The 54,232-nt window shown below is 60.2% G+C and carries 56 protein-coding genes (1 of these 56 cut by a window edge); 29 read left to right on the top strand and 27 right to left on the bottom strand.

Features of this window, described 5'->3' with window-relative positions; genetic code table 11:
- Both fahA and hmgA read right to left on the bottom strand, forming a co-directional pair.
- Positions 1 to 795, bottom strand: partial view of a fumarylacetoacetase gene (gene fahA, locus PSEUDOMOFG3G_RS02800; protein WP_076383583.1) — the 5' portion only. Its footprint begins 510 nt before the window's first position; the window shows 795 of its 1,305 coding nt (coding positions 1-795); the start codon lies at positions 793 to 795; its stop codon lies beyond the left edge, outside the window.
- Positions 796 to 798: 3 nt separating this feature from the next.
- Positions 799 to 2,103, bottom strand: a complete 1,305-nt coding sequence (gene hmgA / locus PSEUDOMOFG3G_RS02795; RefSeq protein WP_076383582.1) for a homogentisate 1,2-dioxygenase — start codon at positions 2,101 to 2,103, stop codon at positions 799 to 801.
- Between the two features lie 163 nt (positions 2,104 to 2,266).
- On the opposite strand from hmgA, the gene PSEUDOMOFG3G_RS02790 reads away from it, so the two are divergent.
- The gene (locus PSEUDOMOFG3G_RS02790; protein WP_047228622.1) at positions 2,267 to 3,079 is read left to right on the top strand and encodes an IclR family transcriptional regulator; all 813 of its coding nucleotides are present in this window, start codon (positions 2,267 to 2,269) and stop codon (positions 3,077 to 3,079) included.
- A 66-nt stretch (positions 3,080 to 3,145) separates the two neighbouring features.
- On the opposite strand, the gene PSEUDOMOFG3G_RS02785 is transcribed toward PSEUDOMOFG3G_RS02790, so the two are convergent.
- The 3 genes from PSEUDOMOFG3G_RS02785 to PSEUDOMOFG3G_RS02775 form a co-directional block, all read right to left on the bottom strand.
- Positions 3,146 to 5,698, bottom strand: a complete 2,553-nt coding sequence (locus tag PSEUDOMOFG3G_RS02785; RefSeq protein WP_139049162.1) for a LuxR C-terminal-related transcriptional regulator — start codon at positions 5,696 to 5,698, stop codon at positions 3,146 to 3,148.
- Between the two features lie 167 nt (positions 5,699 to 5,865).
- Positions 5,866 to 7,233 (bottom strand): DUF1329 domain-containing protein, encoded by a 1,368-nt coding sequence (locus PSEUDOMOFG3G_RS02780; protein ID WP_139049161.1) that lies wholly within the window; start codon positions 7,231 to 7,233, stop codon positions 5,866 to 5,868.
- 22 nt (positions 7,234 to 7,255) lie between these two features.
- Complete coding sequence (locus PSEUDOMOFG3G_RS02775; RefSeq protein WP_076383579.1) at positions 7,256 to 9,049, bottom strand: DUF1302 domain-containing protein; 1,794 nt, start codon at positions 9,047 to 9,049, stop codon at positions 7,256 to 7,258.
- Positions 9,050 to 9,822: 773 nt separating this feature from the next.
- Between PSEUDOMOFG3G_RS02775 and PSEUDOMOFG3G_RS02770 the strand changes: the two genes are divergently transcribed.
- Positions 9,823 to 10,590, top strand: a complete 768-nt coding sequence (locus tag PSEUDOMOFG3G_RS02770; RefSeq protein ID WP_047228626.1) for an N-acetylmuramoyl-L-alanine amidase — start codon at positions 9,823 to 9,825, stop codon at positions 10,588 to 10,590.
- 43 nt (positions 10,591 to 10,633) lie between these two features.
- Here the strand turns inward: PSEUDOMOFG3G_RS02770 and PSEUDOMOFG3G_RS02765 are convergent, their stop codons facing one another.
- The 4 genes from PSEUDOMOFG3G_RS02765 to PSEUDOMOFG3G_RS02750 all read right to left on the bottom strand — a co-directional run bounded on the left by PSEUDOMOFG3G_RS02765 (position 10,634) and on the right by PSEUDOMOFG3G_RS02750 (position 14,108).
- Complete coding sequence (locus PSEUDOMOFG3G_RS02765) at positions 10,634 to 11,545, bottom strand: SDR family oxidoreductase (protein ID WP_076383577.1); 912 nt, start codon at positions 11,543 to 11,545, stop codon at positions 10,634 to 10,636.
- Positions 11,546 to 11,809: 264 nt separating this feature from the next.
- On the bottom strand, positions 11,810 to 12,712 hold the full coding sequence (locus tag PSEUDOMOFG3G_RS02760) for an alpha/beta fold hydrolase (protein ID WP_139049181.1): 903 nt from the start codon (positions 12,710 to 12,712) through the stop codon (positions 11,810 to 11,812).
- Positions 12,712 to 13,494, bottom strand: a complete 783-nt coding sequence (locus tag PSEUDOMOFG3G_RS02755) for a class II aldolase/adducin family protein (RefSeq protein WP_047228628.1) — start codon at positions 13,492 to 13,494, stop codon at positions 12,712 to 12,714. The genes PSEUDOMOFG3G_RS02760 and PSEUDOMOFG3G_RS02755 overlap by 1 nt, the downstream gene beginning before the upstream one ends.
- 158 nt (positions 13,495 to 13,652) lie before the next feature.
- Positions 13,653 to 14,108: a flavodoxin gene (locus PSEUDOMOFG3G_RS02750; RefSeq protein WP_076383576.1), complete on the bottom strand. Its 456-nt coding sequence runs from the start codon at positions 14,106 to 14,108 to the stop codon at positions 13,653 to 13,655.
- 157 nt (positions 14,109 to 14,265) lie between these two features.
- Here PSEUDOMOFG3G_RS02750 and PSEUDOMOFG3G_RS02745 point away from each other — a divergent pair, with 157 nt between their 5' ends.
- Entirely contained in the window at positions 14,266 to 14,742 is a 477-nt protein-coding gene (locus PSEUDOMOFG3G_RS02745) for a PAS domain-containing protein (RefSeq protein WP_047228630.1), read from the top strand.
- Positions 14,743 to 14,796: 54 nt separating this feature from the next.
- A complete protein-coding gene (locus PSEUDOMOFG3G_RS02740; protein WP_047228631.1) occupies positions 14,797 to 15,402 on the top strand; it encodes a hypothetical protein in 606 nt (201 codons plus the stop codon).
- A gap of 23 nt (positions 15,403 to 15,425) precedes the next feature.
- Here PSEUDOMOFG3G_RS02740 and PSEUDOMOFG3G_RS02735 read toward each other — a convergent pair whose 3' ends face one another.
- Positions 15,426 to 16,385 carry a MerR family transcriptional regulator gene (locus tag PSEUDOMOFG3G_RS02735; protein ID WP_139049160.1) on the bottom strand — a complete coding sequence of 320 codons (960 nt, stop codon included), beginning with the start codon at positions 16,383 to 16,385 and terminating at the stop codon, positions 15,426 to 15,428.
- Between the two features lie 219 nt (positions 16,386 to 16,604).
- On the opposite strand from PSEUDOMOFG3G_RS02735, the gene PSEUDOMOFG3G_RS02730 reads away from it, so the two are divergent.
- From PSEUDOMOFG3G_RS02730 to PSEUDOMOFG3G_RS02700, 7 genes are all read left to right on the top strand, one after another.
- Positions 16,605 to 17,174, top strand: a complete 570-nt coding sequence (locus PSEUDOMOFG3G_RS02730) for an antibiotic biosynthesis monooxygenase (RefSeq protein ID WP_047228633.1) — start codon at positions 16,605 to 16,607, stop codon at positions 17,172 to 17,174.
- Between the two features lie 134 nt (positions 17,175 to 17,308).
- Positions 17,309 to 18,019, top strand: a complete 711-nt coding sequence (folM, locus tag PSEUDOMOFG3G_RS02725) for a dihydromonapterin reductase (protein ID WP_139049159.1) — start codon at positions 17,309 to 17,311, stop codon at positions 18,017 to 18,019.
- Between the two features lie 20 nt (positions 18,020 to 18,039).
- A complete protein-coding gene (gene folE / locus PSEUDOMOFG3G_RS02720; protein ID WP_047228635.1) occupies positions 18,040 to 18,597 on the top strand; it encodes a GTP cyclohydrolase I FolE in 558 nt (185 codons plus the stop codon).
- Positions 18,598 to 18,978: a dihydroneopterin triphosphate 2'-epimerase gene (gene folX / locus PSEUDOMOFG3G_RS02715; protein WP_047228636.1), complete on the top strand. Its 381-nt coding sequence runs from the start codon at positions 18,598 to 18,600 to the stop codon at positions 18,976 to 18,978.
- Between the two features lie 97 nt (positions 18,979 to 19,075).
- Positions 19,076 to 19,372, top strand: a complete 297-nt coding sequence (locus PSEUDOMOFG3G_RS02710) for a DUF1244 domain-containing protein (protein ID WP_076383573.1) — start codon at positions 19,076 to 19,078, stop codon at positions 19,370 to 19,372.
- Complete coding sequence (locus PSEUDOMOFG3G_RS02705; protein ID WP_047228638.1) at positions 19,365 to 19,703, top strand: HopJ type III effector protein; 339 nt, start codon at positions 19,365 to 19,367, stop codon at positions 19,701 to 19,703. Before PSEUDOMOFG3G_RS02710 ends, PSEUDOMOFG3G_RS02705 begins: the two co-directional genes overlap by 8 nt.
- 203 nt (positions 19,704 to 19,906) lie before the next feature.
- Positions 19,907 to 21,157 (top strand): aspartate aminotransferase family protein, encoded by a 1,251-nt coding sequence (locus tag PSEUDOMOFG3G_RS02700; protein ID WP_139049157.1) that lies wholly within the window; start codon positions 19,907 to 19,909, stop codon positions 21,155 to 21,157.
- Positions 21,158 to 21,344: 187 nt separating this feature from the next.
- Here the strand turns inward: PSEUDOMOFG3G_RS02700 and trxB are convergent, their stop codons facing one another.
- Positions 21,345 to 22,307 (bottom strand): thioredoxin-disulfide reductase, encoded by a 963-nt coding sequence (gene trxB, locus PSEUDOMOFG3G_RS02695; protein ID WP_047228640.1) that lies wholly within the window; start codon positions 22,305 to 22,307, stop codon positions 21,345 to 21,347.
- 300 nt (positions 22,308 to 22,607) lie between these two features.
- Between trxB and cysZ the strand changes: the two genes are divergently transcribed.
- Positions 22,608 to 23,363, top strand: coding sequence for a sulfate transporter CysZ (cysZ, locus tag PSEUDOMOFG3G_RS02690; protein ID WP_047228641.1), 756 nt, complete (start codon positions 22,608 to 22,610; stop codon positions 23,361 to 23,363).
- A 39-nt stretch (positions 23,364 to 23,402) separates the two neighbouring features.
- Positions 23,403 to 24,602: a glycosyltransferase family 1 protein gene (locus tag PSEUDOMOFG3G_RS02685; protein WP_139049156.1), complete on the top strand. Its 1,200-nt coding sequence runs from the start codon at positions 23,403 to 23,405 to the stop codon at positions 24,600 to 24,602.
- A gap of 129 nt (positions 24,603 to 24,731) precedes the next feature.
- On the opposite strand, the gene PSEUDOMOFG3G_RS02680 is transcribed toward PSEUDOMOFG3G_RS02685, so the two are convergent.
- From PSEUDOMOFG3G_RS02680 to PSEUDOMOFG3G_RS02670, 3 genes are all read right to left on the bottom strand, one after another.
- A complete protein-coding gene (locus tag PSEUDOMOFG3G_RS02680) occupies positions 24,732 to 25,835 on the bottom strand; it encodes an NADH:flavin oxidoreductase (RefSeq protein ID WP_139049155.1) in 1,104 nt (367 codons plus the stop codon).
- A gap of 159 nt (positions 25,836 to 25,994) precedes the next feature.
- Positions 25,995 to 26,477 (bottom strand): glutathione peroxidase, encoded by a 483-nt coding sequence (locus PSEUDOMOFG3G_RS02675; RefSeq protein WP_047228644.1) that lies wholly within the window; start codon positions 26,475 to 26,477, stop codon positions 25,995 to 25,997.
- Between the two features lie 113 nt (positions 26,478 to 26,590).
- On the bottom strand, positions 26,591 to 27,076 hold the full coding sequence (locus PSEUDOMOFG3G_RS02670) for a peptidylprolyl isomerase (RefSeq protein ID WP_047228645.1): 486 nt from the start codon (positions 27,074 to 27,076) through the stop codon (positions 26,591 to 26,593).
- Here PSEUDOMOFG3G_RS02670 and PSEUDOMOFG3G_RS02665 point away from each other — a divergent pair.
- Genes PSEUDOMOFG3G_RS02665 through PSEUDOMOFG3G_RS02655 form a run of 3 tightly spaced genes read left to right on the top strand, consistent with a single transcriptional unit; the run spans position 27,045 to position 30,450 of the window.
- Positions 27,045 to 27,383 (top strand): DUF3565 domain-containing protein, encoded by a 339-nt coding sequence (locus PSEUDOMOFG3G_RS02665; protein ID WP_076383569.1) that lies wholly within the window; start codon positions 27,045 to 27,047, stop codon positions 27,381 to 27,383. The genes PSEUDOMOFG3G_RS02670 and PSEUDOMOFG3G_RS02665 overlap by 32 nt on opposite strands.
- Before the next feature lie 58 nt (positions 27,384 to 27,441).
- Positions 27,442 to 29,541 carry a phosphate acetyltransferase gene (pta, locus tag PSEUDOMOFG3G_RS02660; RefSeq protein WP_047228647.1) on the top strand — a complete coding sequence of 700 codons (2,100 nt, stop codon included), beginning with the start codon at positions 27,442 to 27,444 and terminating at the stop codon, positions 29,539 to 29,541.
- Positions 29,542 to 30,450, top strand: a complete 909-nt coding sequence (locus tag PSEUDOMOFG3G_RS02655; RefSeq protein ID WP_139049154.1) for an acyltransferase — start codon at positions 29,542 to 29,544, stop codon at positions 30,448 to 30,450. It abuts the gene before it with no gap.
- A 179-nt stretch (positions 30,451 to 30,629) separates the two neighbouring features.
- On the opposite strand, the gene cysN is transcribed toward PSEUDOMOFG3G_RS02655, so the two are convergent.
- The 3 genes from cysN to PSEUDOMOFG3G_RS02640 form a co-directional block, all read right to left on the bottom strand.
- A complete protein-coding gene (gene cysN, locus PSEUDOMOFG3G_RS02650; protein ID WP_139049152.1) occupies positions 30,630 to 32,528 on the bottom strand; it encodes a sulfate adenylyltransferase subunit CysN in 1,899 nt (632 codons plus the stop codon).
- A gap of 9 nt (positions 32,529 to 32,537) precedes the next feature.
- Positions 32,538 to 33,455, bottom strand: coding sequence for a sulfate adenylyltransferase subunit CysD (cysD, locus tag PSEUDOMOFG3G_RS02645; RefSeq protein ID WP_003178041.1), 918 nt, complete (start codon positions 33,453 to 33,455; stop codon positions 32,538 to 32,540).
- Positions 33,456 to 33,708: 253 nt separating this feature from the next.
- Positions 33,709 to 34,467 (bottom strand): Nif3-like dinuclear metal center hexameric protein, encoded by a 759-nt coding sequence (locus PSEUDOMOFG3G_RS02640; RefSeq protein ID WP_047228650.1) that lies wholly within the window; start codon positions 34,465 to 34,467, stop codon positions 33,709 to 33,711.
- 104 nt (positions 34,468 to 34,571) lie between these two features.
- Here PSEUDOMOFG3G_RS02640 and algW point away from each other — a divergent pair, with 104 nt between their 5' ends.
- From algW to PSEUDOMOFG3G_RS02625, 3 genes are all read left to right on the top strand, one after another.
- Entirely contained in the window at positions 34,572 to 35,732 is a 1,161-nt protein-coding gene (gene algW / locus PSEUDOMOFG3G_RS02635) for a Do family serine endopeptidase AlgW (RefSeq protein ID WP_047228651.1), read from the top strand.
- Between the two features lie 170 nt (positions 35,733 to 35,902).
- Positions 35,903 to 38,008, top strand: a complete 2,106-nt coding sequence (locus PSEUDOMOFG3G_RS02630; RefSeq protein ID WP_139049151.1) for a TonB-dependent siderophore receptor — start codon at positions 35,903 to 35,905, stop codon at positions 38,006 to 38,008.
- 13 nt (positions 38,009 to 38,021) lie between these two features.
- On the top strand, positions 38,022 to 38,741 hold the full coding sequence (locus tag PSEUDOMOFG3G_RS02625) for a DUF4198 domain-containing protein (protein ID WP_076383566.1): 720 nt from the start codon (positions 38,022 to 38,024) through the stop codon (positions 38,739 to 38,741).
- A 195-nt stretch (positions 38,742 to 38,936) separates the two neighbouring features.
- Here the strand turns inward: PSEUDOMOFG3G_RS02625 and hisC are convergent, their stop codons facing one another.
- The 10 genes from hisC to PSEUDOMOFG3G_RS02575 form a co-directional block, all read right to left on the bottom strand.
- Positions 38,937 to 39,989 (bottom strand): histidinol-phosphate transaminase, encoded by a 1,053-nt coding sequence (gene hisC, locus PSEUDOMOFG3G_RS02620; protein ID WP_076383565.1) that lies wholly within the window; start codon positions 39,987 to 39,989, stop codon positions 38,937 to 38,939.
- Positions 39,986 to 41,329, bottom strand: a complete 1,344-nt coding sequence (hisD, locus tag PSEUDOMOFG3G_RS02615; RefSeq protein WP_139049150.1) for a histidinol dehydrogenase — start codon at positions 41,327 to 41,329, stop codon at positions 39,986 to 39,988. The genes hisC and hisD overlap by 4 nt, the downstream gene beginning before the upstream one ends.
- 123 nt (positions 41,330 to 41,452) lie before the next feature.
- Complete coding sequence (hisG, locus tag PSEUDOMOFG3G_RS02610; RefSeq protein ID WP_047228656.1) at positions 41,453 to 42,088, bottom strand: ATP phosphoribosyltransferase; 636 nt, start codon at positions 42,086 to 42,088, stop codon at positions 41,453 to 41,455.
- A 129-nt stretch (positions 42,089 to 42,217) separates the two neighbouring features.
- On the bottom strand, positions 42,218 to 43,483 hold the full coding sequence (gene murA / locus PSEUDOMOFG3G_RS02605; protein ID WP_092394064.1) for a UDP-N-acetylglucosamine 1-carboxyvinyltransferase: 1,266 nt from the start codon (positions 43,481 to 43,483) through the stop codon (positions 42,218 to 42,220).
- A 22-nt stretch (positions 43,484 to 43,505) separates the two neighbouring features.
- Positions 43,506 to 43,745 carry a BolA family protein gene (locus PSEUDOMOFG3G_RS02600; RefSeq protein ID WP_047228657.1) on the bottom strand — a complete coding sequence of 80 codons (240 nt, stop codon included), beginning with the start codon at positions 43,743 to 43,745 and terminating at the stop codon, positions 43,506 to 43,508.
- A 114-nt stretch (positions 43,746 to 43,859) separates the two neighbouring features.
- Positions 43,860 to 44,177, bottom strand: coding sequence for a lipid asymmetry maintenance protein MlaB (locus PSEUDOMOFG3G_RS02595; RefSeq protein ID WP_047228658.1), 318 nt, complete (start codon positions 44,175 to 44,177; stop codon positions 43,860 to 43,862).
- A complete protein-coding gene (locus PSEUDOMOFG3G_RS02590; protein WP_047228659.1) occupies positions 44,174 to 44,827 on the bottom strand; it encodes a phospholipid-binding protein MlaC in 654 nt (217 codons plus the stop codon). Before PSEUDOMOFG3G_RS02590 ends, PSEUDOMOFG3G_RS02595 begins: the two co-directional genes overlap by 4 nt.
- Before the next feature lie 11 nt (positions 44,828 to 44,838).
- Entirely contained in the window at positions 44,839 to 45,306 is a 468-nt protein-coding gene (gene mlaD / locus PSEUDOMOFG3G_RS02585; protein WP_047228660.1) for an outer membrane lipid asymmetry maintenance protein MlaD, read from the bottom strand.
- On the bottom strand, positions 45,306 to 46,103 hold the full coding sequence (mlaE, locus tag PSEUDOMOFG3G_RS02580; RefSeq protein WP_047228661.1) for a lipid asymmetry maintenance ABC transporter permease subunit MlaE: 798 nt from the start codon (positions 46,101 to 46,103) through the stop codon (positions 45,306 to 45,308). Before mlaE ends, mlaD begins: the two co-directional genes overlap by 1 nt.
- Complete coding sequence (locus PSEUDOMOFG3G_RS02575; protein ID WP_047228662.1) at positions 46,103 to 46,912, bottom strand: ATP-binding cassette domain-containing protein; 810 nt, start codon at positions 46,910 to 46,912, stop codon at positions 46,103 to 46,105. Before PSEUDOMOFG3G_RS02575 ends, mlaE begins: the two co-directional genes overlap by 1 nt.
- Before the next feature lie 275 nt (positions 46,913 to 47,187).
- On the opposite strand from PSEUDOMOFG3G_RS02575, the gene PSEUDOMOFG3G_RS02570 reads away from it, so the two are divergent.
- The 10 genes from PSEUDOMOFG3G_RS02570 to PSEUDOMOFG3G_RS02525 all read left to right on the top strand — a co-directional run bounded on the left by PSEUDOMOFG3G_RS02570 (position 47,188) and on the right by PSEUDOMOFG3G_RS02525 (position 54,194).
- On the top strand, positions 47,188 to 48,162 hold the full coding sequence (locus PSEUDOMOFG3G_RS02570; RefSeq protein ID WP_047228663.1) for a KpsF/GutQ family sugar-phosphate isomerase: 975 nt from the start codon (positions 47,188 to 47,190) through the stop codon (positions 48,160 to 48,162).
- Complete coding sequence (locus tag PSEUDOMOFG3G_RS02565) at positions 48,163 to 48,687, top strand: HAD family hydrolase (protein WP_047228664.1); 525 nt, start codon at positions 48,163 to 48,165, stop codon at positions 48,685 to 48,687.
- Positions 48,688 to 48,694: 7 nt separating this feature from the next.
- Positions 48,695 to 49,267: an LPS export ABC transporter periplasmic protein LptC gene (gene lptC, locus PSEUDOMOFG3G_RS02560; protein ID WP_139049149.1), complete on the top strand. Its 573-nt coding sequence runs from the start codon at positions 48,695 to 48,697 to the stop codon at positions 49,265 to 49,267.
- On the top strand, positions 49,254 to 49,802 hold the full coding sequence (lptA, locus tag PSEUDOMOFG3G_RS02555) for a lipopolysaccharide transport periplasmic protein LptA (protein ID WP_047228666.1): 549 nt from the start codon (positions 49,254 to 49,256) through the stop codon (positions 49,800 to 49,802). Before lptC ends, lptA begins: the two co-directional genes overlap by 14 nt.
- The gene (lptB, locus tag PSEUDOMOFG3G_RS02550) at positions 49,802 to 50,527 is read left to right on the top strand and encodes an LPS export ABC transporter ATP-binding protein (RefSeq protein WP_047228667.1); all 726 of its coding nucleotides are present in this window, start codon (positions 49,802 to 49,804) and stop codon (positions 50,525 to 50,527) included. Before lptA ends, lptB begins: the two co-directional genes overlap by 1 nt.
- 163 nt (positions 50,528 to 50,690) lie before the next feature.
- A complete protein-coding gene (locus PSEUDOMOFG3G_RS02545; protein WP_047228668.1) occupies positions 50,691 to 52,184 on the top strand; it encodes an RNA polymerase factor sigma-54 in 1,494 nt (497 codons plus the stop codon).
- Positions 52,185 to 52,260: 76 nt separating this feature from the next.
- Positions 52,261 to 52,569: a ribosome hibernation-promoting factor, HPF/YfiA family gene (hpf, locus tag PSEUDOMOFG3G_RS02540; protein WP_047228669.1), complete on the top strand. Its 309-nt coding sequence runs from the start codon at positions 52,261 to 52,263 to the stop codon at positions 52,567 to 52,569.
- Between the two features lie 12 nt (positions 52,570 to 52,581).
- Positions 52,582 to 53,046, top strand: coding sequence for a PTS IIA-like nitrogen regulatory protein PtsN (ptsN, locus tag PSEUDOMOFG3G_RS02535; RefSeq protein ID WP_047228670.1), 465 nt, complete (start codon positions 52,582 to 52,584; stop codon positions 53,044 to 53,046).
- A gap of 2 nt (positions 53,047 to 53,048) precedes the next feature.
- A complete protein-coding gene (gene rapZ, locus PSEUDOMOFG3G_RS02530) occupies positions 53,049 to 53,906 on the top strand; it encodes an RNase adapter RapZ (protein ID WP_047228671.1) in 858 nt (285 codons plus the stop codon).
- Between the two features lie 15 nt (positions 53,907 to 53,921).
- Entirely contained in the window at positions 53,922 to 54,194 is a 273-nt protein-coding gene (locus PSEUDOMOFG3G_RS02525; protein ID WP_047228672.1) for an HPr family phosphocarrier protein, read from the top strand.
- Positions 54,195 to 54,232 lie beyond the last annotated feature (38 nt).

The following is a 54,232-nucleotide window of genomic DNA, read 5'->3' as shown; positions in this document are numbered from 1 at the left end:
ACTGGTCAGGAAACTCTTTGACAGAAACGGCCCCAGCGGCTGGTATTCCCAGGCCTGGATATCCCGGGCCGACCAGTCGTTGAGCAGGCAGAAACCGCCAATGTGCTCGGCAGCATCACCGATGGCGATGGGTTCGCCCAAGGCGTTGCCCTTGCCGATCCAGATGCCCAGTTCCAGCTCATAGTCCAGTCGCGCGCACGGGCCGAAGGTCGGCTCGGTCTGGCCGGCGGGCAGCGTCTGACCCTTGGGGCGACGCACGTCGGTACCGGACGGGCGAATGGTCGAGGCGCGACCGTGATAACCGATGGGGACGTACTTGTAGTTGGGCAACAGCGGATTGTCGGGGCGGAACAACTTGCCGACGTTTTGCGCGTGTTCGATACCGACGTAGAAGTCGGTGTAGTCATTGATCCTGGCCGGCAAATGCATCTGGCAGTCGGCTGCGCGGACCAGCAGTTTCGCGCCCTGGGCTTCGATCTTGCCCCGCAGCGAGCTGTCTTCGCGCAGCAGCTCCAGCAAGCGTTCACGCAGGGCCACCCGAGCGCTGCGGCCGAGGTCGAAGAATGCATTCAACTGGCCGTCCTTCATGGCTTCGACGGCTTCGCGCGCCGCGCCGTCAAACAAGCCCGCCTGCAACGCGGCCTGCAAATCGAAAATCTGCTCACCAATCGCCACGCCGCTACGGGGAGCGCCGTCATCGATACTGAAGATGCCCAGCGGCAGGTTCTGCAGCGGGAAGTCGGCATGGCCATTGGCGGAGGCGACCCAGCTACGGGCAGGGGAAAGTTGAGTCATGGGTTATCTCCGGGTCGGGTCGAACGTGACCGGCAGCGAGGCCCAGCAGGCGTCGTAGTCAGTTTGCAATTGTGGGCAGTCCAGGGCGAAACGGCTCGGGCGCAGGACCTGGCTGGTTTCGAACATGAAGGCCATGGTGTTGTCGATTTTCGCAGGCGTCAGCTCGGCGTTGATCGCCTTGGTGCAGGTCTCGCCGTCCGGGCCATGGGCACTCATGCAACTGTGCAAGGAGGCGCCGCCGGGCAGGAAACCTTCGGCCTTGGCATCGTAGGCGCCCTGGATCAGGCCCATGAATTCATTCATCAGGTTGCGATGGAACCACGGCGGACGGAAGGTGTTTTCCGCGACCATCCAGCGCGGCGGGAAGATCACGAAATCGAGATTGGCCAGGCCGTGGACGCTGGTGGGTGAGGTCAATACGGTGAAGATCGACGGGTCCGGGTGGTCGAAGCTGACCGTACCGATGGTGTTGAAACGGCGCAGGTCATATTTGTAAGGCACGTTGTTGCCATGCCAGGCCACCACATCGAAGGGCGAATGATCCAGCTCGCAACCCCACAACTCACCGAGGAATTTCTGCACCAGCGCAGTCGGTCGGGCGAGGTTTTCGTAATGAGCGACCGGCGCCAGGAAATCCCGCGGGTTGGCCAGGCCGTTGCTGCCGATCGGCCCAAGGTCCGGCAGGCGCAACGGCGCGCCATGGTTTTCGGCGATATAGCCGCGGGCTTGTGGATCAAGCAACTCGACGCGAAATTTCAGGCCCCGGGGGATCACGGCAATTTCCAGCGGCGCCAATTCCAGCACGCCCAGCTCGGTGGCGATCCGCAGCCGTCCCAGCTGCGGCACGATCAGCCATTCCCCGTCAGCGTTGAAGAACACCCGTTCCATGGAACGGTTGGCGCGGTAATGGTAGACGCTGATACCGGCCGGTTTGTCCGAGCCGGCATTGGCCGCCATGCGCACCAGTCCATCGATGAAATCGGTTGGCTCGGCAGGAATATCCAACGGGTTCCAGCGCAGGCGATTGGGCGTGACCTCACCCAGAGGACCGCCCGCTATCTGATGTTCAAGTTTGACGAAGGCCGGATGATTGGCCGACGGCCGGATGCGATACATCCAGGTCCGCCGCGCTTCGCTGCGAACCATAGTGAAGGCAGTGCCGGAGAATAATTCGGCATAGAGACCGTAAGGGGCTTTTTGCGGGGAGTTCTGGCCAACGGGCAAGGCGCCGGGCAGCGCCTCGCTGGCAAATTCATTGCCAAAGCCTGACTGATAGGCCAGGTCCGACACTGTGGAATCGAGGGTCATGGAGCCTCCTGAACACAGGACTGGGTACGACCTCGTCGTTCCACGAAGAAACGTCAGGCGCACAGGTTATTTTTATCGTAATTCAATTACGCATAACGTAATTTGCTCGACAGCGACCGTCAAGCTATAAAGACGCCCATTCGCCTCTGGACTCAGCGCCTCCATGGAAACCCCGCTCAGCAACGGTAAACAGAAAGTCCGCTCGGCCGAAGTCGGCACCGACATCCTCAAGGCCCTGGCCGAACTGTCGCCCTCCACGTCGCTGTCGCGTCTGGCCGAACACGTGCAAATGCCGGCGAGCAAGGTTCATCGATACCTGCAGGCCTTGATCGCCAGCGGTTTCGCTGAACAGAACACGTCCACCAACCACTACGGCCTCGGGCGCGAAGCCTTGCGCGTGGGCCTGGCGGCGTTGAACGGCATGGACGTGTTGCAAGTGGCCGCCCTGCCCTTGGCCGAACTGCGCGATGACTTGAACGAAACCTGTTTCCTGGCGGTGTGGGGCAATCACGGCGCCACCGTCGTTCGGATCGAACCCGCCATACGGGCAGTGACCGTGGTGACGCAACTGGGGTCGGTATTGCCGCTGCTCAGCTCGTCCACGGGGCTGGTGTTCAGCGCCTACCTGCCGACGCGCGAAACGATCGGCTTGCGCGAACAGGAAGTGAGCGCTTCCACCGCCCACGCCCTGGCCGACGACCAGGCCTATGCCACCCTGTGCCAGCAAATACGCAGTCGCGGCCTGCACCATGTGCATGGCTTGCTGATGCCCGGCGTGGATGCCCTGTCAGCCCCGGTATTCAATGCTGTCGGCCAAGTGACGGCGGTGATGACCATTGTCGGCCCGACTTCCCTGTTCCATGCCGATGAAAACGGCCCGGCGGCGCAACGACTGTTGGCGGCGACCCGGGCCGTGAGCTGGCGGATGGGGTATGAGGCAGGCGCAGGATCGGATCAGCCAACGGGCCAATCCTGATCACACCATTGATGTGAGCGGTGATGCGTAGCGGCGGCAAGTAATCGTCTTGCCCTTGGGAATTCTTTATCTCATCACGCCCATGACTTTGGCCTTGGCGACCGCTTGCGTGCGCCGCTGAACGCCTAACTTGCTGTGTATCCGCCGCGAATGGGTTTTTACCGTGTGCAAGGATATGAACAAACGTTCGGCAATCTGCTGATTTGAATAGCCCTGCGCAATGAGCTCCAGCACTTCCAACTCCCGATGACTCAACAACGTGTCTTCGACTGCCACCGCCGGCTGCTCGATGTGCTCAGCCGATTGCGCCCAGCCCAACAGATCGGGCTGACGTGCGCGTAACTCGCACAAGGCTTGCTGGGCGCGCCAACAGGCAACTCGCTTGAGGCCCTCTTGCACGAGCGATCGTGCCTGGGAACGATCAGCGGACAGCCAGACGACTTCAGCCAGCGCCAGATACAGTTCGGTCTCCAGGCCATGCATTTCACAGTGCTGTGCCCGGTCGATCATTGCCTTGAGTTGCGCTTGCGGGTCTTGCGCCCGATGCAGATAAACCTCGGTCAGTACCAACAGGTACTCAAGTCGCGGAATCAACTCCAGGGTCGCAGGTGGGGCATGCTTGGCCTGCGGCCCGTGAAAGTGACGCAAGACCCGGGTCAGGGCCTCGTGAGCCAGTTCCGGGCGTCCCTGTTGCAGCCAGAACTGGCAACTGGTTTGCAACAGCACGCCACGGTACACCGTGTCGGGGATGTGCCGCTGTTGCATGATCCGCTCGGCATCGCGCAGTTGCAGGAAAGCCTCGCCATAGTCGCCACCATTGGCCGCCAGGGTGGCCTTGCCGAGAAAACCATAAAGCACTTGTTTGTCCTGGCAATGCAGGCCCGTTTCCAGGCCCGCCTGGAACTGCTCGGCAGCCTGCTCGGCCAACCCCATGCGCAAAGCCAGACGGCCACGGCGCAAGGCAATACGTCCCAGCAAGGCAGAAAAGTCCTGGCCAGGCTTATCGAGCAACCCCTGAACTGCGCTCAACAGATGGTCGGCCCGGTGAGGAGCACCGCGTTGCTCCAGGACCTGGGCGTGATCCAGTTCCAGCAAGCCCTCGAAGACCAGTGAGCCTTGGGCGCGCGCCAGGCACAGGGCTTGGCGATTGATCCATTGCGCAGTGGCCAGTTCCCCCTTGAGCAGTGCCTGCTGTGTCAGCCCCAACTGGCACAACAGGTGCAAGGCCCAGGCCTCTGGGTCGAGGCTCGCCTGGGCCTGGAGCAAGTGCTCGCGGGACTGCTCGCCATCCCCCGAAAGGTGCAGCAGCCAGCCCAGCAGAACCTGCCACCGGGCCAGCAGTTGCCGCTGCAGGCAGGCCGAAGGTTGCGGCATGAACCTGGCCAGTTGGTCGATGCACACCGATGCCTGATCGAAGCGTCCGGCGAATAGCAACGCAGCCGTGACCAACCCCACCGATTGCGGTGTACCGAGTGTCAGCGCTTCACCTTGTTGATCATGCAGCTTCAGCAACAGCGTCACGTTGCTGCGCTGCAGTACGTGTTCAAAATTCAGATGCTGCAGGAAACTGACGGCAGCCTCGAACTCTTGCGCTTGCATGGCCTGCTCGAATGCCATTTGCCAATCCTGCTCGGCGGCAAACCACTGGCAAGCCCGGCGATGCCAGGAGCGTCCCTGCGGCCAGGGCTCGTCCCGCACCAGTCGGGCCAGCGCCGGGAAAATCTGCAACCAGTCCGAAGACTGCTCCCACGGTTCGATAAAACAGCCCAGGTCCAACAACAAGGGCAGGCATTCGGCGCCCACCGTGTCACCAAACAGATGCTCGCAGAGCCGGGCATTGAAGCGCGGCAGATGCGCCAGCACTCGCCAGGCCTGCGCCAGGTCCGGGGTCAGCGTACTGAACAGCTCATATTCAAGGTAGTCATGCAGGGTCCCGGGCCGCCCCGGCGACGCGTGGCTGCGCGCCCATTCACAACGTTCAAGCAGGGCGATGCGCACCCCGGCGCACCAACCGCCACTGCGCTGTATCACCTCGCGCGCGGTGCGAGCGCCCTGGGGACCGGGCAAATGTTTGAGCAACTGCTGGACATCGTCATGGGTGAAGACCAGCGCCTGGGCATCGAATTCATGCAGTTCGTCATCAAGTAGCAGGCGCGGCCAGTTACAGTGAGGACGACGGCGACCATTCAACCAAAGGTGAAGCGCCGGACTGCTGATGCTCAACAGACGATCGAGAAACTGATCCAGCTCGGGGTTGGGTACCCGACAGTAATCATCCAGGAACAGCCAGGTCGGTGCTTGCAAGCCCGCCAGGTGAGCCAGCAGCCCCCCTTCATCCAGCAACGGCAGCCCGAGGGTCTGCGCCAGACGCTCGCACATTTGCGCCGCGTCCAGCATTGCGCCCCCAAGCGGCAACCAATGCAACCGGCAAGCGGCGGGGGCTTGCAGGAAACACTCAGCGAACAACGCACTCTTGCCACTGCCCGCTGGTGCGCAAAGCAGTTTTACCCGCGCCTCGGAGGCCAGCAAGGGCTCGCTCAAGGACCTGCGCGGCACATGGGTCGAAGACAGGCGGGGCAGCAATCCAGGACGGTCCGGACACGGGGTCATGGCGGTCATGTGCGAAGTCCAGTTTATTATTGTTTCATCACCCTAGTCCTGTGGCGCTCACCTTTGGAGAAGTATTCAGCGCGCTGATTGGCGCCCATAAAAAAAGACCGGCAAATCGATTGCCGGTCCTCACGATTAGCTAACGTCAGCCACAGTCAGCTTCAAACCGCCGGGTCTTAACGAACCCCCGTCGAGCGCAGCGCCGCGGGCGTGAAGTCCGCAGCCCTGGCTTCGAAACCGTACTCGTAGCTGCGCTTCTCTTCGTTCTTCATCCCCAGCGCAATGTAGCGGCCGGCGATGATGTCGTAGAGCGCCTCAAGGGTGTAGCCCGGGTTCTGATTGGCGTAGTAGAACTGGGCATGACCTTCGGCCACCCGCCACAGTTGACCGCGACCGTCGTAGTGATCCACCAGTGCCGCCTGCCAGCTGTCTTCATCGAAATACATGTGGCGCTTGGCGTAGATGTGACGTTCGTTTGGCTTGACCGTACCGACCACTTCCCAGACCCGATGCAGTTCATAGCGGGTCAGATCCTGATTGATGTGGCCGGCCTTGATCACGTCGTCATACTTGAGGCTGGGGGAATCCAGTTTGTAGCTGTTGTAGGGGATGTACATTTCCTTCTTCCCCACCAACTTCCAGTCGTAGCGGTCCGGCGCGCCGGAGAACAGGTCGAAGTTATCGGAGGTACGCAACCCGTCAGCGGCGGTGCCCGGGCCGTCGTAGGCCACTTGCGGGGCGCGACGCACACGGCGCTGGCCGGCGTTGTAGATCCAGGCCAGGCGCGGCTCCTTCACCTGGTCAAGCGTTTCATGCACCAGCAGCACGTTACCGGCCAGACGCGCCGGCGCGGTGACCGACTGTTTGAAGTAGGTCAGCACGTTGCTGGCCTTTTCCGGATCGGCGTCTTTGATCAGAAACGGCACGGCGATCTCTTCTTCGAAGCGGATCGGGGTGAAGCTGCCGTTGGTTTGTGGGGTGGCCTGGGTGATGATGCGCCGCACGTTGCCGCCGTGATAGCGGGTGACGTGGTTCCACAGCACTTCCACGCCGTTCTTGGGGATCGGGAATGCGTAGTAACGGTTACCGGTGAAATTGGCCAGGCCGTTACCGTCATTGATGGTGGTGACGTTGAGGGCGCTGCGCTTGGCCGACTCGTAGATCTCGGGCGGTAGCGAGACGCTGCGATGGGTCGGATAGACCGGAATCTTGTAGGTTTGCGGATAGCGCTTGAACATCGCTATCTGGCCTTCGGAAAGCTTGTCCTTGTACTTGTCCACGGTCTCGGCGGTGATGGTGAACAGCGGTTTTTCCCCGGCAAAGGGATCGGCCAGAAAGCCTTTGCTGTCCACCGCCCCGGCGTTTTTGGCGATGCCACCGGTCCAGGCCGGAATCGAGCCATCGGCATTGCCTGCCTTTTCCGCGCCCAGCGGCGTAAGGCTGCTGCCCAATTTGTTTGCTTCATCCGGCGAAACTGCCGCCATCACGTTCGCGGCCAGCAGGCTCAGGGCCAGGGCGCCGCATTGCAGAATCATCTTGCGCATTGGTTTTTCCTTGTCAGCCAGATCAGAAGTTCACGCCAAAGCTCAACGCGAGGAAGTCGCGGTCTTCGAGGACGTTGTAGTCGCCGCCGAAAAAGTCGGTGTAACTCAGGCTGGCGGTATAGGTGTTGCGGTAGTCGGCATCGACACCCAAGCTGATGGCCTTGGCGCCTTCGTTGAACAAGCCGTTGGGGCCGTAGCCGGCCACGTCATGGGACCAGGAGACGTTGGGCTTGAAGTTGATACCGGCAACGACGTTGGAGTAGTCAAGAATTGCCCGGGCGCGATAGCCCCACGAGGTCGAGGTGACGAAACCGTCGGTGTCACCGCCAAACCCGTACTGGCCGTAGACCGAGTCACGGCCATAACGCAGCTTGTCCTTGGATTCCAGGCCACCGACGTGCACCACCGCCGCCTCGCCCACCACGGTCAGGCGATCAGCGCCCAGCACCTGGTCGAAGAAGTGCGTCAGGGTGCTCTGGATCTGGGTCAATTCCTTACGACGATAACCGGTGTTATCGGCCCCGGGCGAGGTCGCGATGGGCGAAGCTGCACCGCCTGCGATCGGGTTGAGCAAGGCCAAGGTCAGATCGTTGGTGTTGAGCTGCACAGGTGCGTTGGGGCGGTAGCTGATTTCCCCGGTCCACGCGGTGCCGGTAGGCAGCGTGGTGGCGAAGCTGGCACCGTACAGACGGATGTCCTCGGGGTATTCAAGGTAATACTGACCGCGCCCCAGCATCACGCTTTGCGCCAGCCCCGAACCGCTGCCAGGGGCAAGCCCTTCTGCAATCGCGACCATTCCCGGCAATGCCGACAATGTAGACAGGCCGGCGGTGGTGGTGCCCACGGTTGGCGTGCGGCTGTGGTAGTTCATGAAGTACAGGCCGTACTCGGTGTCGTCACCGAGCCAGCGCAACGCCGTGCCCCACTGGCCGGAATCACGGGCGTCACGGTCACCGCTGCGAGCAATGACAACGCCTTCGTCATTCACCTGGATGCCTTGGCCAAAGGCCTGAGTCAATGGTACGAATGGCGCAATCGCCGGGCTGCCCACGGTGTAGCCGCTGGTGCAGCCATCGGCTACCACGTCGTTGCCAAAGAAAGTGCCGCAGTTATCGACGACCGTCTGATCCCATTCCAGTTGGTAGAAACCTTCGATGGTGAGCTTGTCGGTCAAGCCCTGGGAGGCGAACAGCATGTTCACCGGGATCAGGCCTTCCTTGATCTCGGCACCCGGCCGGCGGAACGCGGAGACGTCCACCGGGTTGATGCTGTTGATGGAGTTGCCGATGAAGGTACTTTCACCCCAACTGACCACCTGCTTGCCCGCACGCACCGTACCCGGCAAGTCGGCGATGGAGTAATTGTGATAGACAAACGCATCGAGAAGCTGCGCCCCTGACGACTTGGAGCCTTCCTTGCGGTTGCTGTCGCTGATGTCCTTGAACGGGCGGCTTTCGTCCTTGAGTTCGAAGTCATACCAATACTTGCCGCGCACGAACACGCCAGTATCACCGTACTTGAGTTCGAGATCGTGCAGGCCTTTGAATATCTTGGAAAAGGTCTCGCCCTTCTTGAAGTTCAGCCGCCCATCGTCACCGGTGGACGACTGCCCCGTACCGCCGTTGACGCTGCCGACCAAGTCCCGGTCGGCGTCGCGCATGCCCCAGCTCGCGCCCACGGACAACGAGGAGTCGAACTGCCCCTCGATCTCGCCAATGTTGAATGAAACGGCCTGCGCCTGGGCAGAGCAACCCAAGGCCACCGCGACGGCCAGCGCCTGCGGTTTGAAGATGGCGCGCATTGTTATTGTTGTCATGCGTCTTCCCCGGTGAGTGACAGAGCCTTCACCCTACTGCCGCACGACATGGGCGATAAGCGCACCAAGGAGGTATTCGCGCTGTACCCCGAAAGGATTACAGGTCATGGAATACGGGGCTTTGCGCCGCGCATGGACGCACTGGATGATGGGTCATCAGCGCCGCGCATATTCATCGGGCCTGTTAACTGTTGCGCGCCCTGCAACGGTGCATGTCTGGATCCGGGCTGTTTCCGACGATGGCCAATCCCTATGCTGGCCGGGCTTTCAGGGCAACGGGCCTGCAGGCACAAGCCGCCATCGCGTCCCTCGCGACCGGCGCACCGTCATTCGGATGGATTGGCGCATCGGTCCATCACCTCCCGTGTTCACTGACGTTGGTTTTCTGCTCCTTTGCAACGTCATTTTCAGGCCGCTGCTTTTTGCAGCGGCCTTTTTTATGCGTAGTTACTTGCGAGTTAAAACTTCTTTCAAACGGGAGCAAGCGCCCTCGCCACGCAATCATTCACCCGCGTATGCGTCGTCTCGTTTAACGGCTGTTTTACTCTGTAGATTATCTCCAACTAAACTTTCTCAATTCCTACATCACCGTCAGCTTTCGCCATAGGAAATGGCAGCCACACCCTGTTTCCACTAACGATTAATTCCCGGACATCCAAACGCCTGTTCCTACAACAAAGCAAGAAACCCACTACGGCCATATCAAAAACTCACTGTTAGGCTGAATGTCAGTCACAGCATTCTGTTTTGACTTTAAACCTCAGTGAGTTTTTATGACACTTATCAACTACAACAGCTATCGCTCGGTAAAAGGCTTCAACAATAGAATTCGTTTTCTAGTCTTTCATTACACCGCCGCGAACTTTTCATCCTCCATCAACGCACTGACCGGTTCCTCTGTCAGCGCCCACTACCTCATCCCGGACTTCAGCGACCCGAGTTACTTGAAAGCAGGTTTCCAGGAACCGCAGATTTTCAATCTGGTCGACGAGAACCAACGAGCCTGGCACGCAGGGGTGAGCAGTTGGGGTGGTCGCACGAATCTGAACGACACCTCGATCGGTGTTGAAATCGTCAACCTGGCCACCGATAACCACGGGCAATTCACTTTCCCGCCTTATCAACCTCAGCAAGTCGAGGCGATCGAATACCTGGCGTTGAACATCCTCAAGCGCTATCCGGACATCAGCCCGGTCAATGTGGTGGGACACTCGGATATTGCTGCTGGCAGGAAAAGCGATCCCGGCCCGATGTTCCCCTGGCATACGCTGTATCTGAAGGGCATCGGCGCATGGTTCGATGAACCCACGCAGAAAGCTTACACCCGTGCCTACCAATGCAACGGCCTGCCGACTCGCGAGCAACTGCTCGGCTTGTTCCGCAAATATGGGTATGACACGTCGGCAGCCGCCACAAGTGCGGGTTTTCAGCGTTTGGTGCGAGCCTTTCAGCTGCACTTTCGTCCAGCGAAATACGACGGTGTGATGGACATCGAGACTGCCGCGAATCTGGCGGCGCTGGTGAAGAAATACGTCCCCTGACCACCGTTGCCGCGCGTGACGGCAACGGGTCGAGGCCGCAAGGTCAAACGGTGTAGCGCTGCAAGTTCGCCATCATTTCCTTCAACGCTTCAAGGTTGTCATTGGGGTGTACCGCACCCTCGAAATCACAGATTTGCTGCCAGTGGGCCGCGACGTCTTCAGGCGAGAAACCTTTGTTTGGATCGAAGCCGGCACCCAGGCTGCGCTCCCAACGCACCTTGCCCATCCAGCCGCCGCCCACTTCGAACAACCCGGAGGTTTCCTGGCAGGTCTCGCTGGCCAGATACACCACCAACGGGCTGACGAGTTCAGGCTTGAGCTGTTCGAACACCTGCGGCGGGATCAGGCCTTCGGTCATGCGGGTGCCACCGGTGGGCGCGATGGCATTGACCAGAATATTGTTCTTGCGACCTTCGATGGCCAGGGTGCGCGTCAGGCCATAAAGGCCGAGCTTGGCCATGCCGTAGTTGGATTGACCGAAGTTGCCGTAGATGCCGGACGTGGAGGCCGTAAAGATCACCCGCCCGTAATTCTGCTCACGCAGGTGTGGCCAGGCGGCGCGGGTGACTTTGTAGGCGCCCTCGACATGGACGCGGTAGACCAGGTCCCAGTCGGCGTCCTCCATTTTGTGGAAGGTCTTGTCCCGCAGGATCCCGGCGTTGTTGACCACTACATCGACCCGGCCAAACACGTCGAGCGCGTTTTGAACAAGCTTGTCGCCATCGGTGACGGAGTCGTGGTTCGCTTCGGCAATGCCGCCGGCTTGGCGAATTTCAGCGACCACCCGATCCGCCGCCGAGGCGTTGGCCCCTTCTCCCTGGGCAGAGCCGCCGAGGTCGTTGACCAGCACTTTGGCCCCCTGCCTGGCGAACAACAGGGCATGGGCTCGCCCCAGGCCACCGCCAGCTCCCGTGACGATCACGACTTTATCTTCGAAGCGCACAGATTCACTCATGGGCAGAACTCCAGCAGGCAATAGGACAATGCCCCGAGTGTCGGGCACAGGGCGGTTGGTCACAATCAACAGGGTTGCAAGTGAATGGTGGCCAATAAGGTGAGGGGATGATACGAGCCGGATCTGCTGTGGGCTCCGTGACCCTCACCAGAGGCGGGACCGAGTCGCTGCCATCGCGAGCAGGCTCGCTCCCACACAGGCCTGCGTAGACTCGCCTCTCTGTGGGAGCGAGCCTGCTCGCGATAGTGCTCCAACCTTCAGCAGTTATGAGCAGACCACCTGCCTGACCGGTGCGGCCATGTTTTCGCGAAACTCCAGGTAATGCTTGAGTACCTGCACCGGGGCTTCGGTGTGCGGGTAGTGGCCGATGTCGGGCAGCAGTACGGTGTCAGGGTTGGGGATCAGCGCCTCGTAGCGCGCCACCATGTGTTCACCGGAAATCGGATCGACCGCGCCGTCGATCACCCGCAGCGCCACCTCGCCGCGCTGCATGGCCTGCACCCAGCGGTCACGCTGCACACGCCGTTCGGGAATGTAGGCAATGAGTTTGTGCATGATCCGCGGTCCGTGATGGGTTTCGACCAGGCTCCAGTAATCGTCCAGCTCGCTTTCGGTCGGGCCAGTCCTGGGGCCGAATATCTGGCGAAAACTCTTGACCAGGCCTTCTCGGGAAAAAGCTCGGCCCAGTAGCCAGCCCAAGGGGCTGAGCAACAGTTTTTGCATCAGCACCGGACGATGGGTTTCGGGAAACAGACCGCCGTTGAGAAAGACACAACTGGCGAGTTCGATGCGCGCCTCGTAGTGACGGGCGATCAGTTCCTGGGCCACGCTGTCACCATAATCATGGGCCAGTACATGCACGGCTTGCTTCACATTCAAATGCGCCAGCAAAGCCTGCTGCAGGTCAGCCTGCTCCAACAGGCTGTAGACATGATCCGTCGGCTTGGCCGAGTCGCCAAAACCGAGCATGTCGCAGGCGATCACCCGATAACGCTGTGCCAGCGGCTGCCACAGGTAATGCCAGTCCCAACTGGCGGTGGGGAAACCATGGATCAGCAACAACGGCTCGCCGTGCCCCGCCACCCAATACCGGATAGCGTGGCCACGGAACATCAAAGTCTGGCCGCGCTGGCGCCAAATACGCAGGGGAATCTGGACCAGAGGCATCAGCATCTATAACCCGAATCTTGTTGATCCAGCTTGCGCAGCAACGCCGGCCATGCCAGCGCGCCTCCCATGCCTTGGGCGCTTTTGGTCACCCCGGCAATCATCGCCCGGGCGCCGGCCAGTATCTGCGGCTCGATGGCGATCAGTTCAGCCCCACCGTTGAGCGCCAGGACCTGGATGTCACAGGCTCGCTGGAAGGTGAACATCATCAGGAAGGTGTCGGCAATGGTGCCGCCACAGGTCAGCAGACCGTGATTGTGCAGCATCAGGAAATTATTGGCGCCCAGATCCGCCTGCAGGCGGGCCTTCTCTTCGTGATTGAGGGCCACGCCTTCATAGGCGTGATACGCCAGACTCGACAATACGAACAACGATTGCTGGCTGATAGGCAACACACCCTGCTTCTGTGCCGACACAGCAACGCCGGCCGCCGTGTGGGTATGCAGCACACACACCACATCGTGCCGCACCTCATGCACCGCACTGTGGATGGTATAACCGGCCGGATTGATCTCGTAGGGGCTGTCCATCAGCTTGTTGCCGGCCTGATCGACCTTGACCAGGCTCGAGGCGGTGACCTCATGAAACATCAAACCGAACGGGTTGATCAAAAAATCATCGGTCCCGGGCACCTTGGCGGATATATGCGTGAAAATCAGGTCATCCCAGCCATACAGGGCGACTAGCCGGTAACAGGCGGCCAGATCGACGCGGGTTTGCCATTCGGCGGCACTGACCTGATCCTTGATGCTGAGTGTCGATGGGACGGGCGCTACGCTCACGGCTCTGACCTCTGCTTTCTAGTTATAGGTGCTTGTTCTGAAACAGTCATGAACAAGCTAACCAGTCTAGTCAGCTCCCGCGAGGTCGGTAGTTGCATTGGCAGCCAGCTTACTGGCCGAGCGAGTCATCCGGGGGTGGCCGTTCACCTCACATTACGTTAGCGACGCAGCGCGTCGATCAACGCCTCCAGCCAAGGTTCGGCATCGGTTTCCGGGGTGACGCTTTCGCTGGCATCCAGACGCAACATGGGCAATACCTCGCGCACGCCCAGCTCGGCGAACAACTCGCGCATCTGCTCGCCACCGCCGCAGAAGGTATCGCCATAACTGGCGTCGCCCAGGCCTATCACGGCACCCGGCAGGTCACGAAAAAAGGCTGGCAATTGGTCGCGAATCGTCGAATATAAGGGCATCAAGTTGTCCGGCAACTCTCCCATGCCCGTCGTGGAAGTCACGGCCAGCAAGGCCGCCGGGCCAAACGCCTGAATGTCCGCAAGGCTTGCGCGCGGGTTGTGCAGCGTTTCAAAACCCGCTTCACCGAGCAGTTTGGCGGCGTGCCGAGCGACTTCTTCGGCGGTCCCGTAGACGGAACCCGAAAGGATGGCGACTTTCATCAATCTGATCCTGAACCTGAATAAAAAAGAGCGGCGATAGTAGCAGGCTCAGACGCAACGCTGCGATTGACTCTCAACATCCAATAATGGCCAGTAGACATCGCGGTAGGTTCTTCTAAAATGCAGCGCACACAGGGATGTTCAAGGGATGTCGCCCATGATTAATGCTCAACTGATGCAACTGGTCATCAACGCCTCGAACGACGGCATTGTCATCGCTGAAAAAGAAGGCGATGAAGACAATATCCTGATCTACGTAAACCCGGCTTTCGAACGGCTGACCGGCTACAGCAGTGAAGAGATTCTTTATCAGGATTGCCGATTCCTGCAGTCAGGTGATCGCGACCAGCCGGCCCTGGAGCAGATTCGCACGGCCCTCAAGCAGAACGGTGCCTGCCGGGAGATTCTGCGCAACTACCGCAAGGACGGCAGCCCTTTCTGGAATGAGTTGTCTCTGTCGACGGTGAAAAACGAGGCTGACGGACGCACTTATTTCGTGGGCGTGCAAAAAGACGTGACCGCTCAGGTCAAGGCTCAACAACGCGTCGCCCAGCTGGAAAAGGAGCTGGCCGAAGCACGAGCAACCATTGCCCGACTCGAAGCGACGAACGGCGCAAACAAACCGGCGAATTAGCGGTCAGTCACTACAATCACCAGTGAAAGTGTAAATCCTCTTTTCGAGCACATCATGCAGCGCGACGCCCTACTGACGCAGGATGAATTGGATTTCATCCGGACCATGCAGCACAACCCGCAACTCAACGAGCGGGATGTAACGTCGAGCTTGCTGGTAAACGGCGGGTCGCAGATTCGTGACTTGCTGACGCGTCTGGCGGCCAACGAACAGGTGACGCTGCAAGCCAACTTCGAAAACCAGCAAATGACTTTTCCGTTGCACCTGGTGGAAGACGAATTCCACGCAATGCACCTGCGTCTGGGTGTGCCCAGCATCTACGAAGATGGGCCGAAAATCCGGCCATGGCGCCTCACGCTTGACGAGCCGGTGGCGCTGGAAAATGCCAAAGGCCTGCCCGGGCCGCTCTGGGCCCATGAGGTGTCCTGCAAAGGAATCCTGTTGCAAAACCGCAGTCGGACCAAGCCGCCAAAGCAATTTGCCTTGTGGTTCAGCCCGTCAGGTTATGAAAGGATTTCCTTGCGCGGCACACTGGAACGGGAAACCGATCAGGGCTTATACGCCTACCACCTGAGCCAGAATGACGAGGATGAGACCGAACGCCTGCGTCAATACATCCTTCAGCAACACCGCCTGACCCATCCGGCCATGCACATCTGATGCACGGCTTGACCTGCCGGTTATCAGGTATCCAAAGTACCTGCCAATAGTTGTCGCAACCGCTGGTGCATCAAGGTCCCTTCACTGCCCAGGCAACCTATCGACGACCCCGCGAGGCTGTCCTGAAGCAGATCGGACGCATCACCGGCCAGCATCAGCGGGCAGTCCAGGCCCATCGCCAACTTGTTCAGGCGCTTAGGTAACTCGGCAGGCGGTGCATGGTTGGAAACCAGCACCAACGCCAACGGCTGGACCTTTTGGCACACCAGGGTCAGTTCGTCGAATGGCAGCCCAATGGTCAACACCCTGACGCCGACTTCCGCCTTGGAGACGAACAGCGCCGTGACCAGCAACTCCAGCTCTCGACATTGACCGACAATGCCCACGACCAACACCCGTCGCGACTGGGCTTCGCGCTTGAGGAGGAGTCGCTGGATAATGCGTGAGCGCAGGAACCCATCGAAAAACACCCATTCGCTGGTTTGTCCGAACTCCTGCTGGCGTTGCTGCAACTGCCGCCAGACCGGCATCAGGATGTCCTGAAATACGATCGGCACGGCGTAGGTGGAAAATATCTGCCCGTAGAGACGGTCCAGCTCTATGTCGTCAAAGTTGCCAACCGCCCCAGCCACCTGTTGTTGCCACTGGGCATAATCGGCTCTCACCAGATCCGAGGAAATAAGCGCGGAAACCGGTTGCACCGATTCGGTCTTGGTCAGGATCTTTCCCACTTTGCTCACGGCCACCCCGCGCTCAATCCAGGCGAGGATGCTGCGCACCTTTTCGATATCGCCGACGGAGTACAAGCGATGCCCGCTTTCGGTGCGCGTGGGCTGAATCAGACCGTAGCGACGCTCCCACGCGCGCAAGGTCACGGGGTTCACGCCGGTCAACCGCGCTACTTCGCGGATGGGGAACAGTTCCTCCTGCCTCAAGGCAGTGGTTGCCTGGAAAACGAAGTTATCCTCAGTGATTACGCTCATTTTGGCAGACAATTCCGGCTGGCAAATTGGATCCCAGTGTACTCCCTCTGAGTCATAGGATGACAAGAACAAACGCCACTGATGCGCGATTTTGTTGCTTTTCACTCAAGAAGGAATAAACCTTGCGTGCTTTTTGGCGAACGGACGCGCCCCACCACCCTGGGGCGTTCCCGCGAATCTCCTACCCGGAGTACCGCACCTGTTTTACGGAGATACATAATGTCTACCTCACCCGTCACCTTGATGGTGGCCCGTCGTGTCGCCAATGGGCGCTATCAGGACCTGATCGTCTGGTTGCGCGAAGGCGAACAATTGGCCACCGACTTTCCCGGCTACCTGGGTTCCGGTGTACTCGCGCCACCGCCTCAGAGCGATGAATTCCAGATTATTTTCCGCTTTGCCGACGAGCAGACCCTGCATGCCTGGGAGCACTCGGCCTCGCGCACGGCGTGGCTGGCGCGAGGCAGCGAGCTGTTTGCCCACCCTTCGGAACACAGGGTGCGCGGTATCGACGGTTGGTTTGGCGCCGGCGATCAACGGCCACCACGCTGGAAACAGGCCGTGGCCATCTGGCTCGCGTTCTTTCCGGTGTCGCTGCTGTTCAACTTTCTGCTGGGGCCATTGCTCAGTGAGCTGGGAATGATGAGCCGCGTGCTGATCAGCACACTCATTCTGACGCCATTGATGGTCTATCTGTTTATTCCGATGTCGACTCACCTGCTGGCGGGTTGGTTGAACGGTGCAGCGCCCAAAGCACTGCCAGCCAAGCCGGCTACGCAGAATCAGTGATGCCGGGCCGTTCTCGTCGGCCGCAGCGTTCGCGTTCAACAAGGGTCACTGTGGGAGCGGGCTTGCTCCCACAGAGTCGTCGCCACCTTGCGTCGCTGTTATAGTTTTGCGATTGCCGTGAAACGAGCCTTCCTATGTCCAGCGCCACCGCTCCGATCCTGATCACTGGCGCAGCCCAGCGCGTCGGTTTGCACTGCGCCCGTCGATTGCTCGAAGACGGTCATCCGGTAATCGCCACTTTCCGCACCGAGCGCCCGGGCGTGCAGGCGTTGCGGGATCTGGGGGCGATCGTGCTGTTCGCTGACTTTTCCAATGAAACCGGGATTTCGGCCTTCATTGATCAGCTCAAGCAGCACACCGACCGATTGCGCGCCATTGTCCACAACGCCTCGGCATGGATGACCGAGACGCCCGGCCACGAAGCCGCTGCGTTCAACGCCATGTTCGCCGTGCACATGCTCGCCCCCTACCTGATCAACCTGCAGTGTGCCGAGCTGCTGCAACGCTCAACCCCGGCGGATATCGTGCACATCAGCGACGACGTCACGCGCAAGGGCAGCAGCCGGCATATCGCCTATTGCGCCACCAAGGCCGGGCTCGAAAGCCTGACCCTGTCGTTCGCGGCGAAATACGCGCCACACATCAAGGTCAACGCAATTGCCCCGGCCCTGCTACTGTTCAATCCCGAAGACGACGCGGCCTACCGTGCCAAGGCCCTGGCCAAGTCCGCGCTGGGCATCGAGCCCGGCAGCGAAGTGATCTATCAGAGCCTGCGTTATCTGCTGGACAACCCCTACGTCACCGGCACGACCCTGACCGTCAACGGCGGCCGGCACGTCAAATAGCCTTGCTTCGAGGATGCACCATGGCGCTATCGCCCCAGAACTATCGCGAGATCCTCATCGGCCTGGGTGAAGACCCGGAACGCGAAGGCCTGCTGGATACTCCGGTGCGCGCGGCCAAGGCCATGCAGTACCTTTGTCACGGCTATGAACAAAGCGTCGAACAGATCGTCAACGGCGCCCTGTTCGCCTCCGACAGCGATGAAATGGTGATCGTCGCCGACATCGAACTCTATTCCCTGTGCGAACATCATCTGCTGCCCTTCATTGGCAAGGCTCATGTGGCTTATATTCCTACGGGCAAGGTCCTGGGGCTGTCGAAGATCGCCCGGCTGGTGGACATGTTCGCCCGCCGCCTGCAAATCCAGGAAAACCTCACCCGGCAAATTGCCGACGCGGTGCAGCAGGTCACCCAGGCCGCCGGCGTTGCGGTGGTGATCGAAGCCCAGCACATGTGCATGATGATGCGCGGTGTCGAAAAACAGAACTCGACCATGAACACCTCGGTGATGCTCGGCGTCTTTCGCGAATCCAGCACCACCCGCCAGGAGTTCCTGCAATTGATTCGACGGAGCAAGTAAATGCCACAACTTCAACCCGCCATGGCGCGCATCAAGGTCAAGGACTTGCGCTTGCGCACGTTCATTGGCATCAACGAGGACGAAATCCTCAACAAACAGGATGTGTTGATCAACCTGACCATCCTCTACGCGGCCCAGGATGCGGTGCGCGACAACGACATCGACCACGCTCTGAACTACCGCACCATCACCAAGGCGATCATCGCCCACGTGGAAGGCAACCGTTTCGCCCTGCTCGAACGCCTGACCCAGGAACTGCTCGATCTGGTCATGGCCAACGAATCGGTGCTGTATGCCGAAGTCGAAGTCGACAAGCCCCACGCCTTGCGATTTGCCGAGTCGGTATCGATTACGCTCGCCGCCAGCCGGGCTACTTCGTAGCCGCTAAAAGCTACAAGCTGTAAGCTTCAAGCCTGATGACCGCAAACCCACTTGCAGCTTGAAGCTTGCCACTTGAAGCTGTCTCGCAGAGACCACCATGAACGACCAACAACGCCTCGAACTTGAAGCCGCCGCTTTCCGTCGGCTGGTTGCCCACCTGGACAGCCGCAAGGATGTGCAGAATATCGACCTGATGAACCTCGCCGGCTTCTGCCGCAACTGCCTGTCCAAGTGGTACAAGGCAGCTGCCGATGAACGCCAGATCGAGGTCAGCCTCGATGACGCCCGCGAAGTGGTTTACGGCATGCCCTACGCCGAGTGGAAAGCCCAATACCAGCAAGAAGCCAGCGCCGAACAGCAAGCGGCGTTCGCCAAAGGAAAACCCGATGCCTGACCTGAACACCCTGCGCGCCAGCCTCAAGAGCGGCGAACACATTTTTGCCGACACCCTGGCGTTTATCGCCAATGGCTACGACTACCAGCCTCAGCCTTTTAAAAACGGTGACGTCGACAACGCCGCCGGGCAGAACGAAGGTTCCTGCAAGACCCTGGGCCTGGCGCTGCTCGAAGGCTTGAGCGATGAAGAAGCGCTGCTGGCGTTCGGCGAACATTACCGGTCGGTACTGGCCACGCCTGAGGGCAGCGACCACGGCAATATCCGGGCGCTGATGGCCCATGGCTTGGCGGGTGTGAAGTTCGAGACTCAGCCGTTGCGGCGGCGCTGACCCAACGCGCCTCCCCTCTGTGCCGAGGTCCGCTTTTCTGTGGCGAGGGAGCTTGCTCCCTCGCCACAGAAACAGTTCTCGCCAGACTCACTGATCTCACATCCCGACTTTTAAGATTGACCCGGCAACTTTATTTCGTTTGCCGGCCACCTCTGCTCGCGGCTTAGATAAAGGGAATCTTTCCTTCCTCCGAGCCGTCATCCATGAGCAGTGAAACCATCAGCCAATCGATTTCCACCGTGCACCCTGTCAGCCTCAGCCACGGCAAAAATGCCGAGGTCTGGGACACCGACGGCAAACGCTACATCGACTTCGTGGGCGGCATCGGCGTGTTGAACCTTGGCCACTGCCATCCCCGTGTCGTCGAAGCCATCCGCGAACAAGCAACCCGGCTGACGCACTACGCCTTCAACGCCGCCCCGCACGCACCCTACATCGAATTGATGGAGCGTCTGGCAGCATTTATCCCGGTGGATTACCCGGTCAGCGGCATGCTCACCAACAGCGGCGCCGAAGCCGCGGAAAACGCCTTGAAGATCGTGCGCGGCGCCACGGGGCGCACGGCCGTCATCGCCTTTGATGGCGGCTTCCACGGCAGAACCCTGGCCACTCTCAATCTCAACGGCAAGGTCGCGCCCTACAAACAGAAAGTCGGCGTACTGCCCGGACCGGTCTATCACCTGCCCTACCCCAGCAAGGACAACGGCGTCACCTGCGAAGAAGCGTTGAAGGCCATGGAGCGGTTGTTCAGCGTCGAAATCGACGTGAATGACGTGGCGTGTTTCATCGTCGAACCTGTGCAGGGCGAAGCCGGTTTCCTGCCGATGGATATTGCCTTCGCCCAGGCCCTGCGGCAGTTCTGCGACGAGAAAGGCATCGTGCTGATCATCGATGAAATCCAGTCCGGCTTCGGTCGCACCGGCCAGCGCTTTGCGTTCTCGCGACTGGGTATCGAGCCGGACCTGATCCTGCTGGGTAAAAGCATTGCCGGCGGCGTCCCCCTGGGTGCCGTGGTGGGGCGCAAGGCGCTGCTGGACAATCTGCCCAAAGGTGGCTTGGGCGGCACTTACTCAGGCAATCCCATCGCCTGCGCCGCCGCATTGGCGACCCTGGAGGAAATGACCGACGCAAACCTGCAAGCCTGGGGCACGCAACAGGAAGAGGCGATAGTCAGCCGCTACGCGTCATGGCGCAGTCGCGGGCTGTCCCCTTACCTGGGCCGCCTGACTGGCGTCGGGGCAATGCGCGGCATCGAACTGGCCCATGCCGACGGCAGGCCGGCCTCGGCACAATTGACACAATTGCTGGCCTTGGCGCGGGAGTCTGGTTTGTTGCTGATGCCCAGCGGTAAATCGCGGCACATCATTCGGCTGCTGGCGCCGTTGACGACCGAGGCGGCGGTGTTGGAGGAAGGGTTGGATATTCTGGAGGCTTGCCTGGCGAAGTTGGCCTGAAATGCGCTGTTTCTGACCACACAAAAAACCTGTGGGAGCGAGCTTGCTCGCGATGACGGTGTATCAATCACCATCAATGTCGACTGACCTGACGCCATCGCGAGCAAGCTCGCTCCCACAGGGGTTCGCCGGCAGATATCCAGGCATAAAAAAACCGGCCGAAGCCGGTTTTTTCATGCGCGACGGATCAGAACGAAGCGTTCTGCAGACCATCCAGGTAACGCTCGGTGTCCAGGGCTGCCATGCAACCGGCACCCGCCGAGGTAATCGCCTGACGGTAAACGTGGTCTGCCACGTCGCCGGCCGCGAAGATACCTTCGACGCTGGTGGCAGTGGCGTTGCCGTCGCGGCCGCCCTTGACCACCAGGTAGCCGTCCTTGAGTTCCAGTTGGCCTTCGAACAACGAGGTGTTCGGAGTGTGGCCGATGGCGATGAACACACCGTCGACTTTGATCTCGTCAAAGCTGCCGTCGTTGTTCTTCAGCCGGGCACCGGTCACGCCCATGTTGTCGCCCAGCACTTCATCCAGGGTGGCGTTGAGCTTGAGGATGATCTTGCCTTCAGCCACACGGGCATTGAGCTTATCGATCAGGATCTTCTCGGCGCGGAAGGTTTCGCGACGGTGGATCAGGGTGACCGTGCTGGCGATGTTGGCCAGGTACAGGGCTTCCTCGACGGCGGTGTTACCGCCACCCACCACAGCCACGGGCTTGTTGCGGTAGAAGAAGCCGTCGCAAGTGGCGCAGGCGGAAACGCCTTTGCCCATGAAGGCTTCTTCCGATGGCAGGCCCAGGTAACGAGCGCTGGCGCCGGTTGCAATGATCAGGGCATCGCAGGTGTAGGTCGCGCTATCACCGGTCAGGGTGTACGGCTTGGCGGCGAAATCCACGGCATTGATGTGGTCGAAAACGATCTCGGTCTCGAAGCGCTCGGCGTGCTCTTTCATACGTTCCATCAACACCGGGCCGGTCAGACCGTGGACGTCGCCCGGCCAGTTGTCGACTTCGGTGGTGGTGGTCAATTGACCGCCGGCTTGCATGCCGGTAATCAGCAACGGCTTGAGGTTGGCACGGGCGGCATACACCGCAGCGCTGTAACCGGCAGGGCCGGAACCGAGAATAATCACTCGCGAATGACGCACTTCAGACATGACCTGCTCCTGTTGACCGGCCCTTGCGGGCCGGAACGCCGGGTGAGCGGCGCGAATAAAAGGGACTGTTGACGCACTTGGGGAAGGCTTGGGTTCGACAGTCCTGAAAAGAATGGGTGCAGCGTATCGAGGGAGCGAAGATTAAGGAAATACGGTTTAACAATCCAGCTCATAGGTGAGCTCTATCCAGATCAGTCAGTTCAATAAACTCGGCAAACGTTGTTACACGCCATGTCGATGCTTTCCCGAGCCCGGCAAAGCCGGTATGGTCGGCGCGTTCATCTTCGCTCGGAGCCTCTTATGCCCGCCCCCGTCCTGTCCGGCCCGCAATATTTGCGAGAAGGACTCAAACTGGTCTTAAGCCCGGGTCTGCGCTTGTTTGTGCTGTTGCCATTGGTGATCAACCTGGTGCTGTTCGTCGGATTGATCTATCTGGCCGGCCATCAGTTCAGCCTTTGGGTCGACACGCTGATGCCGTCGCTACCGGATTGGCTGAGCTTTCTCAACTATGTCCTGTGGCCGCTGTTCGTGGTGCTTGTGGTGCTGATGGTGTTTTTCACCTTCACCATGCTCGCCAATGTCATCGCCGCGCCGTTCAACGGTTTTCTCGCGGAGAAAGTCGAAGTGGTGATCCGTGGCACCGACGACTTCCCGGCCTTCAGCTGGGGCGAGTTGATCGCCATGATCCCTCGCACCTTGGCCCGGGAGGCACGCAAGCTCGGCTACTTCCTGCCCCGCGCCCTGGGCCTGCTGGTGCTGTCCTTCATTCCAGTGATCAATATCGTCGCCGCGCCGTTATGGCTGCTGTTCGGGGTGTGGATGATGGCGATCCAGTACATCGACTACCCGGCGGACAACCACAAGCTGGGCTGGAACGAAATGCTCGCCTGGCTGCGGGAAAAACGCTGGCAGAGCCTGGGTTTTGGCGGCAGCGTGTACCTGGTGCTGCTGATCCCGGTGGTCAACATCCTGATGATGCCGGCAGCGGTAGCCGGCGCGACCTTGTTCTGGGTGCGCGAGCAAGGCGCCGAGACCGCGTTGGCCCGCCAAGGCTGACCTGTCACAAATCCATCATTCAAGCGTCACAATGGCGAAATGGCCCCGGTCGACACTGGGGTCATGAGCACACACCTGCATATCACCCTCATCACCGAAACCTTCCCGCCGGAAATCAATGGCGTGGCCAATACCCTGGGCCGCCTGTGCGACGGCTTGCGCGCTCGCGGGCATCAGGTGGAATTGATACGGCCCCGTCAGGCTGGCGACCAACGCCAGGCCAGCGACGAGCAGTTGTTGCTGTGCCGAGGCTGGCCGCTACCGGGGTATCCGGGCTTGCAGTGGGGCCAGGCTTCGATGCACAAGCTGCTGCGGCGCTGGAAACGTCATCGCCCGGACGTGCTGTATATCGCCACGGAAGGCCCGCTGGGTTTATCGGCATTGCGGGCCGCGCGGCGCCTGGGCATCTCGGTGGTCAGTGGCTTCCACACCAATTTCCAGCAATACACCCAGCAGTATGGCCTCGGGTTGTTGAGTCGGGCCCTCACGCATTACCTGCGCTGGTTCCACAACAGCTCCAGCCTGACCCTGGTGCCGAGCCTCAGCCAGCGCATGGAGCTGGAGCGCCGGCATTTCGAGCGTGTGGCGCTGTTGTCCCGCGGTGTGGACAGCCAACTGTTCCATCCGATCAAACGCTCGACAACCCTGCGTGAGGCCTGGGGCTTGGGCGATGACGATATTGCGCTGATCCACGTCGGGCGTCTGGCGTCGGAGAAGAACCTGGGTCTGCTCAAACGCTGTTTCAACACACTGTGCAGCGCTTTCCCGGACCGGCGGCTGAAACTGGTGGTAGTAGGCGACGGTCCACAACGGGCCGCGCTGCAACAGGAACTGCCCGACGCGATCTTTTGTGGGGCCCAGCGTGGCGAATCGCTGGCCTGCCACTATGCGTCCGGGGATGTATTCGTCTTTCCGAGCCTGACCGAAACCTTCGGCAATGTCGTGCTGGAGGCGCTGGCGTCCGGGTTGGGTGTGGTGGCCTATGATCAGGCCGCGGCGGCGCAACACATCCGTCACGGTCACAACGGCGTGCTGGCCATGCCGGGGGATGAAGAGGCATTCTGCGACGCGGCCCGGTGGCTGCTGGAAGAGCGTGAAACCTTGCGTTGTGTGCGGCTCAATGCGCGCCAGCATGCCAGTCGCCAGGGCTGGCCATCGGTGATTGAGCAGTTCGAGACGCAGTTGCGCGGGGTTTGTGTCGGTGAACAGGTGATGCCGGCTGCGCCGACGGTGCGCTGATTTTTTCAGTGATGCTGGGGCCGCCATCGCGAGCAGGCTCGCTCCCACAGGGTGTTGTGTTGATCACACGTTCGGTGAACAACCCAAATCCGGTGTGGGAGCGAGCCTGCTCGCGATGGCAGGCGCCGCTTAAACCAGTGTCATCAACGCCTCACGGCTGAACGGCAAGATCTCCTGCTCCCGGCCTTCACGCACTTTTTGCGCCCAATCCGGGTCTACCAGCAGGGCTCGCCCCACCGCCACCAGGTCGAACTCATCATTGTTCAGGCGCTCCAGCAGTTTCTCCAGGCTGGCCGGCTGCGCGACTTTGTCGGTGTTGACCATAAACTGCAGGAACTCGCCATCCAGGCCAACGCTGCCGACGGTGATGGTTGGCTTGCCGGTCAGCTTGCGGGTCCAGCCCGCCAGATTCAACTCGGAGCCTTCGAATTCAGGCTCCCAGAAGCGACGTGTCGAGCAATGGAAAATATCCACACCGGCCTCTGCCAAAGGCTTGAGGAATTCGCCCAAGGCCTCTGGCGTTTGCACCAGACGCGCGCTGTAGTCCTGCTGCTTCCATTGGGAGAAACGGAAGATGATCGGGAACCCTTCACCTACCGCAGCACGCACGGCGCGGATCAGTTCGATGGCGAATCGCGATCGGTTGGCCAGACTTCCACCATAACCGTCGGTGCGCTGGTTGCTGCCCTCCCAGAAGAACTGGTCCACCAGGTAACCATGGGCGCCGTGGATCTCCACGCCGTCCATGCCGATGCTCTGGGCGTCTTTCGCCGCCTGGGCGAACGCTGCGATGACTTCGTCGATATCCGCCTGGGTCATGCCGTGAACCACGACCTGGCCGTCCTTGAGTTTTTCCGTCGGGCCATAGCCCGGCACGCTGGCGTCCGGCTCGGTCCCCAAGCGCCGCACGTTACCTACGTGCCAGAGCTGCGGAACGATCTTGCCGCCTTCGGCATGCACGGCATCAACCACTTGTTTCCAGCCGGCCAGCGCGGCCTCACCGTAAAAATGCGGCACGTTCGGATAACCGTTGGAGGCCTTGTGCCCGACGGTCGTGCCTTCGGTAATGATCAGGCCGACGCCGGCCGCCGTGCGACGGCGGTAATATTCCACGACCTTGGCGTTCGGCACGCCGCCTGGAGAAAAGGAGCGAGTCATCGGCGCCATCACGACCCGGGTCGGCAGCTCCAGCGCACCGAGATGGAAGGGTTTGAACAAGGCTTTTACAGGCATGGGACACTCCACGGAAACAGGGTCGCAGGTCGAATATGACAGCGATAATATGGACCGTGGAAAGCAATGGGTAGCACTATTGATTTGAATGATTGTGAATCAAAAGGAAGCCGAGAGGAGTGTGCCCGCACACAACAGGGTGATGGTTGCTCCAGAGGTTCAGCTCAAGGCTTTTTCGATAGCCTGGATCACGGCCGGATCATCCGGCGCCGTGCGCGGTGAGAAACGCGCCAGCACCCGACCGTCCTTGCCCAGCAGGAACTTCTCGAAGTTCCAGGTGATGTCCCCCGGAAACTCGGCCCCCTCGCCTGCCAGCAGACGGTACAACTGATGACGGTCGTGCCCGTTCACTTCCAGTTTGCTGGACAACGGGAACGTCACACCATAATTGAGGCTGCAGAAATCCTGGATTTCCTGTTCCGTCCCCGGCTCTTGTCCGGCGAACTGGTTGCAAGGCAGGCCCAGCACACAGAACCCCTTGGCCTTGTATTGCTGATAGAGGTTTTCCAACGCAGCGTACTGAGGTGTCAGGCCACATTTGGAGGCGACGTTGACCACCAGCACGACTTGCCCCTTGAACGGCGCCAGATCAAGTTCCTGACCATCCAGGGCTTTAAGTTTAAGGTCGTGGAAAGCACTCATGACGAACTCCAGGTTTGCGGATCTTTTCGAACAGCCATGGACGATGCTAACAGCAACCGACTAAAAAGGCGCCTTAAGGCGCCTTTCCAGTTCACTTGAGCGTAGCGCACAAATCAGTGGTGATGGCCACCTTCGCCATGGACGTGACCATGGGCGATTTCTTCCTGGCTGGCATCACGAATGTCGACGATCTTGACCTGGAAGTTCAAGCGCTGACCGGCCAACGGGTGATTGCCGTCAACGGTGACGTCATCGCCTTCCAGGTCGCGGATGGTGACGATCTGCATCTGGCCATCGGGGGCCGAAGCGTGGAACTGCATGCCTACTTCCAGCTCATCCACGCCCTCGAACATGCTGCGGCTCAGGGTGCTGACCAGCTCGGCGGAGTATTCGCCATAAGCATCTTCCGGCTCAACGGTAACGTTCAGCTCGTCACCGGAAGTTTTACCTTCCAGGGCTTTTTCCAGACCCTGGATGATGTTGCCTGCGCCATGCAGGTAGACCAGCGGAGCGCCGCCGGCAGAGCTGTCGATGACCTCACCAGCGTCGTTGGTCAGGGTATAGTCGATGGAGACAGCCTTATTGGCGGCGATCAGCATGGGGCGAGACCTTTTGCATAAGAATGAAGAACGGACAAGTCTAAACAAGGATTTGCCCGAAAGCGAACGGAACCCGGACAAACGGGCTTGTTCGAACAGACCGACGGTCACCGGTTTTCATCAGGATGAGGACGGGCACTGGGTGGCCGAGCTGTCCTGTGGGCACACCCAGCATCTGCGCCACCTGCCGCCGTGGCAGTCCCGGGCCTGGGTGCTGGACCCGGCGCAACGTATTGAAAAAATAGGACAGTCCTTTGACTGCGGCTGGTGCGCACAGGCCCCGGTTAGCGATAACCTTGGCGCCTGAATTGACGGTAGACGGCAGTTATAGCCTCGCCTTTGCCATGCACCTTTAGAGAATCCGCATGCAAACTTTTTTTATCGCGCCCACCGATTTTGGTGTGGGTCTGACCTCCATCAGCCTCGGGCTGGTGCGCACACTCGAACGGGCCGGGCTGAAAGTCGGTTTTTTCAAACCTATCGCCCAGCCCCATCCCGGCGATACCGGACCGGAACGCTCCACCGAACTGGTGGCCCGCACCCACGGCCTCAAACCGCCGCAGCCGCTGGGCCTGGCGCACGTCGAACGCATGCTCGGCGACGGCCAGCTCGATGAGTTGCTGGAAGAAATCATCACCCTCTACCAGCAGGCTGCCATCGGCAAGGACGTGCTGGTCGTCGAGGGTATGGTCCCGACCCGCAACGCCAGCTATGCCGCGCGGGTCAACCTGCACCTGGCCAAGAGCCTGGACGCCGAGGTCATCCTGGTGTCGGCGCCGGAGAACGAAGTGCTGACCGAGCTTTCCGGTCGCGTCGAGCTGCAGGCGCAGTTGTTCGGCGGGCCCAAAGACCCGAAAGTCCTCGGCGTGATCCTGAACAAAGTCCATACCGAGGAAAGCATGGAGGCCTTCTCCGCGCGGCTCAAGGAGCACTCGCCGCTGTTGCGCAGCGGCGATTTCCGCCTGCTGGGCTGCATCCCGTTCCGCCCCGAACTCAACGCCCCACGCACCCGTGACGTGGCCGACCTGATGGGCGCGCAGGTGCTCAATGCCGGCGATTACGAAACCCGGCGCATGAGCAACATCATTATTTGCGCCCGCACCATGCGCAACACCGTGGAGCTGCTCAAGCCCGGCGTGCTGGTGGTGACCCCGGGTGATCGCGACGACATCATCCTGGCCGTGAGCCTGGCAGCCCTCAACGGCGTACCGTTGGCCGGCCTGCTGCTGACCAGCGACACCCTACCCGACCCGCGCATCATGGACCTGTGTCGAGGCGCCTTGCAGGCGGGACTTCCGGTGCTGTCGGTCAGTACCGGGTCTTACGACACCGCCAACCTGCTCAATGGCTTGAACAAGGAAATTCCGATCGACGACCGCGAACGTGCGGAGATCATCACCGATTTTGTCGCCAGCCACCTGGATGCCAAATGGCTGCATCAGCGTTGCGGTACGCCAAGGGAAATGCGCTTGTCGCCGGCCGTGTTCCGCTACCAGCTGATTCAGCGCGCCCAGGCCGCCGACAAACGCATTGTGCTGCCTGAGGGCAGTGAACCGCTGACTGTCCAGGCCGCTGCCATTTGCCAGGCCCGTGGCATCGCTCGCTGCGTGCTGCTGGCCAAACCGGCCGACGTCGAGGCAGTGGCTCGTGCCCAGGGCATCGAACTGCCGCCGGGGCTGGAGATTCTCGACCCGGATTCGATTCGTGAGCGTTACGTCGAACCGATGGTGCGGCTGCGCAAGAGCAAAAGCCTGAACGCGCCGATGGCCGAACAGCAACTGGAAGACACCGTGGTGATCGGCACCATGATGCTGGCGCTCGATGAAGTCGACGGGCTGGTGTCCGGAGTTATCCACTCCACCGCCAACACCATCCGCCCGGCCTTGCAACTGATCAAGACCGCCCCGGGATGTTCGCTGGTGTCTTCGGTGTTTTTCATGCTGTTCCCCGAAGAAGTGCTGGTCTACGGCGACTGCGTGATGAACCCGCATCCCAGCGCCGCGGAGCTGGCGGAGATTGCCCTGCAAAGCGCCGACTCGGCTGCCGCGTTCGGCATCACGCCACGGGTGGCAATGCTCAGCTATTCCAGCGGCGAGTCGGCCAGCGGTGAAGAGGTGGAGAAAGTCCGCGAAGCCACCCTGCTGGCCCACGAGGCGCAACACGGCTTGCTGATCGACGGGCCGCTGCAATACGACGCCGCCGCCAACGAAACCGTGGCCCGACAACTGGCGCCCAATAGCCAGGTGGCCGGCCGGGCGACGGTGTTCATCTTCCCGGACCTGAACACCGGCAACACCACCCACAAGGCCGTGCAACGCAGCGCCGATTGCGTCAGCCTCGGGCCAATGCTGCAAGGCCTGCGCAAACCCGTAAACGACTTGCCCCGCGGCGCTCAGGTCGACGACATCGTGTACACCATCGCCCTGACCGCGATCCAGGCCGCCAACCGACCCATGGATATTTAAATGCTGGATTTCCTGCCTGCTCCTGTGCGCGGCGTCATTGCCTCGCTGCTGTTGGCGTTGAACACCATCGCCTGCTGCACCCCGCTGTTCATCGTGGCAATCTTCAAGCTGTTGCTGCCCTTCCCCGCCGCCCAGCGTTTCACCGACTGGCTGATGGGCCACATTCATGAAGCCTGGATCAGCAACAACAAGGCCTGGATGAACCTGCTGCGCCGCACCCGCTGGCACCTCAGTGGCCTGGAAGGCCTGGACTACCAGCACTCGTACCTGATCACCAGCAACCACCAGAGTTGGGTCGATATCATGGTGTTGCAGTACGTGCTGAACCGGCGCATTCGCCCATTGAAGTTCTTTCTCAAGCAGGAACTGATCTGGGTACCGGTGATCGGCCTGGCCTGGTGGGCCCTGGGGTTCCCGTTCATGAAGCGCTACTCCAAGGCTTACCTGGAGAAGTACCCGGAAAAGAAAGGCAAGGACCTGGAAACCACCCGCAAGACCTGCGCGAAATTTCGCAACAACCCCGTGGGCATCTTCAACTTCGTCGAAGGCACACGCTTCACCGAAGGCAAGCATGCCCAGCAACAGTCACCCTTTCGCTACCTGCTCAAACCCAAGGCCGGTGGGATTGCGTTTGTGCTCGATGCCATGGGCGAACAGCTGGAGTCGATCATCAACGTGACCATCCACTATCCCGGCGGTCGACCGGGGTACTGGGATTTGCTCTGCGGAAAAGTTGACGAAGTGGTGGTGCATTTCCAGGAACTGAAGATTCCGCCGCAGTTCATCGGCAGGAACTACGACCAGGACGGCGCCTATCGCCTGGAGTTCCAGGGCTGGATCAATCAGTTGTGGCAGGATAAAGATGCGTTGCTGGAACAGATGCATCGGGAGTATCCCTGCAAGTCTTGAGGCGCCTGTACTGGCCTCATCGCGAGCAAGCTCGCTCCCACAGGGTATGTGTGAACACCACGAATCTACTGTGGGAGCGAGCTTGCTCGCGATGACGTCCCTCCAGACAACAAAAAGCCCGCAGATGATCACTCATCCGCGGGCTTTTACTTGCCGCTTGAAGCTTGTAACTGCTTCCCTTAGATCGCCCCACGCTTGCGCAGCAGATCCAGCACTTGCTTGACGCTCTCTTCCAACGACAGCGACTGGGTGTCGATCACCAGATCGGCGTCCAGCGGCACGTCATACGGGAAGGACTCACCGGGGATGTTGTCGCCGGCAGCAGCGTACAAACCTTGCGGATCACGCTGGGCGCAGACGATTGGCGAGGCCTGGACATAGACCGTCAGCAGACGTTCCTTGCCGATCAGGTCTTTGGCCTGCTCGCGCCCTTCTGCATTCGGCGCGACGAACGCGGCGAGGGTCAGCAGCCCGGCTTCGTTGAACTGACGGGCAACGTGGGCCGCACGACGCCAGTTCTCGGTACGTCCGGCACGGTCCTGTGGCAAGCCCTTGTTCAAGTCATGACGCAGGTTCTGGCCATCGAGCACGAAGACCGCACGGCCCATGTCGAACAGCTTGCGTTCCACCGCATAAGCCAGCGTGCTTTTGCCAGCGCCCGACAGGCCGCTGAACAGCACCGTGGCCGGTTGCTGGCCGAAGCGCTGGACGCGCTCTTCCACCGACACATGGGCCAGTTTGCCGTGGTGCGTGCTGGTGCCGTGAGCCAGCGGCTGGGCGACGATCATGCCCGCGCCGACAGTGCCATTGGTCAGGCGATCGATGACGATGAACGCGCCAGTGGTGCGGTTGCTCTCGTAACCGTCCAGGGCGATCGGCGCATCCAGGGCGATCTTCACCTTGCCGATTTCGTTGAGCTGCAACGCGCTGGCCGGTCCCTCTTCCAAGGTGTTCACGTCGACCTTGTTGACGATGCTGGCAATCGAGCCCGGCACATAACTGGTGGCGCGCTTGATGTCGTATTTCTTGCCCGGCAGCATCGGCTCTTCGGCCATCCACACCAACATCGCTTCGAAGCTGTCGGTGACCGGCGGTACGCTGTCGGCATGCACCAGCAGGTCGCCACGGGAGATGTCGATCTCATCTTCCATGGTCAGCGTCACCGCCTGGCCAGGGCCGGCGTGTTCCAGCTCGCCTTCGAAAGTGACGATGGATTTCACGCGGCTGCTCTTGCCCGAAGGCAGCACCACCACTTCGTCGCCCTTGTGCACGATGCCGCTGGCCAGGGTGCCGGCGAAACCGCGGAAGTTCAGGTTCGGACGGTTGACGTACTGCACCGGGAAACGCAGGTCGGTGAAGTTGCGGTCACCCGCCACTTCCACGGTCTCGAGAATTTCCATCAGCGACTGGCCGGTGTACCACGGCGAGCGCTCGGACTTGTTCACCACGTTGTCGCCCTTGAGGGCCGACATCGGCACGAAGTGCATGCTGGTGGGCTTCATCTTCAAGCCTTCGGCGAACTTCAGGTAGTCGGCCTTGATCGACTCGAACACGCCCTGGTCGAAGTCCTTGAGGTCCATCTTGTTGATGGCCACGACGATATGCTTGATGCCCAGCAACGAGGCGATAAAGCTGTGGCGACGGGTCTGGGTCTGCACGCCGTAGCGGGCATCCACCAGAATGATCGCCAGGTCACAGGTGGAGGCACCGGTGGCCATGTTGCGGGTGTACTGCTCATGGCCCGGGGTGTCGGCGATGATGAATTTGCGCTTGGCCGTGGAGAAATAGCGGTACGCGACATCAATGGTGATGCCTTGCTCGCGCTCGGCCTGCAAGCCATCGACCAGCAACGCCAGGTCGATGTCGTCACCGGTAGTGCCGACTTTCTTCGAATCGCGGGTAATGGCTTCCAGGTGATCTTCGTAGATCATCTTGGAGTCGTGCAGCAGGCGCCCGATCAGGGTGCTCTTGCCGTCGTCGACGTTACCGCAGGTCAAAAAACGCAGCAGCTCTTTGCGCTCGTGCTGGCCCAGGTAAGCGAGGATGTCCTCGCTGATCAAATCAGATTGGTGCGACATGACAACCCCTTAGAAATAACCCTGACGTTTCTTATCTTCCATCGAGCCTGCGCCATCGTGGTCGATGACCCGGCCCTGGCGCTCGGAAGTTCGCGTCAGGAGCATTTCCTGAATGATGTCCGTCAGGCTTTCGGCCTCGGACTCCACCGCGCCCGTCAACGGGTAGCAGCCAAGGGTGCGGAAACGCACTTTCTTTTTGACGATACGGGCTTTGTCTTCATCGGACAGGTGCTCGAGGATGCGCTCGTCGTCGATCATGATCAGCGTGCCGTTCTTCTCGATCACTTCGCGCTCAGCGGCGAAGTACAGCGGCACGATCGGGATACCTTCGAGGTAGATGTACTGCCAGATGTCCAGCTCGGTCCAGTTCGACAGCGGGAATACGCGGATCGACTCGCCTTTGTTGACCTTGCCGTTGTAGACGTTCCACAGCTCCGGGCGCTGGTTCTTCGGATCCCAGCGATGCTTGCTGTCGCGGAACGAGTACACGCGCTCCTTGGCGCGGGACTTCTCTTCATCGCGGCGGGCACCACCAAAAGCGGCGTCGAAACCATACTTGTCCAAAGCCTGTTTCAGGCCTTCGGTCTTCATGATGTCGGTGTGCTTGGCGCTGCCGTGAGTAAACGGGTTGATGCCTTGCGCCACGCCGTCCGGGTTCACGTGAGTGATCAGGTCCAGGCCCAGTTCTTCAACCATGCGGTCGCGGAACTTGTACATTTCCTGGAATTTCCAGCGGGTGTCGACATGCATCACCGGAAACGGCAGCTTGCCGGGGAAAAACGCCTTGCGTGCCAGGTGCAGCATCACGGCGGAGTCTTTACCGATGGAGTACAGCATCACCGGGTTATCGAACTCGGCGGCCACCTCGCGGATGATGTGGATGCTTTCCGCCTCCAGCTGTTTCAGATGCGTCAGTTTGTCGACCATGGCTACTCACGAAAACTTTCTTATGAACGGCCAGCGGGCCGTGTTCGAGCGGGGAATCCTAGCACAGCGACCTCTTCTAATCAGGGCGCCAACTAGATCGAAACAGCATATGGATATGCCTGCCGGTTCGGGCATTGCAACAGCCTTTTGTGGGAGCGAGCTTGCTCGCGATAGCAGTGTATCAGTCGGCATTGAAGTTGACTGACCCTCCGCTATCGCGAGCAAGCTCGCTCCCACAGGGGATTACACGTGATCAAATGGGATTCGGGCAATCTATGAAGATATGCTCCAAAGCAAAGCGCCGCGCCAGGTAATCGCCCAATGCCTGCACACCATAGCGCTCGGTCGCATGGTGCCCGGCGGCGATGAAGCTGATGCCGTTTTCCCGGGCGCTGTGAAAGGTCTGCTCGGATGCCTCGCCACTGAGAAACAGATCAACCCCGGCCAGCACGGCCTGATCGATGTAGCCCTGGCCTCCGCCCGTGCACCAGCCGACCCGGCGGATCATCTGCTCGCCTTCGATCAACAAAGGCTCGCGGCCCATGACTTCCTGCACTTTACGGGCGAAGTCCCGGGGCGTCATCGGTTCGGACAAGGAGCCCACCAGGCCGACGACCTTGGGGTTGTCCGGGTCCAGCGGCCCTTCGACGGTAATGTCCAACTGGCGAGCCAATTGCACGTTATTGCCCACCTCGGCATGCAGATCCAGCGGCAAGTGGTAGGCCAGCAGACTGATATCGTGCTTGAGCAAGGTTTTGAGGCGACGTTGCTTCATGCCGGTGACGCAGGGATTTTCGCCTTTCCAGAAATACCCGTGATGCACCAGCACCAGATCAGCGTCAGCCTCCACTGCAGCATCGAGCAATGCCTGGCTGGCGGTGACACCGCTGACAATGCGCGTCACCTGAGGGGCGCCTTCGACCTGCAAACCGTTGGGGCAGTAATCGGCAATCCTGGCGGCGGCCAGGTAACGATCCGCTTCTTCTACCAGGGTGTTCAGGGCTACGGCCATGAAAAGACTCCTAAATATCCCGTTCAGAGGCGCGCGCGGCCTCGTATAATGCGCGACATTATGGGCGGTCTCACACCGCCTGCAACCTTTGTAGGACGTGCTTAATGCTCAAGGCGCTGCGTTTTTCCGGCTGGCCTCTGTTGGCCGGCGTGCTTGTCGCTCTACTGATTATCCAGCGTTATCCGGAGTGGGTCGGCCTGCCGAGCCTCGACGTCAACCTGCAGCAGGCGCCACAGACCAAGGCACTGCAACAAGGGCCGGTGTCCTATGCCGATGCCGTGACGATCGCGGCACCGGCCGTGGTCAACCTGTACACCACCAAGGTCGTCAACAAATCCAGCCATCCCCTGTTCGAAGACCCGCAGTTCCGGCGCTTCTTCGGCGACAACTCACCCAAGCAGAAACGCATGGAGTCGAGCCTGGGTTCGGGCGTAATCATGAGCCCTGAAGGTTATATCCTGACCAACAACCACGTCACCAGCGGCGCCGACCAGATTGTGGTGGCGCTCAAGGATGGTCGCGAAACCCTGGCCCGGGTGATCGGCAGCGACCCGGAAACCGACCTCGCGGTGCTGAAGATCGACCTGAAGAACCTGCCGGCCATCACCATTGGGCGTTCGGACAGCATTCGCATCGGCGATGTCACCCTGGCCATCGGCAACCCCTTCGGCGTCGGCCAGACCGTGACCATGGGTATCATCAGCGCCACTGGGCGCAATCAGTTGGGCCTGAACAATTACGAAGACTTCATCCAGACCGATGCCGCGATCAACCCCGGCAACTCCGGCGGCGCGCTGGTGGATGCCAACGGCAATCTGACCGGGATCAACACGGCGATCTTCTCCAAGTCCGGCGGCAGCCAGGGCATCGGTTTTGCGATTCCGGTGAAGCTGGCCATGGAAGTGATGAAGTCCATCATCGAACACGGCCAGGTGATTCGCGGCTGGCTGGGTATTGAAGTGCAGCCGCTGTCCCAGGAGCTGGCGGAGTCCTTCGGCCTGTCCGGGCGTCCCGGGATCGTGGTAGCAGGCATTTTCCGCGATGGCCCGGCCCAGAAGGCCGGCCTGCAACTGGGCGACGTGATCCTGAGCATCGACGGCGAACCCGCCGGTGACGGCCGTCGCTCGATGAACCAGGTGGCGCGGATCAAACCCACCGACAAGGTCGCCATCCAGGTGATGCGCAACGGCAAGGAGCTCAAGCTCACCGCAGAAATCGGTTTGCGCCCACCGCCGGCACCGGTGGTGGTGAAGGAAGAAGAGTAACTGCGCGATAGCAACGGCCTTGCTGGCCAAGAGTCCCTTGTGGCGAGGGAACTTGCTCCCTCCCCACAAAAAACCGTGTTCACCTCGGTTATTTTAGTCGGCCAGCAATAGCATAAATTCTCATTTGTAGTGTTATATTGTTTCAATACTAAAAATTGGAACAACATAACATGTCATCTCTAAAACGGATTTCCCTCGCCAGCCTGGCCTTGGGTCTGCTGGGTGACCCGGTGATCGCCGAGGAAATCCAGCCGATGGAACTGGACGCCATCAACGTCTCTGCCGACTACGAATCCCCTACCGGCCCGGTGACGGGCTATCGCGCCACTCGCTCCGCCAGCGCCACCAAAACCGACACCGCCCTGCGGGACATCCCGCAATCGATCAGTGTGATCCCCGCCAGCGTCCTCAATGATCTGGGCAGCACCAACGTCGAACGGGCCCTGGAATATGCCGGCGGCGTGTCAAAGCAAAACAACTTCGGCGGCCTGACACTCTACGAATACAGCGTGCGTGGCTTTACCACTTCGGAGTTCTACAAGGACGGCTTCAGCGCCAACCGCGGTTATCCGAGTACGCCGGATGCGGCCAACATTGAACGCATCGAGGTGCTTAAAGGACCGGCGGCCAGCCTGTACGGGCGCGGCGACCCCGGCGGTACGGTGAACATCGTCACCAAGAAGCCCCAGCCCGAAGCCTTCACCACCCTGCAAACCAGCGCCGGCAGTTGGGATCGCTACCGCACCGCGCTGGACGTCAACACACCACTGGACGCTGAGCGCAATGTGCTGTCGCGGGTCAACCTGGCGGTCGAGGACAATCACAGCTTTCGCGATCACGTCCAGAGCAAGCGCGTCTTCGTCGCCCCCTCCCTCAGTTGGCAACTGAGCCCCGATACGCGCCTGCTGGTGGAAAGCGAAATCGTGCGTCACAGTTCAACGTTCGATCGCGGCATCGTGGCGCCGAACAACCGTTGGAGCGGTGTTTCCCGCTCGACCTTTTTGGGCGAACCCAACGACGGCGACATCGACAACCACAACAACATGCTCCAGGCGGCCCTCGAACATCAGCTCAACGACGCCTGGCAACTGCGCCTGGCCAGCCATTACAAACAGGGCGAACTCTGGGGCTTCGCCTCCGAAGCGCGGCCGCTGAACGCCGACGGTCGTACGGTGAACCGCCGCTACCGCGAGCGCGACAACAATTGGCACGACAGCATTACCCAGCTTGAATTACGCGGGCTGTTTGACCTCGGGCCCTGGCAGCACGAATTGCTGATCGGCACCGAATACGAGGACTATCGCAAGAACGAGCGCGTGACCACGATCAACGGTGGCACTTACCCCATCGACATCTATCAACCGGTCTATGGCCAGCCGAAACCTGATGGTCAACGTACCGGCACCGATTTTTTCGAGCGTGTGAAAAGCCGTGCGCTGAATCTTCAGGACCAGATCGTCTTCACCGACAAACTGCGGGGCGTGCTCGGCGTGCGTTATGAGCATTTCGAGCAGAGCATTGACGACCACACCACGCAGCTCACCAGCCGCCAGCGTCATGACACCTTCACGCAACGGGCCGGCCTGCTGTACCAACTGACGCCCGAGGTCGGACTGTTCGCCAACGCCTCCACCTCGTTCAAGCCCAACAATGGCCTGGATGCCGGGGGCAAAACCTTCGATCCGGAGGAAGGCGTTGGCTATGAAGTGGGGATCAAGAGCGAACTGTTCGATGATCGCCTGAGCACCACCCTGGCGGCGTTCCATATCGAAAAGGAAAACGTCCTGGCGCGGGACCCGGCCACAGACTCCAACCGCGCCATGGGCAAGGCCCGCAGCCAGGGACTCGACCTGCAGGTCACCGGGCAGGTAACTGACGCCATCCGGGTGATCGGCGCCTTCGCCTACATCGATGCCGAAGTGACCAAGGGTGACGAAATCATTCCCACCGGCAGCCGGATTCTTGGCGTCGCCAAGCGCAGCGGCAGCGTGCTGGGGGTCTACGAATTCCAGGACGGCCACCTGCGCGGCTCCGACGTGGGTGCGGCATTCACATACGTCGGGGATCGCTCCGGCGAAGCCGGCAAGGACTTCGAACTGCCGGCCTACCACACCGTGGATCTGCTGGCCCATTACAAGGCCAGCGACAACGTCACCGTGGGCCTGAATCTGAACAACGTCTTCGACGAAAAATACTACGAGCGCTCGTACAGCAACTACTGGGTCAACCCCGGCGAGCCACGCAACTTTACCGTCAGCCTCACCCTTGATCTGTAAAAAAGGAAAATCAATGAAATACCCCAAGACCTTCGCCCTTCTCAGCCTGTTCCTGGCCACACAAGCCTCGGCCCATGGCCTGTGGACCGAACAACGGCGCGGCAACATCGAAGTGATCTACGGCCACGGCGCCGAGGACAATGCCTTTAAGGCGCAGAAAATCAGCGGTGCGTGGGCCTATGACCTGGGCGGCAAGATGATCCCGGTCACCGTCGAACGCTTGCCCGACCATGCTCGCCTGCAACCCCTCAAGCCACCCGCCGTGATGGCCGTGGAACTGGACAACGGCATGTGGTCCCAGACCGCTGACAAGAAATGGATCAACGAAGGCCGCAGCAAGGTGCCCGGGGCGATTGAATCGACCCACACCTTCAAGTACAGCCTGGCGATCTACGAGCCGGGAGCGAAGTTGCCAAAGCTCGATCAGGTCAAGTTCCTGATCCTGCCGGAAGTCGACCCGCTGACCGTAGGCCCGGGCCAGCCACTGCCGGTACGGGTGCTGCTGGACGGTAAACCGGCGGCCGGGGTGAAGCTGGTGGGTGATTACCGCAGCGCACCGGACACCGTATCAGCAGAAACCGACGCCGAAGGCCGGGCCAAGGTGTTGGTGCGTAACGAAGGGTTGAATGTGATCGCCGCGCAGATGGAAATTGCGCTCAAGGACAACAAGGACGTGGCCACGCGTGGGGTGTTCACCTCGCTGACCTTCCTGGGTGAAGAGCATCACGAGTAAGGCCCAACAACTGTGGGAGCGAGTCTGCTCGCGATGGCGGTGGATCAGCCAGATGGATGTTGACTGACACTACGCCATCGCGAGCAGGCTCGCTCCCACAGGGTGCCTCTGCTGGTTACAAAATTTGTATTCGCAACGACTCTACTGTGGGAACGAGCCTGCTCGCGATAAGGCCATCAGCCCCCTTCCTTAACTTTAGAGTTCACCCAGGGCTTCGATCAGCGCCTGGTTCTGCTCCGGCGTGCCGATGCTGATCCGCAGGAATTGGGCAATCCGCTCCTGCTTGAAGTGCCGCACGATCACGCCTTGTTCGCGCAATTTCGCCGCCAGCCCTGCCGCATCGTGCCGGGGGTGACGGGCGAAGATGAAGTTGGCCGCCGAAGGCAACACGTCAAAGCCCTTGGCCTGCAACTGCGCCACCACCCATTCACGGTGCTCGATGACCAACCGGCAGGTCTGCTCGAAATACTCCCGATCGTCGAACGCCGCCGCGCCCCCGACATTCGCCAGGCGATCCAGCGGGTAGGAGTTGAAGCTGTTCTTGATCCGCTCCAGCGCTTCGATCAGGTCCGGATGGCCCACTGCCAGGCCCACCCGCAATCCTGCCAATGAGCGGGACTTGGACAGGGTCTGGGTCACCAGCAGGTTCGGATAGCGGTCCACCAGACTGATGGCGGTCTCGCCGCCGAAGTCGATATAGGCTTCATCAACCACCACCACCGAGTCCGGACTGGCCTTGAGGATCTGCTCGACCGCTTCCAGGGCCAGCAGGCAGCCGGTGGGAGCGTTCGGATTGGGGAAGATGATCCCGCCGTTTGGTTTGGCATAGTCCGCCGGGTCGATCTGGAACTGCGCGTCCAGCGGCACTGCGTCGAACTGGATGCCGTACAGCCCGCAATACACCGGATAAAAGCTGTAACTGATGTCCGGGAACAACAGCGGCTGATCGTGCTGCAGCAGCCCGTGGAAAATGTGCGCCAGCACTTCGTCCGAACCGTTGCCCAGGAACACCTGGTTGCTCTGCACACCGTAATAGCGGGCCACGGCGCTTTTCAGCAGATCGCTGTTGGGGTCTGGGTACAGGCGCAGGTTGTCGTTCAGCTCGGTTTGCATCGCCGCCAGGGCCTTGGGCGACGGGCCGTAGGGGTTCTCGTTGGTGTTGAGCTTGACCAGGCGGGTCAGCTTCGGCTGTTCGCCCGGCACGTAAGGCACCAGGTTCTTGACGAACGGGCTCCAGAATTTACTCATTTCAGTTTCCCCTGCCCTTTAATGGAGCGCTCATCAAGGATGCGGTATTCGGCACTGCGGGCGTGGGCGCTCAGCGACTCGCCACGGGCCAGCACCGAAGCGGTCTTGCCCAGTTCGGACGCACCTTGCTCGGAGCAGAAGATTATCGACGAACGTTTCTGGAAGTCATACACCCCCAGCGGCGACGAGAAACGCGCCGTACCGGAAGTCGGCAAGACGTGGTTGGGACCTGCGCAATAGTCACCCAGGGCTTCGCTGGTGTGGCGGCCCATGAAGATCGCACCGGCGTGGCGGATCTGCGGCAGCCAGGCCTGCGGGTCAGCGACCGACAACTCCAGGTGCTCCGGCGCGATGCGGTTGGCGACCTCGATGGCCTGTTCCATGTTCTCGACCTTGATCAGCGCGCCACGGCCGTTGATCGAGGTGTTGATGATCTCGGCGCGGTCCATGGTCGGCAGCAGCTTGTCGATGCTGGCAGCCACTTTGTCGAGGAACTCGGCGTCCGGGCTGACCAGGATCGCCTGGGCGTCTTCGTCGTGCTCGGCCTGGGAAAACAGGTCCATGGCGATCCAGTCCGGGTCGGTCTGGCCGTCGCACACCACCAGGATCTCCGACGGGCCGGCGATCATGTCGATGCCGACCTGACCGAACACGTGGCGCTTGGCGGTGGCCACATAGATATTGCCTGGCCCCACCACCTTGTCGACCCGCGGCACGCTCTCGGTGCCATAGGCCAGCGCAGCCACGGCCTGGGCGCCACCAATGGTGAACACCCGGTCCACCCCGGCGATGCAGGCAGCGGCCAGCACCAGTTCATTGATTTCACCGCGCGGGGTCGGCACCACCATGACCACTTCGGTCACGCCGGCGACCTTGGCTGGGATCGCGTTCATCAACACCGAGGATGGATACGACGCCTTGCCACCCGGCACGTACAGACCGGCGCGGTCCAGCGGCGTGACCTTTTGGCCCAGCACCGTGCCGTCGGCTTCGGTGTAGCTCCAGGAGTCCTGTTTCTGCCTCTCGTGATAGTCGCGCACCCGCGATGCGGCTTTTTCCAGGGCTTCGCGCTGCGGCACCGTGATCCGGGTCAGGGCCAGTTCCAGGCGCTCGCGCGGCAGAATCAGATCAGCCATGGACGCCACTTGCAGGCCATCGAATGTCTGGGTGAATTCCACCAAAGCTGCATCGCCACGCTCGCGCACAGCCTTGATGATGTCCAGCACCCGCTGATTGACCGAGTCGTCAGACACACTTTCCCAGCTCAGCAGATGATCCAGATGATGTGCGAAATCCGGGTCGGCAGCGTTGAGTCGGCGAATCGAAGTGGGAGCGGTCATAGCGAGGGCCTCATTAATGGCAAATGCTCAGGCGCCCTAAGCTACCAGTCCATTCGCGTGGGCACCTGAGAAAATTGGCTATGACACGGATAGACGGGCGCGACTCAAGGTCGCGCAGGTGAATCAGCCGCGGTGTCGCGATTCCACTGCCTTGCGCAGGGTATCGATCAGAGCCTGGATACGGGCGTGCTGCATTTTCATCGAAGCCTTGTTGACGATCAGCCGGGAGGTGATGTCGGCAATGAAATCCTGGGGCTCCAGGCCATTGGCCCGCAGGGTGTTGCCGGTGTCGACCACATCGATGATCTTGTCCGCCAGGCCGATCAGCGGCGCCAGCTCCATCGAACCGTACAACTTGATGATATCGACCTGACGGCCCTGCTCGGCGTAATAACGCTTGGCAATGTTGACGAACTTGGTCGCCACCCGCAAACGGCCCTTGGGCTCTGGCGCGCCGACTTTGCCGGCGGTCATCAGCTTGCAGCGGGCGATCCGCAGGTCCAGGGGCTCGTACAGGCCCTGGCCGCCGTATTCCATCAACACGTCCTTACCGGCGACGCCCAGGTCGGCGGCGCCATGTTCAACGTAAGTCGGAACATCGGTGGCGCGCACGATCAGCAAGCGTACATCGGCTTGAGTCGTGGGGATGATCAGCTTGCGGCTCTTGTCCGGATTCTCGGTCGGCACGATGCCCGCTTCAGCCAGAAGCGGCAAGGTGTCATCAAGGATGCGGCCCTTGGACAGTGCAATGGTCAACATGGGAAACGTCAGTCCTTATCAAGGTACTCATGCCCGGTCGCAAGCGGCGCCGGACACACATCGAGGGTGTTACCACCCTCGACCTGAAACGAAATCAACAGGCGCGTCCCTGCGCCCATGCAGCCGGACCTAACCCGGTACGCGACGGATCTTGGCGCCGAGCATCTGCAGTTTCTCTTCGATGCACTCGTAACCACGGTCGATGTGGTAGATACGGTCGATCAGGGTGTCGCCTTCGGCAACCAGGGCCGAAATCACCAGGCTGGCCGAAGCCCGCAGGTCGGTGGCCATCACTGGCGCGCCCTTGAGTTTCTCGGTACCGGTCACGATGGCGGTGTTGCCTTCGACCTGGATCTTGGCGCCCATGCGGTGCAGTTCGTAGACGTGCATGAAACGGTTTTCGAAGATCGTCTCGATCACCGCACCGGTGCCTTCGGCAATGGCGTTGAGGGAGATGAACTGCGCCTGCATGTCGGTCGGGAACGCCGGGTACGGGGCGGTCCGCACGTTGACGGCTTTAGGCCGCTTGCCGTGCATGTTCACTTCGATCCAGTCTTCGCCGCAGGTGACTTCGGCACCGGCTTCCTTGAGTTTCTCCAGGACGGCTTCAAGAATGGTCGGATCGGTGTCCTTGACCTTGACGCGGCCACCGGTGACAGCAGCAGCCACCAGGTAGGTGCCGGTTTCGATCCGGTCCGGCATCACTTTGTAAGTGGCCGAATGCAGGCGCTCAACACCATCGATGGTGATGGTATCGGTGCCGGCGCCGCTGATCTTGGCGCCCATGGCGATCAGGAAGTTGGCGAGGTCCACCACTTCAGGCTCACGGGCGGCGTTTTGCAAAACGCTGCGGCCGCGGGCCAGTGCGGCCGCCATCATGATGTTCTCGGTACCGGTCACACTGACGGTATCGAAGAAGAAGTGAGCGCCACGCAGGCCGCCTTCAGGCGCCTTGGCCTTGATGTAGCCACCCTCGACGTCGATCACCGCACCCATGGCTTCCAGGCCGCGGATATGCAGGTCCACCGGACGCGAGCCGATGGCGCAACCACCCGGCAAGGCAACTTCGGCTTCACCGAAACGGGCGACCATCGGTCCCAGTACCAGGATCGACGCACGCATGGTCTTCACCAGTTCGTACGGGGCGATCAGGGTCTTGATGGTGCGCGGGTCGATCTCGACGCTGAGCTTTTCGTCGATCACCGGTTCAATGCCCATGCGACCGAACAGCTCGATCATGGTGGTGATGTCGTGCAGGTGCGGCAGGTTCGCCACCGTCACCGGGCCATCGCACAGCAACGTCGCGGCCAGGATCGGCAGGGCGGAGTTCTTTGCCCCGGAGATGCGGATTTCGCCATCAAGACGAACGCCGCCGGTAATAATCAGTTTATCCATAAGAATCTCGACGCCCTTGGGCTCAGGTGCGCTCGGCCCAGGCCGCGCGGCTGAAAAATTTCATAGTGACCGCATGGATGCTGCCATCGGCGATCCACGGGTTCAAATGGGCATAGATCTGCTGCTGACGCTTCACCGGGCTCAACGCCGCCAGTTCATCGCTGATCACGTTCAGCTGAAAGTTGCAGCCTTCGCCCTCAACTTCAATGACAGTTTCGGGCAGCTTTCCTTCAAGGAAGCTCTTCACTTCTACGGCCTGCATGCTCAACCTCTATCGGCGCCCTGTGCGCACGGGTCGCACATCATACAAAAAAGCCCCGCGCCTGCGAACCCCGCGAAGCAGGACTCTGACGGGGGGCTTTTTCAGGGATGTGGGTCAGGAGTGCACCAACAGCTCGGTCAGTTCGCTGACCTGGGCTATTTCGCGCATGTCTTCGGGCATCCCACGGATGCTCCAGGTTTTTCCGGCAGCTTTGGCGTCACGCATGAAGCACAGCAGCAGGGACAGGCCGACACTGCTGGACTTCTGCACCGCCGAGCAGTCAATGACCAGCTCTGCGGCGCCGGCAGAGCCGATCAGCGCCTGGCCCTGCTTGCGCAAGACCGGGCCAGTGCGATAGTCCAGCACGCCACTGAGCAACAGCTCGCCAGATTCGCCCAAACGAACGGCCGACTCACTCGCCAACTCACTCATTGCGCCTGCTTCTCTTGAGCATCCTGGGCAACTTCCTTGGCCTTGGCCACTTCACCAGCCCAACCGTCGATGGTTTTGTCCAGATCATTGCCGTTTTGCTGCATCGCATCAGCGAACTGATCGCGGAACAGCTTGCCGATGTTGATGCCATTGATGATCACGTTACGCACCTTCCACTCGCCGTTGATTTTCTCGAGCGTGTAGGACACAGGGTAGATCGCGCCGTTATTGCCCTTGACCTGCATATCGACGCTGGTGCGGTTGCCGCTTTCGTCCTTGGCCGGCGAAACGGTGATGCCCTGGTTGTTGTATTCGAGCAAGGCGTTGCCATAGAACTGCATCAGGCTGCGCTTGAAGTTTTCCTGGAAGCGCGTCATCTGCGCCGGGGTCGCCTTGCGCGAGTACTTGACGGTCATGATGCTTCGGGAAATACCGTCGGCATCCACCACGGGACCGACGATGCCGTTCAGCGCGTCGTAGAACGCCCCCGGATCCTGCTTGTATTTCTCTTTGTTGGCGGCCAGGTCTGCCAGCAACCGGGTGGTAGTGTCCTGGATGATTTCATGGGCCGAAGGCGCGGCCACGGCGTTGGCCATCAGCGGCAGCGCCGCGAGCAGCACCAACAGGCTACGTCGCAAGATAGAGATCATTCAAAAGCTCCTCATTTGGCGTCTTTGCTAACGGTATTGAGCAGGAATTTACCGATCAGGTCCTCAAGCACCAGCGACGACTGCGTATCGTGGATGGTCCCGCCATCCTTGAGCAAAGCTTCTTCACCGCCAACGCTGATACCGATGTATTTCTCGCCCAGCAGCCCAGCAGTGAGGATCGATGCAGTGGAGTCAGTCGGCAGGTTATCCACGCGCTTTTCCAGCTGCAGCGTCACCCGACCGGTGAAACTGTCGCGGTCCAGATCGATTGCCGTGACCTTGCCGATGGTTACACCAGCCATGGTCACTTTGGCTCTGACCGTCAAACCGGCGATATTGTCAAAATAAGCATAAAGTTTATAAGTGTCGGTGCTTGCGGTCGGCGCCAGGCCACTGACCCGCAGGGCCAACAACAGCAAAGCCAGGATGCCAGCCAGCAAGAAAAGGCCGACACCGATTTCCAGGGTGCGGTTTTGCATCAGAAATCTCCAAACATCAAGGCGGTCAGAATAAAGTCAAGGCCCAGGACCGCCAGCGAGGCGTACACCACGGTCTTGGTTGTGGCACGGCTGATCCCCTCTGACGTGGGCTCACAGTCATAGCCTTGAAACACGGCGATCCAGGTCACCACGAAAGCGAATACGGCACTTTTGATAACGCCGTTGAGCACGTCGTCGAGAAAATCGACACTGTTCTGCATGTTGGACCAGTAGGAACCTTCATAGACCCCCAGCCAGTCTACAGCCACCCACGAGCCGCCCCAGATCCCCACGACGCTGAAAATGATCGCCAGCACCGGCAGGGAAATGAAACCGGCCCACAGGCGCGGGGCAATGATGTACTTGAGCGGGTCGACACCGATCATTTCCAGACTGGACAACTGTTCGGTGGACTTCATGTTACCGATTTCGGCCGTCAGCGCCGAACCGGCACGCCCGGCAAACAGCAGCGCGGTCACCACAGGTCCCAGCTCACGCAACAATGTCAGCGCGACCATCTGTCCAACCGCCTGCTCCGAACCGTAGCTGGACAAGATGTTGAACCCCTGCAGCGCCAGGACCATACCGATGAAGATCCCGGAGACCACGATGATCACCAGGGACATCACGCCCACCGAGTGCAGTTGCTTCACCAGCAGCCCAAACCCGCCACCCGTCGTGTTGCGCCCCAGCAGGGCATGCATCAGAAACAGCGAGGAACGGCCCAGCACTGCCACCACATCGATGCCGGAACGACCAAACAGGCGAACTCTTTCTATCAGTGATTTCTTGCGCATCAGCGCTTCCCCAGCAGATCGGTGCGGTAATCCGTGGCCGGAAAATGGAACGCCACAGGCCCGTCCGGATCACCCTTCATGAATTGACGAATGCGCGGGCTGTCCGAGGCCTTCAATTCCTGGGGCGTACCCTGCCCCAGCACCTGGCCATCGCCGATCACGTAGATGTAGTCCGCAATGCTCGCGGTTTCGGCCAGGTCGTGGGACACCACAATACTGGTAATACCCAGCGCATCGTTGAGCAGACGGATCAGGCGCACCAGCACGCCCATGGCGATCGGGTCCTGGCCGACGAAGGGTTCGTCATACATGAGGATCTTCGGATCAAGGGCAATCGCCCGGGCCAGAGCGACGCGGCGCTTCATGCCACCGGACAGTTCGTCCGGCATCAAGTCCAGGGCACCCCGCAGCCCGACCGCCTGCAATTTGAGCAGGACGATGTCGCGAATCATCTCTTCAGGCAGGTCGGTATGGACCCGCAAGGGGAACGCCACATTCTCGAACACGTCGAGATCGGTGAACAGGGCGCCGCTCTGGAACAGCACGCCCATGTGCTTGCGCGCATCGAACAGATCGCTGCGCGACAGCTTTGGAAGATTCTGCCCATTGACCCAGACTTCGCCGGCACTGGGGCGCAACTGTGCACCCATCAGCCGCAACAGCGTGGTCTTGCCGCACCCGGAAGGCCCCATGATGCCGGTGACCTTGCCACGGGGAATGCGGATATCGATGTCATTGAAAATGCTGCGCGCCCCTCGCTTGAAGGACAATCCCTTCAGCTCGACCGCGTAGGCGTTGTCGGCACTCATCTAAACTCCTTGCGATGCAGCCTCACATCCGAATGCCCTGGCCAACCGACAAACGCCGGACTGCCGGGCACCCGAACCGGCGGCGAACTATATCACTGCAACACCCAAGCGCCCAAGGCCCAAGCCCGCGCCCGTTCAGTCCGGATACCGCTAAAAGAAGAGACTTTGTATCAAGCCATGTGAATCGCTCGAACAAAGCATGACGAACTAACGTGAGGGAATTGTTCATTGCCGCTATAATCGCCGCCTTTTCATCGAGCCATGCGATCTCTGACATGAACCAAACCAGCGACCTGATTCAATCGGCACAACGTACCATCCGCCTCGAGCTCGAAGCCGTACAAGGCTTGCTGCCCCATATCGACGCTGATTTCGTACGTGCCTGCGAGATGATTCTGGCCAGCAAGGGTCGGGTGGTCGTGGTCGGCATGGGAAAATCCGGACACATCGGCAACAAGATCGCCGCCACCCTGGCCAGCACCGGCACTCCGGCATTTTTTGTCCATCCGGCCGAAGCCAGCCACGGTGACATGGGCATGATCACCCGGGAAGACATCATCCTGGCCCTGTCCAACTCTGGCTCGACCAATGAGATCATCACCCTGCTGCCGCTGATCAAGCGCCTGGGGATCCAACTGATCAGTGTCACTGGCAATCCGGATTCGCCCCTGGCCAAAGCCGCCGAGGTCAATCTCAATGTTCATGTCGAGCACGAAGCCTGCCCGTTGAACCTGGCGCCGACCTCTTCCACCACCGCCACCCTGGTCATGGGTGATGCCCTGGCCGTGGCGTTGCTGGAAGCCAGGGGGTTTACCGCTGAAGACTTCGCGTTCTCCCACCCCGGCGGCGCCCTGGGCCGTCGCCTGCTGTTGAAAGTGGAAAACGTGATGCACGCAGGTCAGGAGCTGCCACAGGTGCCACGCGGCACGCTGCTCAAGGATGCACTCATGGAAATGACCCGCAAGGGTCTGGGCATGACGGTCATTCTCGAAACTGACGGCAAACTCGCCGGGATCTTCACCGACGGCGACCTGCGTCGCACCCTGGACCACTCGATCGACATTCACAGTGCGACCATCGAGCAGGTCATGACCCCCCACGGCAAAACGGCACGCGCCGAGATGCTCGCCGCCGAGGCCTTGAAAATCATGGAAGACCATAAGATCAGCGCCCTGGTGGTGGTCGACGACGAAGACCGCCCGGTGGGCGCCCTGAACATGCACGACTTGCTGCGTGCGGGAGTCATGTAAATGAACACAGACCTACTGCAACGTGGCAAAGCGATCAAACTGGCCGTGTTCGACGTGGACGGCGTCCTGACCGACGGCCGCCTTTATTTCCTCGAAGACGGCAGCGAATTCAAGACCTTCAACACCCTCGACGGCCAAGGCATCAAGATGCTGATGGCCGCTGGCGTGCAGACCGCCATCATCAGTGGCCGCAAGACCCCGGTGGTCGAGCGGCGCGCGAAGAACCTCGGCATCCCCCACCTTTATCAGGGACGTGAAGATAAACTGGTGGTGCTGGACGAGCTTCTGGGGCAACTCAACCTAAGCTATGAACAGGTCGCCTACCTCGGTGACGACCTGCCGGACCTGCCGGTGATTCGTCGGGTCGGCCTGGGCATGGCGGTGGCAAACGCGGCCGGCTTCGTGCGCGAGCACGCCCACGGCATCACCACGGCGCGAGGCGGCGAAGGGGCCGCCCGTGAATTCTGTGAACTGATCCTTCGCGCCCAAGGCCGCCTCGAGGCGGCCAACGCCGCGTATCTGTGAGCCATTTATGCTAAGCAAGAAAATTCGCACCATCGTGGTGTTCGGCTGCATCGCAGCGATTTTCGCGGCGGTCGGGTATTGGAACATCAGCCCGGAACGCTTCCTCGACCGCCCTGCGGTCAAGATCCAGGAAAATGATATCGACTGGTATGCGACCAACACGCATACCCTGCAATACCTGCCCGATGGCAAAGTGCAGTATGAAATGACGTCCGACAAAGTCGACCACGTCAAGGCCAGCGAAATCACACTGGTCACCAAGCCAGACCTGAATATGTTCAGGGGCACCGAGTTTCCGTGGCACGTGCAGAGCGAACGCGCCGAGGTCAATCCCGACGGCACCGAAGTGGAACTGATTGATTCGGTACGCATCGCCCGGACCGATGAGAAGAACCGTACGACCATCATTACCAGCAGTCGTATGACAGTCTTCCCGCAGCGAGAATATGCGCAGACCGAGCAACCCGTTAGAATCGACGGCGCCGGTGGTGTGTCGACCGGCACGGGAATGAAAGCGTATTTGAAGGAAAGCAGGATACACCTGCTATCGAACGTAAGAGGACAGTATGAAGCTCGCTAAAACCCTCCCTATTTTGCTCAGTCTGGGCGCAGCACTGGGAAGCGCGAGCGCCTGGGCCCTCCCCACCGACCGCGACCAGCCTATCCGCATCCAGGCCGACGACGCCCAACTGGACGACAAGAACGGTGTAGCCACCTATAAAGGTGACGTGATCATCACCCAGGGTTCGATGAAGGTCACCGGCAACACCGTGACCATCACCCGCACCCAGTCCGGCGACATCGACGTCGTCACCTCGGTGGGCAACCTGGCCTACTTCGAGCAGATGCAAACCGCGGGCGACACCAAGCCGGTTCAAGGCTACGGGGTAACCATTCAGTACCACGCCGCCAAAGACCGCGTGGTGCTGATCGATCGCGCCAAGGTCATCGACAAGGACGGCAACACCACCCAGGGCGAGAAAATCGTCTACGACACGAACAAAAAGCTGGCCAGCGCCGGTCGCGCCACTGGCAGCAAGGTCACCGAGCAGCGTCCACGGATCGACATGGTCATCCAGCCGAAAAAGAAAACCGACGAGCAGAAGGCCCAGTAATGGCAACTCTGAAAGCTCAGCACCTGGCCAAGAGCTACAAGAGCCGCCAAGTCGTGCGTGATGTCAGCCTGTCCATCGACAGCGGCCAGATCGTCGGCCTGCTCGGCCCCAACGGCGCGGGCAAGACCACCTGCTTCTACATGATCGTCGGCCTGGTTCAGGCCGATCAAGGCCGCGTCCTGATCGACGACCTGGACGTCAGCCACCAGCCGATGCATGGCCGGGCGAAGGCCGGTATCGGCTATCTGCCGCAAGAAGCGTCGATCTTCCGCAAACTGTCGGTTGCCGACAACATCATGGCGATCCTCGAGACCCGCAAGGAACTCGACAAAGCCGGTCGCCGCCAGGAACTGGAAAGCCTGCTGCAGGAATTCCACATCAGCCACATCCGCGACAACCTGGGCATGAGCCTGTCCGGTGGCGAACGGCGCCGCGTGGAAATCGCTCGCGCCCTGGCCACCGCACCGAAATTCATCCTGCTGGACGAACCATTCGCTGGCGTGGACCCGATTTCGGTCGGCGACATCAAGCAGATCATCCACCATCTCAAGGCCAAGGGCATCGGCGTATTGATCACCGACCACAACGTTCGCGAGACGCTGGATATCTGTGAAACCGCCTATATCGTCAATGATGGCCAGTTGATTGCCGAAGGCGACTCCGCGACCATCCTGGCCAATGAACTGGTCAAGGAAGTGTATTTGGGCCATGAGTTCCGCCTGTAAGCGAAAAGTGTCTGGTCAATCACCACGGCGTCACTAATTTTATTACGTGACGCCCTAGGCAAACACTTCAGTTTCAGGCATATAATTTGCTTAAGTTTGGCGCTTCGGCGCTCTGTAGTGGATGGCGCATGTGCGCCGGCGAATAAGGTGTTAAGCCCCAGCCATGAAACCATCGCTAGTCTTGAGAATGGGCCAGCAGCTGACGATGACACCGCAGCTGCAACAGGCCATCCGCCTGCTCCAATTGTCGACCCTGGACCTGCAACAGGAAATCCAGGAGGCCCTGGAGTCCAATCCGATGCTCGAACGCCAGGAAGAAGGCGACGACTTCGACAACACCGATCCGCTGGCCGATAACGTCGAGCAAAAGACCAACACCGAAATCCCGGAACCGTCCTATCAGGAAACCGCCCCGACGGTGGATAACCTTGAGGATGGCGAATGGAATGAACGCATCCCCAACGATCTGCCCGTGGATACTGCCTGGGAAGACGTCTACCAGACCAGCGCCAGCAGCCTGCCCAGCAGCGATGACGACGAGTGGGACTTCACTACCCGCACCTCCACCGGCGAAAGCCTGCAGAGCCACTTGCTGTGGCAACTGAACCTGGCGCCGATGTCCGATACCGACCGTCTGATTGCCGTGACGCTGATCGACTGCATCAACAATCAGGGCTACCTGGACGAGACGCTTGAAGAAATCCTCGAGGCCTTTGACCCCGAGCTGGACATTGAGCTGGACGAAATCGAAGCCGTCCTGCACCGCATCCAGCAGTTCGAACCCGCCGGCATCGGTGCTCGCAACCTGGGCGAGTGTCTGCTGTTGCAACTGCGTCAGTTACCCGCCAAGACGCCTTGGCTGGCCGAAGCCAAGCGACTGGTCACCGATTACATCGACTTGCTGGGCGGTCGCGACTACAGCCAGTTGATGCGTCGCATGAAGCTCAAGGAAGATGAACTGCGCCAGGTGATCGAGCTGGTCCAGAGCCTCAACCCGCGCCCAGGTTCACAGATCGAGTCCACCGAACCCGAATACGTGGTTCCCGACGTGATCGTGCGCAAGCACAACGACCGCTGGCTGGTGGAACTGAACCAGGAATCGGTGCCCAAGCTGCGGGTCAACGCCCAGTACGCCGGTTTCGTAAAGCGCGCGGACACCAGCGCCGACAACACCTTCATGCGCAACCAGTTGCAGGAAGCGCGCTGGTTCATCAAGAGCCTGCAAAGCCGCAACGAAACCCTGATGAAAGTAGCCACCCAGATCGTCGAGCATCAGCGCGGCTTCCTGGAGTACGGCGACGAAGCCATGAAGCCGTTGGTCCTGCACGACATTGCCGAGGCAGTGGGCATGCACGAGTCGACGATTTCGCGGGTGACCACCCAGAAATTCATGCATACCCCCCGGGGCATTTATGAACTGAAATACTTTTTCTCCAGCCACGTCAGCACCTCCGAAGGCGGTGAATGCTCGTCCACAGCCATCCGCGCGATCATCAAAAAACTGGTGGCCGCGGAAAATCAGAAAAAGCCGTTGAGTGACAGCAAGATCGCTGGTTTACTGGAGGCACAAGGCATTCAGGTGGCCCGCCGTACCGTCGCCAAATACCGTGAATCCCTCGGGATCGCACCTTCGAGCGAACGCAAGCGGTTGATGTAACAGGCCACGCCACAGCGTTCCAGTGGCAGGTATTTCTGCCTGCCGCTTTATGCACTGGCAACGAAGGAGAAGCTGTATGCAAGTCAACATCAGTGGACACCAACTGGAAGTGACCGAACCTCTTCGCGAATACATCGGCGAAAAACTCGAACGATTGGAGAGGCATTTCGACAAGATCACCAACGTGCAAGTCACGATGAACGTCGAGAAGCTGCTGCAGAAAATCGAAGCCACGTTGCATATCCCCGGCGGAGAGGTGGTTGCCAATGCTGCGCATGAAGACATGTATGCCGCGATTGACCTGCTGACCGACAAGCTGGATCGCCAACTCAAAAAGCATAAGGAAAAGACCCAGAGCCTCCTCCAGGGCGCGACCGGTCGTTAACCCCCCTAATCCATGATCCGACTAGAATCCATCCTGACCCCCGGCCGTTCCCAGGTGAACGTGCCGGGTGGCAGTAAAAAGAAAGCCCTCGAACAAATTGCCAACCTGATCCACCGAGAGGTACCGGATCTGGAAATGCAGGATGTCTTCGAGGCCCTGTTTGCCCGTGAAAAACTGGGCTCCACCGGCTTTGGCAACGGTATCGCCATTCCCCATTGCCGCCTCAAGGCCTGTACAGCGCCGATCAGTGCGCTGCTGCACCTTGAAGCACCCATAGATTTCGACGCCATCGACGGCGCACCGGTCGACCTGCTGTTTGTACTGCTGGTACCGGAAGCGGCGACCGATGCGCACCTTGAGCTGCTGCGCCAGATCGCCAGCATGCTGGACCGCAAGGAAGTGCGCGAGAAATTGCGCAGCGCGCCGAGCAACGAAGCCTTGTATCAGGTTGTCCTGGACGAGCAGAACGGTCATTAAACATGCGCATGATCATTGTCAGCGGACGCTCCGGCTCCGGTAAAAGCACGGCGCTTAACGTGCTTGAGGACAGCGGCTACTACTGCATCGACAACCTGCCGGCCGGCCTGCTGCCGGAACTGGCCGAGCGCGCCCTGATCCATACCGAACTGGCGCAACCGCTGGTGGCGGTCTCCATCGATGCACGTAATCTGCCGAGCCACCTGTCGCGGTTCCCGGAGCTGCTCGCGGAAGTGCGCAATCGGCACATCCAGTGCGATGTGCTGTATCTGGATGCCGATGAAGAGACGCTGCTCAAGCGTTTCTCCGAAACCCGTCGGCGTCATCCCCTGAGCAACGCAAGCCGCTCCCTGGCCGAAGCCATTCATGACGAGAGTCAGCTGCTGGGGCCGATCGCCGACTTGGCGGACCTGAAGGTCAATACCACCCACCTGAACCTGTATCAACTGCGCGACACCATCAAGTTGCGTCTGCTGAACCAGCCGGAACCGGGTACGGCATTTCTGGTGGAGTCGTTCGGTTTCAAGCGCGGAATGCCGGTAGACGCCGACCTGGTGTTCGATGTGCGCTGCCTGCCCAATCCTTATTGGAAACCGGAGCTGCGCGAACAATCGGGGCTCGACCAGCCGGTGATCGACTACCTGGCCGCCCAGCCGGATGTCGAGGAAATGTACCAGGACATCTCCAGCTACCTGCTCAAATGGCTGCCGCGCTTTGCCGCGAGCAACCGCGCCTACGTCACGATTGCCATTGGCTGTACCGGTGGCCATCACCGCTCCGTCTACCTGACCGAACGATTGGGTCAGCTCCTGCAACAGTCCCTGAAGAACGTCCAGGTTCGCCACCGCGACCTCAGCTAAAGGATTCACATCGCGATGCCCGCTCTGGAAATTGAAATCATCAACAAGCTGGGCTTGCATGCCCGCGCGTCAGCCAAGTTCGTCGGTGTGGCAGGTCAGTTTCCTTGCGAGATCCTCGTGGGCCGTGACCCCGAGAAAATGATCAATGGCAAAAGCATCATGGCCATGATGATGCTGGCAGCCGGCCAAGGCACCAAAATCCATCTGAGAACCGAAGGTGAACAGGAGCAGGAGGCGCTGGATGCGTTGGTGGGGCTGATCAACAACTACTTCGATGAAGGCGAATAGCCTCAAGCTCTGAAGCAGATTCATTGTGGCGAGGGGAT

The sequence above is a fragment of the Pseudomonas sp. FG-3G genome, assembly GCF_901007645.1.
Lineage (GTDB): Bacteria > Pseudomonadota > Gammaproteobacteria > Pseudomonadales > Pseudomonadaceae > Aquipseudomonas > Aquipseudomonas rhizophila.
Note: the sequence above shows the minus strand (reverse complement) of the source record. Positions and strands in the feature narration are given on the sequence as shown.

Excerpts from the sequence above, each read along its gene's own strand:
- PSEUDOMOFG3G_RS02595 (WP_047228658.1), bottom strand. The coding sequence starts at position 44,177 with ATGAGTGAGTTGGCGAGTGAGTCGGCCGTTCGTTTGGGCGAATCTGGC.
- PSEUDOMOFG3G_RS02790 (WP_047228622.1), top strand. The coding sequence starts at position 2,267 with ATGGAAACCCCGCTCAGCAACGGTAAACAGAAAGTCCGCTCGGCCGAA.
- mlaD (WP_047228660.1), bottom strand. The coding sequence starts at position 45,306 with ATGCAAAACCGCACCCTGGAAATCGGTGTCGGCCTTTTCTTGCTGGCT.
- folE (WP_047228635.1), top strand. The coding sequence starts at position 18,040 with ATGGCGCTATCGCCCCAGAACTATCGCGAGATCCTCATCGGCCTGGGT.
- hisC (WP_076383565.1), bottom strand. The coding sequence starts at position 39,989 with ATGAGTAAATTCTGGAGCCCGTTCGTCAAGAACCTGGTGCCTTACGTG.
- cysZ (WP_047228641.1), top strand. The coding sequence starts at position 22,608 with ATGCCCGCCCCCGTCCTGTCCGGCCCGCAATATTTGCGAGAAGGACTC.
- PSEUDOMOFG3G_RS02765 (WP_076383577.1), bottom strand. The coding sequence starts at position 11,545 with ATGAGTGAATCTGTGCGCTTCGAAGATAAAGTCGTGATCGTCACGGGA.
- PSEUDOMOFG3G_RS02700 (WP_139049157.1), top strand. The coding sequence starts at position 19,907 with ATGAGCAGTGAAACCATCAGCCAATCGATTTCCACCGTGCACCCTGTC.
- PSEUDOMOFG3G_RS02665 (WP_076383569.1), top strand. The coding sequence starts at position 27,045 with ATGGAGACAGCCTTATTGGCGGCGATCAGCATGGGGCGAGACCTTTTG.
- PSEUDOMOFG3G_RS02785 (WP_139049162.1), bottom strand. The coding sequence starts at position 5,698 with ATGACCGCCATGACCCCGTGTCCGGACCGTCCTGGATTGCTGCCCCGC.
- folM (WP_139049159.1), top strand. The coding sequence starts at position 17,309 with ATGTCCAGCGCCACCGCTCCGATCCTGATCACTGGCGCAGCCCAGCGC.
- PSEUDOMOFG3G_RS02750 (WP_076383576.1), bottom strand. The coding sequence starts at position 14,108 with ATGAAAGTCGCCATCCTTTCGGGTTCCGTCTACGGGACCGCCGAAGAA.
- PSEUDOMOFG3G_RS02630 (WP_139049151.1), top strand. The coding sequence starts at position 35,903 with ATGTCATCTCTAAAACGGATTTCCCTCGCCAGCCTGGCCTTGGGTCTG.
- PSEUDOMOFG3G_RS02705 (WP_047228638.1), top strand. The coding sequence starts at position 19,365 with ATGCCTGACCTGAACACCCTGCGCGCCAGCCTCAAGAGCGGCGAACAC.
- pta (WP_047228647.1), top strand. The coding sequence starts at position 27,442 with ATGCAAACTTTTTTTATCGCGCCCACCGATTTTGGTGTGGGTCTGACC.
- PSEUDOMOFG3G_RS02710 (WP_076383573.1), top strand. The coding sequence starts at position 19,076 with ATGAACGACCAACAACGCCTCGAACTTGAAGCCGCCGCTTTCCGTCGG.
- trxB (WP_047228640.1), bottom strand. The coding sequence starts at position 22,307 with ATGTCTGAAGTGCGTCATTCGCGAGTGATTATTCTCGGTTCCGGCCCT.
- PSEUDOMOFG3G_RS02655 (WP_139049154.1), top strand. The coding sequence starts at position 29,542 with ATGCTGGATTTCCTGCCTGCTCCTGTGCGCGGCGTCATTGCCTCGCTG.
- lptC (WP_139049149.1), top strand. The coding sequence starts at position 48,695 with ATGCTAAGCAAGAAAATTCGCACCATCGTGGTGTTCGGCTGCATCGCA.
- rapZ (WP_047228671.1), top strand. The coding sequence starts at position 53,049 with ATGCGCATGATCATTGTCAGCGGACGCTCCGGCTCCGGTAAAAGCACG.
- cysD (WP_003178041.1), bottom strand. The coding sequence starts at position 33,455 with ATGGTCGACAAACTGACGCATCTGAAACAGCTGGAGGCGGAAAGCATC.
- PSEUDOMOFG3G_RS02590 (WP_047228659.1), bottom strand. The coding sequence starts at position 44,827 with ATGATCTCTATCTTGCGACGTAGCCTGTTGGTGCTGCTCGCGGCGCTG.
- PSEUDOMOFG3G_RS02545 (WP_047228668.1), top strand. The coding sequence starts at position 50,691 with ATGAAACCATCGCTAGTCTTGAGAATGGGCCAGCAGCTGACGATGACA.
- PSEUDOMOFG3G_RS02625 (WP_076383566.1), top strand. The coding sequence starts at position 38,022 with ATGAAATACCCCAAGACCTTCGCCCTTCTCAGCCTGTTCCTGGCCACA.
- PSEUDOMOFG3G_RS02685 (WP_139049156.1), top strand. The coding sequence starts at position 23,403 with ATGGCCCCGGTCGACACTGGGGTCATGAGCACACACCTGCATATCACC.
- lptB (WP_047228667.1), top strand. The coding sequence starts at position 49,802 with ATGGCAACTCTGAAAGCTCAGCACCTGGCCAAGAGCTACAAGAGCCGC.
- PSEUDOMOFG3G_RS02525 (WP_047228672.1), top strand. The coding sequence starts at position 53,922 with ATGCCCGCTCTGGAAATTGAAATCATCAACAAGCTGGGCTTGCATGCC.
- PSEUDOMOFG3G_RS02575 (WP_047228662.1), bottom strand. The coding sequence starts at position 46,912 with ATGAGTGCCGACAACGCCTACGCGGTCGAGCTGAAGGGATTGTCCTTC.
- cysN (WP_139049152.1), bottom strand. The coding sequence starts at position 32,528 with ATGTCGCACCAATCTGATTTGATCAGCGAGGACATCCTCGCTTACCTG.
- PSEUDOMOFG3G_RS02680 (WP_139049155.1), bottom strand. The coding sequence starts at position 25,835 with ATGCCTGTAAAAGCCTTGTTCAAACCCTTCCATCTCGGTGCGCTGGAG.
- PSEUDOMOFG3G_RS02740 (WP_047228631.1), top strand. The coding sequence starts at position 14,797 with ATGCAGCGCGACGCCCTACTGACGCAGGATGAATTGGATTTCATCCGG.
- PSEUDOMOFG3G_RS02570 (WP_047228663.1), top strand. The coding sequence starts at position 47,188 with ATGAACCAAACCAGCGACCTGATTCAATCGGCACAACGTACCATCCGC.
- hisG (WP_047228656.1), bottom strand. The coding sequence starts at position 42,088 with ATGTTGACCATTGCACTGTCCAAGGGCCGCATCCTTGATGACACCTTG.
- algW (WP_047228651.1), top strand. The coding sequence starts at position 34,572 with ATGCTCAAGGCGCTGCGTTTTTCCGGCTGGCCTCTGTTGGCCGGCGTG.
- PSEUDOMOFG3G_RS02735 (WP_139049160.1), bottom strand. The coding sequence starts at position 16,385 with ATGAGCGTAATCACTGAGGATAACTTCGTTTTCCAGGCAACCACTGCC.
- PSEUDOMOFG3G_RS02600 (WP_047228657.1), bottom strand. The coding sequence starts at position 43,745 with ATGCAGGCCGTAGAAGTGAAGAGCTTCCTTGAAGGAAAGCTGCCCGAA.
- PSEUDOMOFG3G_RS02675 (WP_047228644.1), bottom strand. The coding sequence starts at position 26,477 with ATGAGTGCTTTCCACGACCTTAAACTTAAAGCCCTGGATGGTCAGGAA.
- hpf (WP_047228669.1), top strand. The coding sequence starts at position 52,261 with ATGCAAGTCAACATCAGTGGACACCAACTGGAAGTGACCGAACCTCTT.
- lptA (WP_047228666.1), top strand. The coding sequence starts at position 49,254 with ATGAAGCTCGCTAAAACCCTCCCTATTTTGCTCAGTCTGGGCGCAGCA.
- mlaE (WP_047228661.1), bottom strand. The coding sequence starts at position 46,103 with ATGCGCAAGAAATCACTGATAGAAAGAGTTCGCCTGTTTGGTCGTTCC.
- hisD (WP_139049150.1), bottom strand. The coding sequence starts at position 41,329 with ATGACCGCTCCCACTTCGATTCGCCGACTCAACGCTGCCGACCCGGAT.
- ptsN (WP_047228670.1), top strand. The coding sequence starts at position 52,582 with ATGATCCGACTAGAATCCATCCTGACCCCCGGCCGTTCCCAGGTGAAC.
- PSEUDOMOFG3G_RS02760 (WP_139049181.1), bottom strand. The coding sequence starts at position 12,712 with ATGCCTCTGGTCCAGATTCCCCTGCGTATTTGGCGCCAGCGCGGCCAG.
- murA (WP_092394064.1), bottom strand. The coding sequence starts at position 43,483 with ATGGATAAACTGATTATTACCGGCGGCGTTCGTCTTGATGGCGAAATC.
- PSEUDOMOFG3G_RS02730 (WP_047228633.1), top strand. The coding sequence starts at position 16,605 with ATGTCTACCTCACCCGTCACCTTGATGGTGGCCCGTCGTGTCGCCAAT.
- PSEUDOMOFG3G_RS02780 (WP_139049161.1), bottom strand. The coding sequence starts at position 7,233 with ATGCGCAAGATGATTCTGCAATGCGGCGCCCTGGCCCTGAGCCTGCTG.
- folX (WP_047228636.1), top strand. The coding sequence starts at position 18,598 with ATGCCACAACTTCAACCCGCCATGGCGCGCATCAAGGTCAAGGACTTG.
- PSEUDOMOFG3G_RS02745 (WP_047228630.1), top strand. The coding sequence starts at position 14,266 with ATGATTAATGCTCAACTGATGCAACTGGTCATCAACGCCTCGAACGAC.
- PSEUDOMOFG3G_RS02670 (WP_047228645.1), bottom strand. The coding sequence starts at position 27,076 with ATGCTGATCGCCGCCAATAAGGCTGTCTCCATCGACTATACCCTGACC.
- hmgA (WP_076383582.1), bottom strand. The coding sequence starts at position 2,103 with ATGACCCTCGATTCCACAGTGTCGGACCTGGCCTATCAGTCAGGCTTT.
- PSEUDOMOFG3G_RS02775 (WP_076383579.1), bottom strand. The coding sequence starts at position 9,049 with ATGACAACAATAACAATGCGCGCCATCTTCAAACCGCAGGCGCTGGCC.
- PSEUDOMOFG3G_RS02770 (WP_047228626.1), top strand. The coding sequence starts at position 9,823 with ATGACACTTATCAACTACAACAGCTATCGCTCGGTAAAAGGCTTCAAC.
- PSEUDOMOFG3G_RS02565 (WP_047228664.1), top strand. The coding sequence starts at position 48,163 with ATGAACACAGACCTACTGCAACGTGGCAAAGCGATCAAACTGGCCGTG.
- PSEUDOMOFG3G_RS02640 (WP_047228650.1), bottom strand. The coding sequence starts at position 34,467 with ATGGCCGTAGCCCTGAACACCCTGGTAGAAGAAGCGGATCGTTACCTG.